This window comes from Streptomyces sp. NPDC012825 (genome assembly GCF_042900925.1).
Classification (GTDB): Bacteria; Actinomycetota; Actinomycetes; order Streptomycetales; family Streptomycetaceae; genus Streptomyces.
On record NZ_JBIBBZ010000001.1, the window covers coordinates 220191 to 274984 of the forward strand.

Sequence of the window (54794 nt, forward strand, 5' to 3'; positions counted from 1 at the left end):
GCCTTCTTCGCCGAGGTGATGACCGAGCACGCCGACGGCTGGCGCCCGGTGTTCGACCCGGGGCAGATGCTGACCTCCCGCGAGACCTGGGTCCACGACGCCCACTGGGACTCGCTCGCCCAGGTCCGCTGCCCGACCCTCGTCGTCCGGGGCCTGGACGGCGAGCTGGGCCGCGCCGAGGCCCAGGAGATGGTCCGGGTCCTCCCCCACGGGGAGTACGCGGAGATCCCCGACGCCGGACACTTCCTCCACTACGAGTGCCCGGACGCGTGGCGCGAGGCCGTGGAGCCCTTCCTGAACGGGGTCCTGACCCCGTAGGGGCACGGGCCCGCCGGGGCGGAGCGGTTCGGGGTCCCGCGACGCCGGGGGTCGAACTGCTGTCGGAGACCGGCTTGTACGCTGCACCCATTCGACGGTCGGACGATCACGGGCATGCGGGCACGGGGCGGACCTCCGGGAACGGGAGCGCGGGAATCTCGGTGTTCGACCCCCATCCGATACGAAGCCGCCGACCGGGCCCCTCGGTCGGTGCGCGGATCGTCTTCGTGGTCGTCCTCGTCGCGATCGTGGCCGTCGGCGCCTGGCTCCAGCGCGACGCCCCCGGCCGGAAGGCGGAGCCGCGTACGGAGTTCACCGCGAGCAACCCGCCCGCCGGTCTGCCGGCCGCGCTCACCACCGGCCAGCACCTCCGCTGGTCCCGCTGCGCCTCACCGCCCGCCGCGCGCACGGGGTACGACTGCGCCACCATGAAGGCCCCCCTGGACCACCGGAAACCGGGGGGCAGGACGATCGACGTCGCCCTGATACGACACAAGGCCACCGGCCCGAACGCCCGGCGCGTCGGCTCGCTCGTCCTCAACTTCGGCGGCCCCGGCGTCTCCGGCGTCAGTGGACTGCCCGACCACCTCGGCCAGTACGCGTCGCTCCTCGACCGCTACGACCTGGTCTCCTTCGACCCGCGCGGCGTCGGCGCGACCCTCCCCGTGCGCTGCGGGAAGACCCCGGAGGACACCGGCTACGAAGGCGGCGACGCCTGCGCCGAGCACTCCGGGGCGCTCCTTCCGTACGTCGGGACCTCGCACACCGCGCGCGACCTCGACCTGATGCGCTACCTCCTCGGCGACGAGCGGCTGCACTACTTCGGCGTCTCGTACGGAACGGCGCTCGGCGCGGTCTACGCCCATCTGTACCCGTCGCACGTCGGGCGGCTCGTCCTCGAAGCGTCCGTCGATCCGACCGAGGACCTGAGCGAGGACCAGGTGTCGCAGGTCAAGGCGGTCCAGGCGGCGTTCGACCGGTTCGCCGTGTACTGCGCGGCCCGTGTCCGCCACTGCCCGACCGGCCACCGGCCCGAGGCGGCCGCGCGACGCATGGCGCGCCTGGCCGACCGCCTGGAGAAGAAGCCCGCCCCGGCCGGCGGCGGAAGGACCCTCGACGCCGACGACCTCGCGTACGCCGTCGGCGACCACCTCCGCCTCGGCACGGACGGCTGGCCGCCGCTCGCCGAGGCCCTCACCGCGCTGATGGACCACAACGACGGCGGTCCGCTGAGCGAGGGCGCGGACGACCCCGGCTCCGCCGACCGCGCGGCAACCCCGCACCACCTCGTCCCCGCCGACCGCGCGGCGGCCCCGCAGGACAACAGCCGCGCCGCGCGGACCGCGATCACCTGTGCGGACTCCAGCCTGCGTCCCGACTTCGAACGGCTCGACAGGGACGCGGCCCGCGTCGAAGCCGCCTCACCCGTCTTCGGCGCGGCCTGGTCCACCGGCGTCTACCTCTGCTACGACTGGCCGTTCGACGGCGAGAGCACCACGCTCCGGGTGGACGCCGACGGCGCGGCCCCCGTCCTGGTGGTCGGCGGCACCGGCGACCCGATCACCCCGTACCCCGGCGCCCGCCGGATGGCCCGCGCCCTGGGCGACGGTGTCGGCGTGCTCCTCACGGTCGAGGAGGAGGGCCACGGCACGTACCCGCGGAACCGCTGCGTCACGGAGGCGGTCGACGCGTACCTCCGCACGGGCCGCACCCCGGCCACGGGGACGGTCTGCCGGGGCGGCATGTCCCGAGATCCGTGAGGACCTTCGCGCCGTACGGCACGGGGTGGACGAACTCCCCTGCCTACCGCGGCGGTTGCAGACCGGATTCCACCCACCACCGGACGCGGCGCCCGCGGGTTCCTCCGTACTGTCGGCGACGACCACACGCTGGGCCGACCACCCAGCACCTCTACGGAGAGGCAGTCAGTGATGCGTACGCAGAAAACGTGGGCCCTGCTCGGATCGGCGGCCGTCATCGGGGGAACGCTCGTCGCCGCCGTCCCGGCCCAGGCGGCACCGCCCGCCCCCTCCCACACCACCGTCGACGCCCCGTCGAAGGCCGCGGCGAGCGCGCGCAAGCAGCGCCGGGACGTCTGCTTCACCGGCGCGTGCGGCAGCGCCACCGTCACCTTCACCGGCCGCAAGAGCGCGTCCGTCAGCATGTCGGTCAGCGACACCAAGTGCGACGCCGACGGCCCCAGGATGCGCATCCACGCGAGTCAGTTCAGCTACGCCAACCAGAAGCCCTACGTGTGGAAGGGCCCCTGGCGCAAGAACACCTGGGGGTGCAAGAAGGGCCCCCAGCCCTGGCTGAACAAGCTCTTCCAGGGTGAGGAGCCGCTGGCCGGCATGCGCGTGGAGATCTGCACGAAGAAGAAGTGCCAGGTCTCGTCCTGGATGTACAACCCGTACTAGAGACGGCCGACCGGGCCGACCCGGCGGGACTCCGCCGGGTCGGCCCGCCGTCACACACCCGAGACGAACGCGGCCCAGGCCGCCGGGGTCACCTCGAAGGAGGGGAGCTCGGTGTCCTTGGAGTCGCGTACGTGGACGGTGTCCGCGCAGGAGGCGACCTCGACGCAGTCGCCGCCCTGCCCGCCGCTGTAGCTGCTCTTGAACCAGTTGAGGTCGGTGCTCATAGCTCTCGTGCCACCTGTTCGATGCGTCGTACGGATTCCTCCGGGGGGAAGGCCTGTGCCCGCAAGGTGCTGTAACGGGCGAAGGTATCTCCCACGTCCGGCTGCTCGCTGAGAAAGTACCTTCCGCCCTGCCCTTCGACATAGACGAGTTGGTTCCGGCGTTCTTCGGTCTCCAGGAGGGTGAAGGGCCCGTTCAGTCCGGCATGGGTCTCCCGGTCCTCCGGCATGAGCTTGATCTCGACGTTGGGCAGCTTGGCCATGTCGAGGATGTGCAGCAGGTTCTTGCGGAGCACGTCCTTCCCGCCGAGTGGCTTGGTCAGGGCGGCCTTCTCCAGGACGAAGGTGATCAGCGGTGCGGGCTTGCGGAAGAACACCTGTTGCCGTTCCAGCCGCGCCGTGACACCCGCCTCTATCTCGTCGCTCTCCAACGGCGGTCGCTCCGACGCGAATACGGCTCGCGAGTAGTCCTCGTTCTGAAGCAGGCCGGGGATCAGGTGGTTGTCGTACTTGTGGATGCCCGCCGCCCTGGCCTCCTCCCACAGGTAGTCCTCGAACCACGCCGCGATGCCGCTCGCCGTCACCTCCTCCGCCACCGCCAGGAGTGCACCTTGTGCACCCGTCATCGCGTCCGCGACGTCGACGAAGTTCCGCTTCGCCCGTCGCTCCCCGCGCTCGATCATCGCCACCTGTGACTTGGAATATCCGGTCTTCTGGCCCAACGCCTCCTGCGAGACGCTCGCGCGCTCGCGGTGGAAGCGCAGGAGGACGCCGAAGGCCTTCGAAGCCCCCGGGGTCCTCTTCTTCTCGTTGTTCACACCCGACCTCCCGAGTGCACAGTCCTGCACAACCGGACTGTGTCGCTGGTCACAGGAGACCACGGCCGGGAAGCTGGCCGCATGAATCTGCGCAAGCCACTTGACAGCGCGCCCACTTGGGTTCCCGTAACCGGACACGCCCTCCGCCACGCGGGCGTGCACTTCGACGCCGTACGGATCGGCGGGTTCCTCGGGGAGGACGTGGCGTACCGCCTGATGGCGTTCACGGACTTCCGGGCCGGGCCGATCGTCCGGGAGTCGAAGGGGGCGCGGAACCTGTACTTCCTGCTGCCGCCCCGTACGGCGGCGGCGTACGCCTGGCCCGCCCCGGCGCGGGCGCTCAGCGGCAACGGCAGGGGAGAGGCGTACGTGGGGATTCCGGCGCTGCACGGGTCGACGTGGCCGCTGGACTGGAGATCACGTCCGACGCTCGAAGATCCGTTCGTGGAGCCGGACTTGTTGCATCAGTTCGTGAAATCTGCTGTACGGTAAATACGTCGTCACGCTCTGTGAAAAGAGCAGCCCCCGAGGGTGCGCCAACACGCCTCGGGGGCCTTCACTTCTGGGCAGCAAGGAAACCACCAGAAATGTTTCGTCATGTTATCGCTCCTGTCCGTTCCTACACCAAGGCTGCGAACGAAGTCGTACGCCATCGGGATCTGAACAGCGACGCCAAGCTCCTCCTCCTCTACGTGCAGGGCCTCCCCGAGTCCGAGGCCGACAGGCCGCTCGGGGAGCACGCGGACGAACTGGGCCTGCGGCCCCGGGAGTACCAGCGGGCGAAGAAGGCGCTCACGGCCGGCGGGTTCCTGCACGAGTGGAAGGTGCAGAAGAGGGACGGCCGTTGGAGCACCCGCCAGCTCCTCTCCAACGTCACCCTTACGCGTGAGGAGGCGTCGGCGCTCCGGAGCGGCGCACCGGCGCCGAAGGCGGGGGACCCGGAAGGCCCGGGTGATGCGAACCCGACGGTCGGTCCGCCGAGGGCACCGGAACTCGGCCGCTCCAACCCCAAGGACGAAGACCGGGAGAAGACTTCTTCCCACCCACCCACCCACCCACCGAAGAGCCGTCGGACGAAGCCGACGGGACCGCTCCCGACGAGCACGACGAAACCGTTCCCGACGAGCACGACGAGACCGCTCCCGAAGTCGCGACGGCCGAGCGCGTGTTGCTCTCGCTCCGGCACCAGAGCCGGGACCTGCGGCTCGGCGTCCGGGAGGCCCGGGGCCTGGCCGAGGCGGCGGCGGAGTGGCTGCGGCGCGGGGCGTCGGTCGCGGAGTTGCGGCACGCCCTGACGGCCCATCTGCCCGCCGACGGCGTGCGGTCGGCGGTCGGGTTCCTCCGACACCGGCTGACGGTGAAGCTCCCGGAGCGCCCGTCGGAGGCCGCCGCCGCCCCGGCCGGGGGCGGCGGGATCGTGATCTGCGAGGGGCCGGGCAAGGAGCACACGTTCCGGCAGGTGGGCGACGAGACCCGCTGCGGCTCCTGCCGCCGGGACCGGGCCCGGACGCGGACCGAGCCGAACGGCGGACCGGTGTCCTGGCGGGACCACTTCGACAAGGTCGCCCGGGGGCTCGTCACCTGAGCCGTACGGTGCGCGGAAAATATTTCAGGGAAAGTCGTCGCCGGATGTAGAAGGGTCGCGTCCGGCTCCGACTGAGGGGTGACAGCGCGCCGACGGGGCGCGCGGGACCGAGGGGACACCCGGGATGAAGTACGTCGCGATGATCTACGGCAACCAGGCCAAGTGGGACTCCTTCCCCGCCGAGGCGTGGCCGGAGGCGATCGCCAGGCAGGAGGCGTTCAACCGGAAGTACCGCGAGAGCGGTGAACTGCTCGGCGCCTACGGCCTGGCGGACGCGGCCGACGCCCGGCTCGTGCGCCGCGAGGACGGCCTCCCGGCGGTCACGGACGGCCCGTACCTGGAGACCAAGGAGTACATCGCCAGCTTCTACATGCTCGACTGCGACAGCCTGGAGCGGGCGCAGCAGATCGCGGCGGACATGCCGTTCGCCGACGTGGAGCCGGTGGAGCTGTGGCCGGTGCTGCACGAGTCCGCGGCGGACGCGTGACCGCCGCGCACCCCGCCGACGCGGCGCACCGCGCGGCCGCGCCCTCCGCCGGGGCGCACCCCACCGCGGTGCGCCCCGCCGCCACCCACCCGGTCGTCGAGGACCTGCTGCGCGAGCTGGCGCCGCAGGTCCTCGGGGCCCTCGTGCGCCGCCACGGCGTCTTCGACGCGTGCGAGGACGCGGTGCAGGAGGCCCTGCTGGCCGCCGCCCAGCAGTGGCCCGGGGCGGGCGTCCCGGACAACCCCCGGGGCTGGCTGCTCACCGTCGCCTCCCGCAGGCTGGTGGACCTGATCCGCAGCGACAGCGCCCGGCGGCGCCGCGAGGACGCCCTCGCGCTCGCCACCCCGCAGGCCGCGCTGCTCGACCACGCCGCCGACGCCGTGCCCGACGGGGACCGGGACGACTCGCTGGCCCTGCTGTTCCTGTGCTGCCACCCCGCGCTGACCCCGGCCGGCCGGATCGCGCTGACCCTGCGCGCGGTCGGCGGTCTGACCACCGCGCAGATCGCGGCGGCCTTCCTGGTCCCCGAGGCGACCATGGCCCAGCGCGTCAGCCGCGCCAAGCAGACCGTCAGGGCCTCCGGGATCCCCCTGGCCGTGCCGGAGGGGGCCGACCTCACCGAGCGGTCGGCCGAGGTGCGGCAGGTGCTCTACCTGGTCTTCAACGAGGGGTACACCGCGACGGGCGGCGCCGACCTGACCGCGCCGGAGCTGTCCGCCGAGGCGATCCGGCTCACCAGGATGCTGCACCGCCTGACGCCCGACGACACCGAGACCGCCGGTCTCCTCGCGCTGATGCTGCTGACCGAGGCGCGCCGCCCCGCCCGTACGACCCCGACCGGGGAACCGGTGCCGCTGGCCGAACAGGACCGGGGCCGGTGGGACCGGCGGCTCGTCGCCGAGGGGGTCGAGCTCATCAGCCGGACGCTGCCGCGCGGCCGGGTCGGGCCGTACCAGCTCCAGGCCGCCGTCGCGGCCGTGCACGACGAGGCCGAGAGCGCCGACGTGACGGACTGGCCCCAGATCCTCGCCCTGTACGAGATCCTGGAGGAGTTCGGGCCGAACCCGGTGGTCACCCTCAACCGCGCGGTCGCCGTCGCCATGGTCCACGGCCCGGCCGCCGGACTCGACCTGGTCGCCGGCCTGGCGGCCGACAAGCGCATGGCCCGCCACCACCGCCTGCACGCCACCCGCGCCCACCTCCTGGAACTCCTCGGCGACCACGGCGCGGCGGCGGCCTCCTGCCGCGAGGCCGCCCGCCGCACCACCAGCACCCCCGAACGCCGCCACCTCACCGCCCGCGCCCACCGCCTGGAGACCCGGGTTTGACCGAAGACCGCCGTGAACCCGCCCCGAGGGTCGGAGCCGAGGATGCCGCGCCCGGCGCGTACCTGGGCGAGCGGCTCGACGCGTACAACTGCGAGGCCACCGGCACCACCCCGACGACAAGGGCGAGCTGTCGGTGAAGGTCATCGACGCGGAGGGCGCGCTCGTGGGCGTGCTGACGGCGTCGACCTGGGGTGGGCTGCTCTCCGTCGACCTGCTGTGGGTGCGGGAGGACAGCCGCGCCGACGGCTGAGGGAGCCGGCTCCTGCGCGCCGCCGAGGCCGAGGCCTGCCGCCGGGGCTGCGACCGCGCCTGCGTCTCCTCGTACACCTTCCAGGCCCCAGGCTTCTACGAGCGGCACGGGTATGTGGAGAAGGGCCGCATGCCTGGGGTCCCAGGCGGCGCGGAGGACGTGTATCTGTGCAAGCGGCTCTGACGAACTGGTGCACGGTTGGCGATGAGATCGTCGGAACCCGCCCGCTCCGCCGTGGGCTCAGCGGCGGAGGGCTTCGGCGGGCGGGATCCGCGCCGCGCGCCAGGCAGGGTAGAGACCGGCGACGACGCCCGTCACGAGCCCGATGACGGGGGCGGCGACTGCCGTCATCGGATGGATTACGGGCGTCCAGTCACGGATCGCGGCGACCGTCACCACTGTCAGAACACCGAGGGATGTTCCCACGAGACCGCCCAGAGCCCCGAGCGCACCGGACTCTGCAAGGAATTGCATGGTGATGTGGCGTCCGCGTGCCCCCAAAGCCCGGCGCAGACCGATCTCTCCGGTCCGTTCCAGGACGGCGACCAGGGTGGTGTTGGCGATGCCCACGGCGCCGATGACGAGACAGATGGTCGCCAGGAGGAGGAACAGCTGGCTCAGGTCGTTGCCGACCCCGCCCCGCAGTGCCTTGGGGTCCGGCGGCGGTACGACCTTGAAGTACTCGGGGTGGTCGGGACGTAGCGCTATCGCGGCTTCCCCGGCAGCCTGCGGAGCGGCGCCGAGTTCGGTCGAGATCAGCATCTTGGCCTCACCTGCCTCGGGACCGCCCCACATCCGCTCTGCCGTCGTACGAGGTACGACGACCGAGAACAGCAGGTCCGCCTTTCGGTCCGTACCGGCGACGATGCCGATGACGGTGAACGGCTGGCTCCCGATGAAGACGGCCGGTCGCGTCTCCAGGGTGGTGATGCCGAGGCGTTCGGCGACGCCCGCGCCGATGACGGCCACGGGTGCGGCTTGATCCGACGCGTAGCCGTCGTAGACCCTCCCCTCGGACAGCTGGGTGCCCGCTGCGGCGAACGTGCCGGGGGAAGCGGCCACGACGCCGACGGTGTTCCCGATACCGGCGTCTCCCACGACGGCGGAGGAGCGCACGGTCCGGTCCTGCGGCAGCCGGACGGGCCAGTACACTCCGGCGTGCTCGACACCGTTCAGGCGCTCGATCCGCGCGTCGGCGTCTCCCGGGAAAGCGGGGCCGGCGAACTCGTTCTGCTCGTGGGCGATGTCTTCGACGGTCACCTCGGTCGCGCTCAGAGCGTTGAACCGTGTGTCGATCTGCGACGAGGTGGTCGCCGTCAGCCCCAAGATCGCCACGAACGTACTCACCCCGAGGACCGTGCCGAGAGCGGTGAGCGTGGAGCGCCCGGGGCGCTGGAGCATTCCCGCAAGAGACTCGCTGAGCACGTCGCGCCAGCCGAATACGGAGGGCCGAATGCGGACCGTTCGTCGTACGCGCCTCACCCGAGGACCTCGCGGGTCGCCGTTCCCGAAAGGCTCAGCACGCCGTCCCGGATGGTCACCGTGCTCTTGGCGCGGGCGGCGACTAGGGGGTCATGGGTGATCACGAGTACCGTCATGCCGTCCCTGTGCAGTTCTTCCAGAAGGGCCAGCACCGAGTCCGCATTGGTCGTGTCCAGGTTTCCCGTCGGCTCGTCGCACAGGAGCAGGGAGGGGCGTGTGACCAGTGCCCGGGCGATGGCCACGCGCTGTCGTTCCCCGCCGGAGAGCCTCGTGGGCAGGGAGTCGATGCGGTGTCCCAGGCCCACTTGCCGCAGTGCCCGGCGTGCCCGGTCGGCGCGTTCCCTGCGGGGAGTGCCGTTGTAGACGAGGGCGAGGGCGACATTCTCCAGCGCGCTGCGCTGGGGCAGGAGGTGGAAGGACTGGAATACGAACCCGATGCGCAGTCCGCGCAGCGCGGTGCGGTCGGCGTCCCGCAGGCTGCCGGTGTCGATGCCGTCGAGAAGGTAGGTCCCGCTGGTAGGCGTATCCAGCAGGCCGGCGATGTTGAGGAAGGTGGACTTCCCCGATCCGGAAGGGCCCACCACGGCGAGGAAGTCACTCCGCTCGACGGTCAGATCGCAGGGTTGGAGGGCAGCCACCGGGGGAGGTCCGGGGTAGGTCAGCCCGATCCGCCGGAACTCGATGACCGGCGTCTCGGGGTCGGTCATGGTCTCCCTCACGGGGAGCTCCCCTTGCGGGACGCGCCCGTGATCACCTGATCGTCCTCGGCGAGCAGGCCGGCGGTCTTCGGTGTGACGGCCACGAAGCCGTCTCCAGCCGTGCCGGTGCGGACCTCCACCTGGCGGCGGTCTCCGTCCGCCTCTACCACGGTCACGGTCGTCAGCCCGTCTGCTCCGGAGCTGATCGCGGTGATCGGGACGACCAGAGTCTTTCCGCCCGTCGACGCCGCGATGACGGTCACCCGTACGTCCTGGCCCGTCAGGTCCGCCTTCAGCGGTGTGCTGGGGGTGATCTCCACCAGCCAGCCCGCCCCGCCTTGCGGAGTTGTGACGTCTCCATTCCGGGGGCTCCCGTCGTCCTGCCCCTGACCGGCCGCCGATGCCGCCATCAGCCGCTTGTCGGTGACCGAGGTGACCTGGCCCTTCGCGGAGGTTCCCGTCACCTCGGAGTACATCTCGGCCTCGCGCCCGACCCGGATGAGGTCCTTCTGGTACTCGGGGACGTACGCCTGCACGACGAGCCTGCCGGAGGAGAGCGTCATGGCGGTCCCGGTGGCCTCTTCACCCGCCTTCGCGACAACCGCGTTCACCCGGGCGGGGAAGCTCTTGAGGAAGACGACCTCGGCAGCGGGCAGGGTCGGCCCGGACGCCTTCTCGGCGGCGGCCAGGGCCTTGCGCGCCGTGGCCAGGTCCTCTTGGGCCCTGAGCACGGCCTTCCGCAGGTGGCCGTCATCGCCCGCTGCGGTGGACGCCGATCCTTCAGGTGTTGCTGTCCCGTCCTTGGCGTCGGCGGCGCCACGCGTGCGTGCGGCGTCCTCGGCGTCTTCCAGGGCGCGCTCGGACGACGTGACCCGAAGCCCGGCCTCCGCGACCGGATCGCCTTCCTCCGCATGCGCGGGAACCGGGTCGTACCCCAAGGAGGCGTAGAAGGAGTTGAGTGCGTTCTTCGTCCCGGTACCGAAGCCGCCTGCCGCGTCGGGTGCCGTGTCGTGGCCGATCTTCCTTAGTGCTTGCTGCAACTGACGCACGTCGTCGCCCGTCGTGCCCGGACGCAGGTCACGGTAAACGGGCAGGGTGCCTTCCAGGGCGAACACGGGGCGCCCGGACACCTCCATCAGGACCTGCCCGGCCCGTACGGTGTCCCCCGGGCGCACGGGAACCTTGGTGATGACCGGTCCCGTCCCGCCTTCACCCGCGGCGCCCCGAGGAGTCACCTCGACCATCTGTTCCGCCACGACTTCACCACGGGTGATGACGGACGAAGTGAGCACCCGGTGTTCCACCGGCGCCGTCAGCAGGCTGGGTGGGGGAGCAGCTGCCTCCGCAGCCGCCTGTGCGGTGGACTTGACCAGCAGCGTCGCCCCGAGTCCACCAAGCGTGACGCATACGGCGCCCAGCGCGATGGCGGCCACCCACCGCTGCCGGCCGGTCGTGCCGATCCTGCGAGAGGCGGTGCCGACCGCTTCCGGTATGTCGTCTCGCTGCTGTTCCACGTCTGTCGTGACGTCTGTGACCCGCGACATCGCTCCCCTTCAGTTTCAAACGCCGGAGTGGGCGGCTCAGCCGCCGACCATGTCGCCCGCGGCCCCCTCGCCGGGAGCGCACTTCGCCAGGGCGACCTGGAATTCAGGGGTGCGGTACTGCTTCCTCTGCTCGTCCGTCAGCTTCGCTTCCCCGGTGGCCGGGTCCGGGTACTCGAGGAAGCCGTTCTCGCGCAGGCAGGCGGTGACTTCCTCGGCCCGGGCCAGGAACTGCGACGGAACGGGTGCCGTCACCTCGGGAACGCCGGTGGGGAGCTGGTCCTGGCACTTCAGTTGGGCCTCCAGCATGGTGGCCTCCTCGTTCACGTCCTTATCCACGCGCAGCTGGCCGTCGTCACGCTTCTCCAGGACGAGGCCGTTCCTTTCGAGACACCGGTAGTAGGCCTTCTCCCCCGCAGCAGCGGCGGAGGACTGGGCCGCCTTCGCGTCGGTCGAGCCGCCGCCGGAACATCCGGTGAGGAACGCGGCGGCGCAGAGTGCCATCGCTGCGATTCCGGAAGCGGTAGGACGGACGGGCATAGGGACTCCGGTGAGAGCGTACGAAAAGGTGGGAACAGGCAGTGTGATCCCACTTGACCAGTTCGAGCCAAAAGAAGGCTGATTATGGCGCCACCTGATCGTTTCGGGCGGAGGCAGCGAGAATAGATCCGCTGAGAAGCGTCTGTCCACCGGCCCTGAAACCCTATGGACGCCCCTCTCTCCTCCGTGATCAAATCAAGCGCTTCATGACCTGATCTCCACGTTCGGCGTGAGCGTCACCCGAGCTTCCAACCTCGACGAAGGGTAGATCGATGGGAACCAACCGAATGATCCGTAAGGCTTCGGCCCTTGCGGTGGCAGTGATGGCAACGGGCGGGCTCGTCCTGGGTACGGCTGGGCCGGCGGCCGCGGCCTATCACGACGACGGCTACCTCGAAGCCGGCGAACTGGGTCTCTACTACAACTCCAGTCAGCTCGGTTGCGTCTTCGACCTCTACGTCTACGACAATAACTTCGCTGACAACCGCTTCAGAGACCCGCGCGGCGTCAACTGCAACGGCGAAGGCCAGACCACGAACGACAACGTGGCTTCCTACTCGAACCGTTGGTCCGGTACCTACTACGTGTGGACCGACGCCTACCGTGGAGGCATCCGGGGTTCGCTTCCCGGTGGATACAGCGGCGATGCCACCGACAACTTCAAGAACAAGATCTCGTCGAGCGCAGACCACATATGATTCGGCGTTATGCCGCGGCCCTCGGGGCGATCCTGGCCCTGGGGGGCTGCTCCGCCACCGACGCGGGCAGCTCGGCCCAGAGCGATGCCGAACCACCCCTCGGCTCTACGCCCGCCATGCTCAAAACCGCTGGTGTGAGTTTTCCGCTGGACGCCTACGAGGCAACTCCCGAACAGCAGGACGCGCTCTCCCGGGCGCAGCACACACTCACCGGTCGGTGCATGACCAGGTTCGGCTTCACCTTCCAGCCTCCCCAGCAGCCTCCCGTCTCCGGCAGCGAGTCGAATACCCGTGTCTTCGGCCTGGTCGATCCGGACACGGCCGCCCGTTACGGGTACCTGAACCCGAGCATGGCGGACACTTCCCGGCAGAGGAGATCAGAGCGACCGCTCACCGAGACCGAGCAACTGGCGCTCATGGGCGAAGACGACCTGAACCCGGCCGACCTGCCCCGGAACCTGGAAGAGGCCGAGAAGGGCGGCGGAAGCGATGTGACGTTCAACGGGCAGCGACTGCCCGTCGGCGGTTGCATCCGCGAGTCGTTCCTCAAGCTCTACGCGCGCAAGGCGAACGAGGTCGACATCCTCTTCGTGTTCAACCTCAAGAGCGAGGCGGAGTCCAAGGCGCTCGAGGACTCCCGGGTCCGCGCGGCCTCCAAGCGCTGGTCCGAGTGCATGGCGAAAGCCGGTTACACGGTCAACGACCCCATGAAGGCCCCCATGGAGATGGGCTTCTCCGAGAACGCGTTCTCCAGTCCCAGGGCGATCACGGCCGCCAAGGCCGACGTGCGCTGTAAGCAGCAGGTCAATCTGGTGGGGGTGCGTTACACCGTGACGGTTGCGTATCAGAAGCAACTGATCGAGAAGCACGCCGAGACCCTGTCCCTGGTCAAGCAGCAATTGGAATCCCGACTGACCCTCGCCGCATCCCTGGCGCGCTGAACAGGGCTTGAGCCTATCGCCCAGCCGTGGTCGCACCCTGCCCCAAGAGCGATCACGCGGCACGGCTCACCGGAGCCTGACGGGAGTTTCGGGGGGCCGGTGGTCGCCGGCCCCACGACGAGCGGCACCCGTCTGCCGGGTCCGGGCGGCCACCGACCCCGCCCGGGCCCGGACGCTGTCGAGGCCTCAGCCCTTGCTGACCGCCGCCAGGATCTCCGGCAGCCGGTTCGCCGTGCGCGGAGCCGCCAGTCTGAGGCCCGCCAGGAGGAGGAGCGTGCCGTAGAGGGCGCCGGCCGGGAGCAGGAGCCACAGGAGGGCGTGGCGGTCGGTCAGGTGGAGGTAGACCGCCGCGCCGATCAGCGGGGCGCACAGCGTCCCGGCCGCCAGCACGCCTCCGAAGATCGAGATCCAGGCCAGACCCGCCTGCCCCGGCACCACGTTCTTGTAGCCGCTGTCCTGCGGGATCGAGTACGGGAAGAGGGCCGAGGCCACCGCGCCCGTCCCCAGCATCGCCCCGAGCAGGCCGAACGACAGGCCCAGCCCCTCCGCGAGGAGCCCCCGGTCGCCGAGCACGACGGCCGTCAGGACCGTCACCAGGACCGTGAACGGCAGGGTGACGGCGAGCAGCGCCAGCGCCCGCGCCCGCAGCTCGGCGTACGCGTCGGCCGGTGTCGAGACGGTCTGCGCGACCATCCAGAACGCCGACGCGTCCTGCCCGAACTGGTTGTACATCAGCACGCCGAGCATGAAGGAGGAGAAGCACGCCCAGTAGACCGAGCCCGCCCCCTGGAGCGCGTTGAACAGCGGCACGATCAGGCCGACGGCGAGCGAGGTCACCCACGCCGCCTTCGTCTTCGGGTCCCGCCACATGTACCGCAGGCTGCGCTCCATGACCGTGCCCGTCCGCCCGCCCGGCAGGACCCGGCCGAGCAGCCCCGTACCGCCGTTCCTCCCCCGGGCGCCCGTCTCCGGGGCCGCGCCGATCGTGGAGCCGTCCGGTTCGACCATCAGCCGCACCAGGCTCCGCCGCCACCAGTGCACGAGCCCGGCGAGCGCCGCCGCCGTGAGCAGCAGCCGCGCCGCCGCCACCGCGTGGTCGCCCTCGCCCGCCGCGTCCACCGCGCCGATCGCGGCGGCCGGCGGCAGCCAGCCGACGACGGCCGCCGCCGGTTCGACCGTGTCCATCCCGCCGGGCCGGGTGAGCCGCTGGGCCGCGAAGTTCACGACCTGCATGCCGACCGCGATGACCAGACCGCTCAGCAGCGCCAGGTCCCGGCCCCTGCGGGAGGTGAGGAGCCGGATGTTGGCGGCGGCCACGGCCCGCGAGAGCGCCACGCACGTGACCGTCACCAGCGGCACGGCGAGCAAGGCGGCGACCGTCCCGGCGGCGCCGTGCGCCACGGACAGCGCCGCGCCGAACGCCAGGAACAGCGTCAGTACGGGGCCGACGCCCACGAGCGAGGCCACCAGCAGCGCCCGCACCAGCGGGCGGGGGAGCAGCGGCAGCATCACGAGCCGCGACGGGTCGAGGGTCTCGTCGCCGCTCGGCACGAACAGCGGCATCACCGCCCACGCGAGCGCGACCACCCCCGTGAGGAGGACCGCGACCGTCCCGGCGTTCTCGTGGCCCCGGACGAGGACGAAGGCCAGCAGCGTCCCTGCCGCGAAGAGGACCCCGAAGACGATCGAGACGACGTACGCGGCGGTCCGCCCGCCCGACTGCCGCAGCCCGTTGCGCAGCAGCGACAGCTTGAGCCGTACGAAGACGGAGGTGAGGGAGGGGGCGGCGGCGGGTGCGGAGTCGAGGGCGCTCACGACCGGTCCCCGCCCGGGGTGCCGGTCCCGGCGGCGGACGGCCCGCCGCCCAGCCAGTCGAGCGAGTCCCCCGCCGCCGCGCGCTCGTTCGCGCCCACCAGTTCCAGGAACGCCGCCTGGAGCGAGGGCGCGTCGCCGCGGACCTCGGCCAGCGGGCCCTGGGCCCGGATCCGGCCCGCCGCCATGACGGCGACCCAGTCGCAGAGCGACTCGACCAGCTCCATGACGTGGCTGGAGAAGACGACGGTCGCGCCGGACGCGGTGTACCGCTCCAGGACGCCGCGGATGGTCTGCGCGGAGACCGGGTCGACGCCCTCGAAGGGCTCGTCGAGGAAGAGGACCTCGGGGTTGTGCAGGAGCGCCGCCGCCAGGCCGATCTTCTTCCGCATGCCGGTCGAGTAGTCCACGACCAGCTTGTGCTGCGCGCCCGTCAGACCGAGCACGTCCAGGAGCTGCGCGGCGCGCTTGTCGACCTCGGCGCCCGGCAGGCCCCGCAGCCGCCCGCTGTACGCGAGGAGTTCGCGGCCCGAGAGGCGCTCGAAGAGCCGCAGGCCCTCCGGCAGGACGCCGATGCGGGACTTGACCCGGGCGACCGACCCGGGGTCGGCCCACACGTCGTTCCCGCCGACCAGGACGCGGCCCCGGTCGGGCCGCAGCAGGCCGGTGATCATGGAGAGCGTGGTGGTCTTGCCCGCTCCGTTGGGTCCCACGAGCCCGATGAACCTGCCCGCGGGCAGGTCCAGGTCGATCCCGTGCACCGCGATCTGCTGTCCGAAGCGCTTCCACAGCCCCTCGACGCGCACCGCGGGCGCCGCTCCGTCCCCCGGCGCGGCGTCCGTCGTTCCGAACGCTTCCTCTGATGCCCGGTCAGGCATGCCCCGTCGTCCCCTCGTTCGTCCCCGTGCTGACGGGCCCCACCCTAAGGGCGGGCCGCGAGGGGCCCTCGGGTCACGTCGTGCGGGACGCCCTCGCGTCCGCCGCCTCCCGGCCGCACGCGTACGCGAGGGCGCTGACCAGCTCCTCGGCGTCGGGGAGCCAGCGGTTCGCCGGGGTGGGGCGGCGGGCCCACTGCACGGCGCCCCGGCCGCCGATCCGGGTCGGCGGGGCCGCCACGTAGTGGCCCTCGCCGCGCGTGACGAGGTCGAGGGAGGACGGGATCCAGCCCAGCCTGCGGACGAGGTCGGGGACCTTGACGGCGGCGCCCGGCAGGACGAAGAAGTACATGCGCCGGTTCGGGGAGCAGGTCACCGGGCCGAGCGTCAGCTCCATCCGCTCCATGCGGGCGAGCGCGAGGAAGCCGGCCGACTCGGAGACCTCGATCGCGTCGAAGGTGCGGCCGGTCGGCAGCAGGATCGAGGACCTCGGCTGCTTCGACCACATCCGCCGGGCGCCGACCCCGCTGCCGGTCGCCTGGGTCGACCAGTCGGGCCGGGACGGATGGGCGCCCGGCAGCGCGCAGTCGTCCGCGCCGCAGGAGCAGCGCTCCCGGCCCTCGGCGGCTTCCAGCCAGGTCCCTGGAAACACGTCCCAGTGCCGCTCTTCCGCGTACCGCACGGCGCTGTCCGGCAGCTGCTCGTTCCGCTGCCCGGGGACGCGCGCGGCCTCCGTGACTCCGATGGTCTCTTCCACGGTGAGCACAACTCCCGGCACCATCCGGGGTTACGGGCGGGGCGGGGAAGCGGGGTGACGCAACGATTCCGCACGCGGGGCGCACCGGTGCACGGGCGGGGGCGCGCGGAGGAGCGGGGCGCCGGGATGGGTACGCACGGGTGGGGGCGCCGGCGGGGCTCGCGGCCGACGTGTCCGGTTTCGCGTGTTCACATCGGCATTGACCGGATATTCGCCGGGCAGTGATCCCTTCCCAGCGATCACCCGCACGGCCTCAGGGGGTACTTCATGGCAACCAGGCCACTCGTTCCGCGTCAGGTCAACGAACGGCTCCGGGCGCTCATCCAGGAGGCGGCCTGCTCCAACGCCGGCCTCGCCCGCAGGGTCAACACGGTCGGCGCGGAGCGCGGCCTCGACCTGCGCTACGACAAGACGTCCGTGGCGCGCTGGCTGCGCGGGCAGCAGCCGCGCGGCCGGGCGCCCGGGATCATCGCGGAGGCGCTGAGCCGCAAGCTGGGCCGCACGGTCACGGTCGACGAGGTCGGCATGGCCGACGGCCGGAACCTCGCGGCCGGGGTGGGCCTCCGGTTCGCGTCGACCGTGCCCGGGGCCATCGAGCAGGTCTGCGAGCTGTGGCGCAGCGACGTGGGGCACCGGGAGTTCCTGTCCGGGTCCGTGGTGGCGGCCTCCGCCCTGGTCGAGCCCAGCCGCGACTGGCTGATCACGGTGCCGGACGCGCACGTGGCCCGGACGGCGGGGGCCCGCGTCGGGGTCGCGGACGTGGCGGCGGTGCGGGAGACGACGGCCGCGCTCGTGGACCTCGACCGGAGGTTCGGCAGCGGGCACGTGCGCCCGGTGGTGGTGCACTACCTGGACAGCGTGGTCTCGGGGATGCTGTCCGGCTCGTACCGGGAGGCGGTGGGCAGACAGCTCTTCGCGGCGGCGGCCCGGCTGACCGAACTCGCCGGGTACATGGCGGTGGACACCGGCGAACCGGGCCTCGCCCAGCGGTACTACATCCAGGCGCTGCGGCTCGCGCAGGCGGCCGGGGACCGGGGCTACGGCGGTTACGTGCTCGCCGCCTCGATGAGCCACCTCGCCGCGCAGCTCGGAAACCCCCGGGAGATCGCCCAGTTGGCGCGGGCGGCGCAGGAGGGGGCGCGCGGGAAGGTGCCGCCCCGGGCGGAGGCGATGTTCCTCGCGGCCGAGGCGCGCGGGCACGCCCTGATGGGCGACGTCCGCGCCTTCGAGGAGGCGGCGGGCGGCGCCGTGCGGGCCCTGGAGCGGACCGACCCGGAGGCGGGCGACGAGCCGGCGTGGATCAGCCACTTCGACCACGCGTACCTGGCGGACGAACTGGCCCACTGCTACCGGGACCTGGGCCGCGCGGAGGCGGCGGCGCGGGCGGCGCGGGAGTCGGTCGCCGGACACCCGGAGACGCGCGCGCGCCGCCGGGCGATCGGCCTCGCCCTGCTCGCGGCGGCCCAGATCCAGCAGCGCGAGGTGGAACAGGCCTGCCGGACGGGAACCCGCGCCCTCGAACTCCTCGGCACCCTGCGCTCGTCGCGCGGCATGGAGTACCTGGAGGACCTGAGGGACCGCCTGGAACCCTTCTCGCGGGAGCCGTCCGTACGGGAGTTCGGGGTGCGGATGGAGCTGTACGCGGGGTAGGGGGCGCCCGGCGGGCCGGAGTCGGCGGGCCCGGCGCGGCCTGCCGTCCCGGTGCGGCCCGTGACTCGTGAACCAGTTCTGTAACCGGTCTCACACGTGTGTGCGGACCCCCGGGCGCACCCGGTAGCGTGAACCGACGATTCCGTAGGTTTATTCAGTAGGAGTCCCGGTGACGCAGAACGGACAGGGTCCGGAGCCGCAGTACCCGGCGGTGCCCCCCGCGCACGACGGTGCCCACGGGGAAGCGCGGTCGCGGGACGGCGGCTGGGCACCCTCCGGCGGTCGGCCGGGCGGACAGCCGCTGCCGCCCGCGCAGCCGCTGCCCCCGGAGGCGGCACCGGGCGCCGCCGACATGCAGTCCACGCAGTACCTGGCACCGATACCCCCGCAGCCGGGCTACGGCTACCCGACGCCCCAGGCGCAGGCCCAGCAGCCCGGTTACGGCTACCCGCCGCCCCAGGCGCAGACCCCGCAGCCGGGCTACGGCTATCCGCACCCGGCCACCCCCGCGCCCGCCTCCGACATGCAGGCCACCCAGCACATCGCGCCGGTGCCGGGCGCGATGCCGCCGCCCCAGGGGCCGCAGCCGGGCTACGGCTACCCGCCGCCCCAGGCGCAGGCCCAGCAGCCCGGTTACGGCTATCCGCACCCGGCCACCCCCGCGCCCGCCTCCGACATGCAGGCCACCCAGCACATCGCGCCGGTGCCGCCGCAGCGGGGCGGCGGGGACTCGACCCAGTTCCTGGGCACGGGCCCGCTGGCGCAGCAGGGCGGGCCCGGTCCGGCCGGGGCCTCCGACGCGACCCGGTACATCGCCCCCGTACCCCCGGCCGAATCCGGCGAGCGGCAGCCGCCCGCCGAGTTCGACAGCCTCTTCCGCACGGAGGCGCCGCAGCAGCCGCAGGGCCACCGGACGCCGCCCCCGGCCCCCGGCCCGTACCGGCAGCAGCCCCCGCAGCACCACCAGCAGCCTCCGCAGCCCCCGCAGGGGTACGCCCCCCAGAACGCCCACTACGACGACGAGGAGCCCGCGCCGCGCCGCAGGTCGCCGGTCGCGCTGATCGCCGCCGTCGTCGTCGGCTGCGCGGTCGTCGGCCTCGGCGCCGGGGCGCTGCTCAGCGGCGAGGACGAGAAGAAGGAGCCGGAGAAGAGCGCCACGACCGTGGCGGCGACCCCTTCCGCGCCGCCCCCCGCCGAGCAGCCGTCGGAGAAGCCGGCCGATCCGGCGGAGCCGCAGGCGCAGGAGCTGAGCAAGCTCCTCGCGACCAGCAGCGACAGCCGGGACACGGTGATCAGCTCCGTGGAGTCCGTCAAGCAGTGCAAGAACCTGGACAAGGCCGCCGCCGACCTGCGGGGCGCCGCCCAGCAGCGCCGGGGGCTGATCACCAGGCTCCAGTCGCTGTCGGTCGACAAGGTCCCGGACCACGGCCGGCTGACCGCCGCGCTCACCGAGGCGTGGAAGGCCTCGGCGTCCGCCGACGACCACTACGCCGCCTGGGCCGACCAGATGAAGGCCAAGAACGGCTGCAAGGGCGGCAAGGCCCGCTCGACCAACCACCTGAGCGCGGCGAACAACGACAGCGGGACCGCCACCAGGGCCAAGAAGAAGGCGGCCGGGCTGTGGAACCCGACCGCCGAGAAGTACGGACTGGAGAAGCGCGCCTACACCCAGCTGTAGCGGGCGGGTCAGGAGACGCCGAGGAGCGTCTCCCCGACGTCGACGAAGCCGGGCCGCTGCGCCACCAGCCTTCCCTGGCGGACCACTTGGAAGGTCACCTGGTGGTTGACGATCCGGGGGAAGCCGGAGGCGCCGAGCAGGTCCGCGTACTTCCAGCGCAGGGCCGGGGTGAGGCCGCCGGTGTCGATCCGCTCGCCCCGGTCCAGGGCGTGGGCGATGTCCGTGGGCGTGATCCGGTCCCGGTCCAGGGCCTCCACGACCTCCTTGAGGACCGTGTAGGCGATCCAGGTGGTCTGGACGCCCGTGTCGGCCGGGTCGACCCGGTTGTCGACGAACGCGTGCTCCTTGACGACCTCGCGCATCGGCGCCCAGCTCCGGTCGCCCGCCTCCGGGTACCAGCCGGTGACGAACGCGCCCTCGAAGGGGCTGTGGGCGCCGCCGGTGCGGTCGATCACGGGCTGGTCGACGCTGCCGAGGACCGAGGAGATGCGGACGCCGTCCCCGTCGCCCTTCCCGTCCTTCCCGCTCCCGCCGCGCTTCTCCTCCTCCTCCGGCAGGCGGCGGAAGGAGTCGAAGAAGGTCTGGGTGCGCTCGCCGAGCACGGCGGTCACGCAGCCGTCCCCGCCCTCCGCGCCGGACCTGGCCCGGTCGGCCTGCCGGGTGTACTCGGCGGCGTCCTCGGCGGCCGGGATGTCGACGGCACCGCCGTGCTTCGCCCGGTGCAGGCCGGAGTCGAGCAGGGCGGGGAGCTTGTCCCCGGTGACGTTGTCGGGCCGGACGAGGGAGACCTTGTCGCAGATGCCGGCGAGCTGTATCCCGTGCCCGGCGACGAGCGAGGCCTGCCCGCCGTTGACGGGGTACGAGAGCGGGCTGGTGAACTCGTCCTCCGTGACGCCGTACCCGCCGATGTACGGGATGCCGGCCGCTTCGAGGGAGCCCATGAAGACGCGCCCCTGCTGGCTGTACGAGCCGACGACGGCGACCGCCCCCTCGTCGATCGCCCGGCGGGCGCAGTCGGCGGCGCCCTCGGAGGTGTTCCGCTCGTTGCAGGTGAGGACGCGCAGCTCGTGGCCGTCGATGCCGCCCCGGGCGTTGACCCAGCGGGCGAAGGTCTGCGCCATGGCGGGCATGCCGGGCATGTTGGTCGCCCGGGTCCGGTCGGGGGCCCAGGTCATCACGGTGAGGGGCTCCCTGGCGCCCCCCGTGGCCCCGGGGAGCACACCGCACCCGGTGAGCAGCGACGCTCCGGCCGCCGTGGCCGTGACGTACGCGAGGAGTGGGGTCAGTCGCCTGCCGGTCATGGACACGCACATTTCCTCCCCAGGGGTAACGCGGGAGTGAGTGCGGGTCGACGGTGGGTGACGGGAGGGTGAATTGCGGGGGTCGGCCGGGGGCGGGTCCGCCCGCCCGGCAGGGGAACGTACGATCGAAACGTGTCCAGTCCCGCCACCGGCCCCGCCGCCGGTCCCGCCCCGGGCCAGGGCCCCGATCCGCACGCCGGACGGGCCCCCCGTCCGTCCCCCGGTCCGGTCTCCGGTCCGGGGAACCCTTCCCGTCGCGGCCGTCGCTCCTCCACCATGGGCGGCATGCCGCTCAACGACATGCCGTGGTGGCGCTGGCGCAGCAACGTGCGCTCGGCGCTGCACATGCTCTCCGACCCCGTGTTCCACGAGACGACCTGGCTGGCCGGCCGGGAGGGGTACGGCGACGTCACCGACGCCGTCTACCGCCTGGTCGAGGAGACCTGGCTCGACAACTGGTCCGCCGAGAAGTACGTCGGCGCGATCTTCCGGGACTCCGGCGAGGCCGCCCTCGTCGACGTCGCCGTCCTGCGGGTGCTGCGCATCCTGCACCAGGTCGGGCCCGACGCGCCCGTCTCCGCCTACCTGGAGCACCCGGGCTGGCCGGAGGCCGTACGGGCCGCCCGCGAGGCCCACGTGCGCCTCGCGCTCGCCGACGGCGAGGACCCCGACACGCCCCCGCGCTCCCTCGACCTGCTCCGTGCCATGACGCGGTCCTGAGCCGTTCCGCCTGCCGGACGGTGCGCCTCGACCCCCGCCGGGTGTGGCAGGCTGACGGGATGACCGACCAGTACGTCCTCACCCTCTCGTGCCCCGACAAGCAGGGCATCGTGCACGCCGTGTCGAGCTACCTCTTCATCACGGGGTGCAACATCGAGGACAGCCGACAGTTCGGGGACCGGGACACCGGGCTCTTCTTCATGCGGGTCCACTTCTCGGCCGAGGCGCCCGTGGACGTGGAGAAGCTGCGGGCCAGTTTCACGGCGGTCGGCGACGCCTTCGGCATGGACTGGCAGATCGACCTGGCCGACCGGCGCACGCGGGTCGTGCTCATGGTGTCGAAGTTCGGGCACTGCCTGAACGACCTGCTGTTCCGCTCCCGGATCGGTGCGCTGCCGGTGGAGATCGTGGCCGTGGTCTCCAACCACACCGACTTCGAGGAGCTCGTCGGCTCGTACGGGGTCCCCTTCCGGCACATCCCCGTCACCAAGGACACCAAGGCCGAGGCGGAGGGGAAGCTGCTCGACCTCGTGCGCGAGCAGGACGTCGAGCTGGTCGTCCTCGCCCGCTACATGCAGGTCCTCTCCGACGACCTCTGCAAGCAGCTCTCCGGCCGGATCATCAACATCCACCACTCCTTCCTGCCGAGCTTCAAGGGCGCCAAGCCCTACCACCAGGCGCACGCCCGGGGCGTGAAGCTGATCGGCGCGACCGCCCACTACGTGACGGCGGACCTGGACGAGGGCCCGATCATCGAGCAGGAGGTCGAGCGGGTGGGCCACGAGGTGACCCCGGACCAGCTCGTCGCGATCGGCCGCGACGTCGAGTGCCAGGCCCTCGCCCGCGCGGTCAAGTGGCACGCGGAGCACCGCATCCTGCTCAACGGCAGCCGCACGGTCGTCTTCGCGTAGTTCTTCACAGGCGGCTGAGGGACGCCGCCGCGGCCAGGACGTCGCGGATCGCCTCGCGGTCGCCGTCCTGGCCCACCGCCGCCTCCTCCGGGGAGACCCGGCCCGCCACGAGCTGGCAGAACTCGACGCCCTCCATCGCGACCTGGGCCACCGCCCGGCCCGGGTCGCCGATCGCGGCCGGGGAGTCGAGCGCGATGTACCAGTGGCCGCCGCCCGCGCCCTCCACCTCCAGGTGCAGCGAGCGGCCCGGCGCGCCCGCCGCGACCGGCTGCCGGGCGGGCGAGGCGAGACCGGTGCGGCGGCGGCCGGCCAGGGCCGCCGGGAGCAGCCGCGTCGCCAGGTCGATCATGTCGTGCAGATGGGCCCCGCAGGGCGGCTCGTACGGGTACGCCACCGCGTTCGCGATGTCGTCCGCGTGCAGCCAGCACTCGAAGGCCCGCTCCAGGAGCGAGTCCCGCAGCGGCAGCGCGAAGTCCTTGTAGGTGACCGTCAGGTCGGCCACCCCGCGCCCGGCGAAGGAGACCGTGCGGATCAGGGTGTGGCTCTGGTCCCGCCAGGGCTCCCGCAGGTCCCGGCCGGGCGGCAGCTCCAGACCCGCCCAGAACGCCTCGGTCCGCTCGGACGGCGACAGCTCGGGTGTGCCGGCGCCCAGCGGGTCGTCGAGGCCGAGGGCCCCGGCCACCAGGCCGTCCACGGCGAAGAGGTGGCCGACGACCCCGGCGACGGTCGCCCTGCGGCGGACCTGCCGGTCCCCCTCGTACCACTTGAGCCGCACCGGCGCGTGCCACTCGGAGTCGCCGATGTCCCGCAGCAGCGCGTCGAGCCGGGCGGTCTCCGCGTCGTACGGCGTGACCCAGTCGGGGACCGGGATGCGGGCCGGGCGGCGGCCCAGGCAGTTCTCCAGGACCCGCGAGCGCAGCAGCGGGTCGAGGTCCAGGTCGCGGTCCCGGTGGAGCAGGGCGACGGCGTCGCGCAGCCGCAGCGCCTCGTCGGCGCACGGGCCGCACTCGGTGAGGTGCGCCTCGACGGCCGAGGTCTCCCCGGCGGAACACGCGGCGAGCGCCCAGGCCCCGAGCAGGGACTTGAGCACACCGTGGGAGAGGACGGGCACGTCCGGCTCTTCCACCGGCTCCTCCTCCGGGTCTTCCGGTGCCAGCCTTCCCGTCAGGTCCGCGTGGCCGTCCGCCGACCGGCGGGGACCGGGTGTCCAGGGAGCGCGCCCGACGCCTTCCGCGCCGTCGTCCGACCCGGTCACAGGGCCCGTCCGTGACCGGGCGGGGAGGTCCCCTCGGACGACCGGGTGTTCGCCGTGGAGAGCAGCTGGAGGCCGAGCCGGAGGCGCCGGCGCGCCTCGTCCTCGGTCACCCCGAGGTCGGCGGCGGTCTGGCGGTAGTCCCGCCGCTGGAAGTACGCGAGTTCGAGCGCGGCCCGCAGCGGCGCGGGCATCGACGTCACGATGTAGTCGGCGCGGGCCGCGATCGAGGCCCGGCGCACCTTCTGCTCCAGCTCCTCGGCGGAGCCGAGCCCCGTCTCCGCGTACGCCGTCGTCTCCGCCTGCCGCAGCCGGTGCACGGCCTGCCGCTGGGCGAGTCCGGCCACCCACGCGCGCATGTTCCCCTGCCGGGGGTCGTACGCGTCGGGGTTCTCCCAGACGTAGCCGAAGACCTCGCGGGTGACCTGGTCGGCCGCCGCGTCGTCGCCGAGGACCCGGTGCGCCAGACTGTGCACCAGCGCGGCGAACCGGTCGTAGAACTCCCCGAGGGCGGCGGCCTCCCCGCGCGCCAGCCGCTGCTGCATCCTGCGGTCCCAGCGCGGTGGTGTGCCCTTCGCCATCCGACCCTCCGCCCGTGCCGACCCTCCGCTTCCCCTCCAAAGTAGTGCGCCGTGCCGACGATGCACCCCTGTTTGCCGCAAGTGCGCCCTTGACGGGAGGCGGGATGGTAAGGAGGGCGCCGGGTACCGCCCGCCGGGCGCCCGGCCTCCTGCGCGTCACGGAACGTCGATACCGGGTCGTGTCCTCCGGCGGGGCCGTCACGGCCCGGAGTCGGCCCACGGCTCCGGTACCCTCCGTGGGATGCGAGTGCACGTGGACCCGGATCGTCCCGGTGTCGCCCCTGCGGTGACTCCGCGCCCCGGAATGCGCCCCGCTCGCGCCCCCGGGAGGCGCCCCGCGCGCTCCTGTTCGACTCCCCGCAGCGCGCGTCGCACAGTATGGACCATGCGTACTCCTTCGCGCTGGAATATGCCCGAAGCGCTTGTTGCGGTGACTGTACGTCAACCATGCTGTCTCGCAAGGAAATCACGTTCCGTGAGGGCGTCGATGGCTGTGAGGCGCGAGGCGATGTGTCCGCCGGTTCGGATGGTGTGAACGGTGCAGGTGCTTCAGGTTCAGTTGGAGGTCGGGCCGGACCCGGCGGAGGTGGGACGAGCCCGGAGGTGGGCCCGGTCGCGGCTCGCCGGTTCGGGCATAGGGGAGGACGAGCCGCTGGCCGAGGCGCTGGTGCTGATCATTTCCGAACTCGTGACCAACGCCGTGGTGCACACGGGCTGCCCGGCCGTGCTGCGGATGCTGTTCGCGGCGGAGGGCGGGGTGCGGGTCGAGGTGGCCGACGCGAGCGACTGCCCGCCGAAGCCCCGGCGCGCGCACGGCGACGACACCAACGGGCGCGGCCTGGAGCTGGTGGACGGGCTCGCGGACCGGTGGGGCTGGCAGCCCGAGGGCCCGGGCAAGAGCATCTGGTGCGAGGTGGACCGGGCTCCGGTCGCGCCCGAGCCCGCGCCCGTGGTGACGCCGGGGGTCCCGATGTCGCCCGGACGGGTGTCCTGTTGACGGTTCGTTCCGTTTTGCCCACCCTGGGGTGAGCGATTCGTGGCGAGGGGAGCCGAGGGCCGTGTGTCCCGGGCCGGTCCGGCCCGGGGTCCGACGGGCCCTCGGCGAGCGCGGGTCGCGGCCGGGCGGCGGCGGGACCGTGCCGTGCTCGGGGCGCGCGCGAGCGCGCCGCCGCCCGGACGTCAGACCTTTCGGGACACGGCGTCCGTGCTCCCGGACATGGCCTCCGTGTCCGTGACCTCCGCGCCCGTGACGCGGAACGTGCGCCGGTACGAGGTGGGGGTCACCCCGATCGCGCTCATCAGGTGCGTCCGCAGCGACTGGGCCGTGCCGAAGCCGGCGTCCCGCGCGACCCGGTCGACGGGCAGGTCGGTGGACTCCAGGAGGTGCCGGGCGCGTTCGACGCGCTGCTGGACGAGCCACTGGCCGGGGCTGACGCCGACCTCGTCGCGGAACCGCCGGGTGAACGTCCGTACGCTCATCGCCTCCTGCTCCGCCAGGTCCCGCAGCTGGATCGGCTCGTGGAGGCGGGCGAGCGCCCAGGCGCGGGCCGCGGTCGTGGTGTGCGTCCCGTCCTGCGGCAGGGGCCGCGCGACGTACTGGGCCTGGCCGCCGTCCCGGTGCGGCGGCACGACCGTCCTGCGGGCCACCTCGTTGGCGACGCCCGTCCCGTGGTCGCGGCGCACCAGGTGCAGGCACAGGTCGATCCCGGCGGCCACGCCCGCCGAGGTGAGGACGTCGCCGTCGTCGACGAAGAGGACGTCCGGGTCGACCCGCACCGTCGGGAAGAGGCGCTGGAAGTGCTCGGCGGAGGACCAGTGGGTGGTGGCCGGACGCCCGTCGAGGAAGCCCGCGGCGGCGAGCACGTACCCGCCGGTGCAGATGGCGACCAGCCGGGTGCCGGGCCGGATGCGCGCGAGGGCGGCGGCCAGGTCGTCGGGCAGCCTGCCCTCCTCGTAGACCGGCCCGAGCTCGTACGAGGCGGGCACCACGACCGTGTCGGCGGTGGCGAGGGCCTCCGGGCCGTGCTCCACCTGTACGGCGAAGTCGGCGTCGGTACGGACCGGGCCCACGGCCGTCGCGCAGGTGACGATCTCGTACAGCCGCCGCCCCGCGGGGTCCCGGGCCAGGCCGAAGATGCGGTGCGGGATGCCCAGTTCGAAGGGGAGGAGACCGGGCAGGGCGAGGACGGCGACGCGGTGCGGCGACGACACGGGTGGTGCTCCCTCCGACGGGTGACGGCAGCGGCGCGGACCGGCTGCCGGTGACTGCTCGGGAACCGTAACTCCCGACCCCTTTCCACTGCCGGGGACCTCCGGGCGGCGGGTGGCCCGATCCGTTGGAAAGCTGTCGTGCGGGCCAGTGGCCGGGGCGGGGCCGGGCCGGGATGCTCGTGGCATGGCTCAGACAACCGAGACCCCCGCCCGTACGCCCGGGAGCGGGCCGGTCCGCGCCCCCCGCGTCCACCGCGCCTGGTTCGTCGCGGCGGTCGCCTTCGTCACGATCATCGGGGCCGCGGCCTTCGCCTCCCTGCCGGGCCTGCTCATCGAGCCGCTGCACGCCGAACTCCACTGGTCGCGCGGCACGATCGGGTTCGCGGTCTCGGTGAACCTCGCCCTCTACGGACTGACCGCCCCCTTCGCCGCCGCGCTCATGGACCGCTTCGGCATCCGCCGGGTCGTCGCCGTCGCCCTCGGCGTCATCGCGCTCGGCGCGCTCCTCACCGTGTGGATGACCGCCGCCTGGCAGCTCGTCCTCTACTGGGGGGTCCTCGTCGGCCTCGGCAGCGGCTCCATGGCCCTCGCCTTCGCCGCGACCGTCACCAACCGCTGGTTCACCGCCCGCCGGGGCCTGGTGACCGGTCTGCTCACCGCCGCCGGGGCCTCGGGCCAGCTGATCTTCCTGCCGCTGCTGTCCTGGCTGGTCGAGCACCACGGCTGGCGGCCCGCCTCGGTGACCGTGGCCCTCGCCGCGCTCGCCGTCGTCCCGTTCGTCTGGCTGCTGCTCCGCGACCACCCGGCGGACGTCGGACTCGCCCCGTACGGCGGGGAGTACGCGGCGAAGCCCGCGCCCGTCACGGGCGCCGCCCGCCGGGCCGTCACCGTCCTGCTCAAGGCGGCCCGCACCGGCCCCTTCTGGCTCCTCGCCGGTTCCTTCGCGATCTGCGGCGCCTCCACGAACGGCCTGGTCCGCACCCACTTCGTGCCCGCCGCCCACGACCACGGCATGCCGATCACGGCGGCGGCCGGACTGCTCGCCGTCATCGGCGTCTTCGACGTCGTCGGCACGGTCGCCTCCGGCTGGTTCACCGACCGCTTCTCCGCCCGCCGCCTCCTCGCGGTCTACTACGCGCTGCGCGGGATCTCGCTCTGCTTCCTGCCGATCCTGCTCGCGCCGTCCGTGCACCCGCCGATGCTGTTCTTCATCGTCTTCTACGGCCTGGACTGGGTGGCCACCGTCCCGCCCACGATGGCCCTGTGCCGCGAGCACTTCGGCGCGGACTCCGCGATCGTCTTCGGCTGGGTCCTCGCCTCCCACCAGGTCGGCGCGGCCGCCGTCGCCTTCGCGGGCGGCCTGGCCCGCGACGTCTTCGGCACCTACGACGTCGTCTGGTACGCCTCGGGCGCGCTGTGCGCGGCGGCGGCCCTGATGGCCCTGGTCATCAGCCGGCCCCGGACGGAGCCGGCGCTCATGGCGGGAGCGTGACGCGCTCCCGGGGCCGGGAGCTTCGGGGGCTCCCCGTCACCTCCGAAGGACTCGGCCCGCGACCGCTCCCGTGGCCGGTTCCTCCTCCACCCAGCCCGGGTCCGCGAGGAGGGCCTGCAACTCGTCGACGAGCCGGGCCGTGTGGAATCCGTCCGCGGCGGCGTGGTGCACCTGGACCGCCAGGGGGAGCAGGGTCCGGCCGTCCCGTTCGGTGTAGCGGCCGAGGGTGAAGATCGGTGCGAGGTGGTCCCAGCCGTTGCCGCCGATGTTGAGGTTGAACCCGGTGAAGGACGCCCAGGGCAGGCTCGACACGTCGAACGTGTCGGCCGGCGGTGCTCCCAGGGGGAAGAAGTCGGTGGCGCGGGCGTGCTCCGCGAGCAGCGGGGCGGCCGCGTCGTGGAACGCGCCGAAGTCGGGGTCGTGGGCGGTCCACACGCACGCGAACGTCTCGCGTTCCCGGTTGAACACCGTGAAGGCGGGGTGCACGACGGGCCGGACGGCCGGCTCGCCCGACGCGGTGAGGCACATCCGGAACTCGTCGTGACGGTTGACGACCGTGGAGAGCGCCCAGATCTGCGCGACGTAGGACTTGCGCCGCGAGCGCCGCAGTGCCGCGGCGAACGCGGTCACGTCCAGCTCCACCGTCATCGCGTACGTGCACGGCACGAGCCGGCGGTAGTGCTCGAAGTGCTGTCGGCGCGGCCACGTGTCGAGGTCGATCGGGGTGGGAACGTCCATCCGCCCATCGTGTCAGCCGTCGGGGCGCGGCCCCACCGGATTGTCGCCACGGGGGATTCAGGCGCGCCCGGTCCTCGCCGCCCGCCGCGCGATCGCCCGCGCGATCTTCTCCGCGTCGATCGCCAGCTCCCGGAACATGCCGCTGATCGGGTTCGTGAAGCCCGTGAAGTACAGGCCCGGGGCCTCGCGGGGGCAGCGGGCCCCGTGGACGACCGGGCGGCCCCGCTCGTCGAGGACGCCCAGGCCGCCCACCAGGGGTTCCAGGGCGCGGCGGTAGCCGGTCGCGGCGATCACCGCGTCCGGGGCGATCCGGGTGCCGTCCGCGAGGAGCACCTCACCGCCCTCGAAGCCCTCGACGGCCGCGACGACCTCGACCTTCCCGGACCGCACGGCCTCGACCAGGCCCACGTCCTGCACCGGGATCGCCCCCTGCCGCTGGCGGGTGGCGAGACCGGTGTCCGGCCGGGGCAGCCCGTACGCCGTGAGGTCGGGCGCGGCGACGCGGGCCAGCACCGCCCCCAGCCGGTCGACCACCGGCACCGGCAGCCGCCGCACCAGGATGCCGGTGCGCTGCGCCGGCCACCCGGCCGTCGTGCGCCGCACGATGTGCGGGACCGTCCGCACCGCGAGCCGCACCCGCTTCGCGCCGCCCCCGGCGAGGTCGGCCGCGATCTCGGCGCCGGTGTTCCCGGCGCCCACGACCAGGACGTCCTTCCCGGCGTACGGCTCCGGGGCGCGGTACGCGCGCGCGTGGCTCAGCTCGCCCTCGTACGCGTCCAGGCCGGGCCACTCGGGCAGGCTCGGGGTGTGGTTGTGACCGGTGGCCACGACCACCGCGCTGCCGACGAGCCGGCGTCCGCCGGTCGCGTGCAGGACCCAGTCGTCGCCGGACCGCTCGACGCCGAAGACCTCGACGCCCGTCACGACCTCCAGCTCGTGCTTCTCCGCGTACTTCTCCAGGTAGCGGACGACGTCGGCGCGGGCGACCCAGCGGCCGAACGAGCGGGGCATCTTCAGACCCGGGAGCGCGGAGAGCCGCCGGGTGGTGTGCAGCCGCAGCCGGTCGTAGTGGGCGCGCCAGGACGCGCCGACGGCGTCGGACTTCTCCAGGACGACCGCCCGGACGCCCCGCCCGCGCAGGGCGGCGGCGACCGCGAGCCCGCCGGGGCCGCCGCCGATGACGTAGACGGGGTGGGCGGGGTGGACGGGCGGTTCATGGGGGGTGGTGACCATGAATGCTGAGCGTAATGACGTGTACACGTAGTGGGTCTCGACCGGGAGGGGGTTCGGTTGCGAATCGATTACGCGCCCGCCCGGCCGGGGGCTACAGCGCCCCGATGTTCCGCCAGACCTGGCTGCCCTGCGCTCCGCCGCAGGTGTAGGTCATCGCCATCGACCCGGCCGTCAGGCACAGCCCGTCGCCCGTGTTCTTGATGGTCCGCCCGGCGGAGGTCGAGGAGAGGACCTTCCAGGACTGGGTGGAGGAGCCGTCGCAGGGATTGGTGGTGAGCCCCATGCCTCCCGTGGGCTGGAGGCAGCGCCCGCTCGTCCGGTTGACGAGCCGGAACGTGCCGTTCGACCCCGACCGGTAGGTCCATGAGTACCAGTAGGGGGCGCCGTTCGGGTTCCTGGAGCCGCAGGCGGCGGCCGTGATGATGTGACCGAACCCTGCGTCGTACTCCGCCAGGCAGTTCCCGCTCGTCCCGTTCTCCAGGGAGTACGTCCCCGAGGGCGCCGCGGGAGGGGCGGGCTTCTGGGTCGTCGGTTGTGGGGCGGGGGGACGGGTCGTCGTCGTGCCGCCGGTGGAGGCGGACCCGCCATCCCCGGAGGCCGAGCCGGACCCGGACCCGGGCCCCGACCCCGAGCCGGAGACGGAACCAGACCCGGACCCCGACGCCGAGCCTCACGTGGACCCCGATCCCGGCCCGGAATCCGACCCCGACCCACCCGGCAGTGCGCCGCCACCACCCGCACCCGCACCCGCACCGTCCCCCGGCGGCGGCGGAACCGCCCCCTGCGGCTGCTGTGCGGACGGTGCCCCGGAGGGCGGCGCGGACGGCGGCTTCGGCGCCGGGGGGAGCGGGGACGTGGAGGACGGCCCGGCCGGCGAGGGGATCGCCGCGGGCTGCGAGGCCACGGCGGACGGCGGCGCGGAGTCCTGCGGGGCCGCGCCGAGGCGCCCGACCTCGTACGGCCCGAGGGCGACGGTCAGGGTGGTGCCGGTGGCCACGACGACGGGCACGGCGAGCATGACGAAACGGTTCCGCCGCCGCTCCGGCTTCCCCGGACCACCGGCGGCGGTCACGGCGAGCGGGTCCGGCGGGGCCGTGGCGGGCTCCTTCCCGGCCTGCGGGGTGAGCGAGGCCGTCGGTACGTCCCGGGAGGGCTCGGCGGCCTCCAGCTCCGCGAGCTGCCCGGCCGTGGGCGCCCCGGCCGCGAAGGCCGCCCGCTCCCCGATCCGCGCGGCGACGGCGTCCGGCCACGCGGCCCCCGCGGCCCCTTCCTCCGTCAGGTCCACCAGCTCGGCGGCGGTCGGCCGGTCCGCCGGATCCTTCGAAAGACACTTCCGTACGAGCTCCGCGAGCGCGGGGTCGGCCTCGGCCAGGCCCCCGAAGTCGGGTGCGCCGTGGACCACCCGGTAGAGCAGACCGGGGCCGGAACCGTCGCCGAACGGGGGCCGCCCGTTCGCCGCGTACAGCACGAGGCTGCCGAGCCCGAAGACATCGGCGGCGCCGGTCAGGACCGGGTCCGCGACGGCCTGTTCGGGGGCCATGTAGGCGGGGGTGCCGATGACCATGCCGGTCCTGGTCAGCCGGCTCTGGTCGGCGGCGCGGGCGACGCCGAAGTCGATGAGGGAGAGCCCGTCGCCGGTGAGCATCACGTTGGACGGTTTGAGGTCCCGGTGGACCATGTCGGCGCCGTGCACGACCCGGAGGCCCGTCGCCGCGTCCCGGAGGAGTCGCCACAGGGCGCCGCCGGACAGGGGGCCGCCGTTGAGCCGGACGGCCTCGTTGAGGGTGATGCCGGGGATGAACTCGGTGGCGAACCACGGCGGTTTCGAGGTGTGGTCGCTCGCGAGCAGCCGGGTGTTGGCCCCGGCGGGCAGCCGGGCCAGGTTGTCCAGCTCGTGCCCGAAGTGGCTCAGGAAGTCGGCGTCCTCGGCGAGGATCGGCAGGACCCGTTTCACGGCGGCGAACTTCCCCGGCACGGCACCGAGATAGACCCGGCCCATGCCCCCGGACCCGAGCACCCCGAGCAGCCTGAACGCCCCGATCCTCCGTGGATCCTCCGCGTCCAGCGGCATGGCCCCGCTGCCGCTCAGACCGTCCGGGCTGGAATTCTTGTTCGGCTCCCCCTGCATGGGCGTCACCCTAGCCGAGCGGTCCACCACCCAGGAGTCCTCCAACTGACGCTTGCTGCAATGCAGTTGAAAGAACGATGGGGGAACGACGAAATCCCTGGTGGGGGCCGGGTCAAACCGGCGCGTCGGAGCGCTCGGCGGTGACGAGGAAGGCGGTGGCGGCCCGGGGCCCTTCACCGGCGGGCAGCTCCTCCACCCGTATCCCGGTGAACCCGGCCCCGCCCAGGACCTCGGTCCACACGTGCTCCCGCAACACCCACCGGCGCAGGGCGGCGCTCTCGCCGTCCGGGGCCCTCGCCATTCGGGTGGCGGAGATTGAGACAGATCCGTGCGCCGGCAGGCCGGGTGGACGCGCTTCACGACGCGTCTTGAACGTGGGCGCCGAATCGATTCTCTGATCGCCGAGGCAATGATCGAGACGCATTGAGGCGTTCTTCGACCTCTCCGAGGACAGCAACGGAAACCCCTCTTGCCGGTTCTTTGTCCGAATGGCTTCGTTCAATCAGTTCGCGTTCCGGTGTGAGGAATCGCGGCTCTGCCCGGTGGGGAGGCCTCGGCGCGAGACATCACTTCTTGCCGTCGACACGGAGGACCCCCCATGAGCACCCCCGCTCCCGCCCTCACCTCCCTGGCCACCAACCGCGCGCCGGACGACACCCTTCTGGTCTGGGACGAGACCCGCTGGGAGGCCGCTGTCAGCACCTGGACCGATCTGCCCGGCGCCACCGTCGACCTGCAGATCGGGCAGGGTGCCGCTTCGTACGGCGCGATCTTCGTGGCGACGTTCAGCGCCGAGGCCCTCGCCTCGCATCCCGACGCGAACGCGGTCGTCAACGCGACCGTGTTCTTCGGTGACGACCCGGCCCTGCCGGTCAGTTCCAACCACCGCTTCGTGACGGCCCGCGGCAATCCGGAGTGGTCCTCCCACACCATGATCCGTGTCGCCGAGTTCCAGCCCGCCTTCCCCGCCCGGGACGTCACCGCCCGTGTGAAGGTGAAGGCCTCGTCCGGCGCGACGGCGGGCTTCCAGAACTGGGTTCTGAAGATCGACCGGTACAACCTCTGAGCAGGCCTCGAGTCCCCGACCGGCGACGCGGTGGCTCGGAAGCCGCCCGCGTCCGCCCGGTCTTCGGCTTTCCGGGAATGGAACAGACCTCGTACGGCGGGGGCGGGTGAAGGGACGGGCATGAGCACTACCCAGGCGGAGTCCGCGGACGTCGGGCAGTCCGCTTCCGCGATCAGCACGATCGCGGGAACCGGGTCCGGTGGATTCGAGGGAGACGGTGGGCCGGCCGTTTCGGCCCGGTTGAACTACCCGTACGCGATCGCGGTGGACGGCAGTGGCACCCTGTACGTCTCCGATCACGGCAACCACCGGATCCGGAAGGTCACGGCCGAGGGGACGATCACCACGATCGCGGGCACCGGGAGCGCGGGCTACAAGGGTGACGGCGTTCCCGCGACCTCTGCGCAGCTGAACTGGCCGCGGAGCGTGGCGGTGGACGGCGCGGGCACCGTGTACGTCGCCGATTCCAGCAATCACCGGGTCCGCGGGATCACGGCGGACGGGACGATCAGCACGGTCGCCGGCACGGGCAGGGCGGGCTTCGGCGGTGACGGCGGCCCCGCCGCCTCCGCCCAGTTGAACAACCCGTTCGGGCTGGCGGTGGACGGCGACGGCACCCTCTACGTGGCCGAGTTCAATGGTCACCGGGTCCGGAGGATCACGGCCGACGGGAAGATCAGCACGGTCGCGGGAACCGGGACCGCGGGATCCAAGGGAGACGGAGGGCCTGCGGTCTCGGCCCAGCTGAACCGCCCGCAGGCCCTGGCCGTGGACGGTGAGGGCGTCCTCTACGTCGCCGACAGCGGCAACCACCGGATCCGGAAGGTCACAGCCGACGGAACGATCACCACGGTCGCGGGCACCGGCACCGCGGGCTTCGGGGGTGACGACGAGCAGGCGACCTCGGCTTCGCTGAACTCCCCGCTGGGAGTGACGGTGGACGACCGGGGCGTCCTCTACGTCGCCGACAGCGGCAACCACCGGATCCGGAAGGTCACGGCGGACGGGACGATCAGCACGGTCGCCGGGACCGGCACCGCGGGTTTCGGCGGTGACGGCGAGCAGGCGACCTCGGCTTCGCTGAACAACCCGGTGGGGCTCGCCGTGGACCGTGCCGGCGCCCTTCACATCGCCGACCACGTCAACCACCGGATCCGCAAGGTCGCGGCGGCGAGAACGGCCGGGCTGCCCGAGTCGGGCACGGTGGCCTGCTGGGCCAACGTCCGCAGCAGGCTGCGGATGGGCGTCTTCCGCGAGTCCCTCAAGGACGGGGCCGAGATCCGCCTGTCCCTCGCCACGCCCCGGAGCCACCAGCAATGGCGGCTGATCGAGGTGGGCCAGGACGGCCCCGACGTCCTGTACCGGATGGAGAACGTGCGCAGCGGCAAGGTCCTGGAGGTCACCGACGCGCGAAAGACGGCCGGAGCGGTGGTCGCCCAGCGCGCCTACGAGGGCGACGACGCGCACCACCAGAAATGGAAACTGATCCCGGTGGGCCCGGTGACCGACGTCCCGCAGGTGTTCGAGATCGCCAACCACCACAGCGGCCTGCTGCTGCAGGTCGACACCACCGCCCGCACGGAGGTCAGACAACACGGAACGGAAGGCGACCACCGCAGCCGGCAGTGGCAGCTACTGCCCGTGTAGGCGAAGGCATTTCACGGCGCGGGTGCCCGGCCCTCCAGGCACCCGCACAACTCCGACCAGGCCGTGATCGTCCCGGGCATCACCCCCGCCGTCGGGGCTCCCCTCCCGCAGTCGCCCGAACGACCCCGGACGGTGCCGGTGCGGGCGGGCGGCATGAGCGGCGTACCCGGGTACGGACAGGAACCCGTTCCGCATCGAACACGCGAGCCGTGCAAGCCGCTCCCGCCGATCGTCGGCCCCCGGCTCTCCGGGTCCGAGGTCAGGCCCCCAGAGCCGCCAGGACGTGCGGGGCCGCCTCCGCCAGGGTCGGGAAGTGGCGGTGGGCCTCCGGGTGCGGGGCCGGGACGTTGACCGTCCAGACCGTCATCCCGGCGTCGAGCCCCGCCCGTACGCCCGAGGGCGCGTCCTCGATCACCAGGCACTCCGCCGGGTCCGCGCCCAGCTTCCCGGCGGCGGTGAGGTACGGGACGGGCGACGGCTTCCCCTCCGCCACCGAGGCCGCGTCCACGATCAGCCCCGGCAGCGGGAGGCCGGTCCGCCCGAACCGGCCCCGCACCCGGTGCTCGTAGTTCGACGTCACCAGCGCCCACCGGTCCGCCGGGAGCGCGCCCAGCAGCCCGGCGGCCCCGTCGAAGGCCGTGTACGCCCCCGTCCGCACGTCCTCGTCCTCCAAGGCGTGCAGGAGCGCGAGGCACGCGGCCGGGTCCTCGGCCGGTACGACCGCCGCGAACGTCTCGACGGGACGGGTGCGCAGCGCGACCGCGTACACCTCGTCCCCGTCGAGCCCGTACCGCCCGGCCCACTCGTGCCAGACGCGGCGCTGGTTGGCGGCGGCGTCCACGAGGGTGCCGTCGACGTCGAAGAGTACGAACTTCTTCCTGGTCACACGGCGGAGACTACGTCCACGAACGCCGCCCAGGCAGCGGGGTCCACGGCGAGCTGCGGGCCGTGCGGGACCTTGGAGTCACGGACGTGGACGGTGGTGGGGTGGGCGGCGACCTCTACGCAGTTGCCGCCTTCGGGGCCGCTGTAGCTGGACTTGCGCCAGTCGTAGGCGATCTCGATGCACTCGCCGCCCTCGGAGCTGCTGTAGCTGCTCTTGAACCAGGCCAGTTCCGTGGTGTTCATCGTTCTCCCAGCAGTTTCTCGATCCAGTCCAGGGACTCGCGAGGTGTGAGTGCCTGCGCCCGGATGATCCCATAGCGCTCGGTGTACGCGCGTACCTCTTCCGGGTCGGTGATCAGCCGGGAGTGCCCGTAGATCTCGGTGTACGCGACCTCCCGCCGACCCTTCGCGGTGATCAGGGTGAAGGCGCCGTCCAGGTAGGGGTGTTCGTTCTTGTCCTGCGGCATGATCTGGAGCTCGATCGTGCGCCGCCGGGCCACTTCGAGGATGCGCAGCAACTGCTCGCGGTGTACTTCCGGGCCGCCGAATGGGCGGAGGAGGACGGCCGCCTCCAGGACGAAGCTGATCGTCGGGGCGGGCCACTGGTCGAGCAGTACCTGCCGCGAGATCCGGTCCGCCACCCGCTTCACGATCGTGTCCTCGTCCAGCATGGGGCGGCGGTGCTCGAAGAGCGAGCGCGCGTACGCGGGTGTCTGGAGAACGCCCGGTACCGCCTGCACGGCGTAGTAGTGCAGCGCGACCGCCTTCGCCTCCTCGTGCGCGAAGTCCCGGAACCAGTCCGGGTGTCGTACCCGCGCCTTCGCCAGCGCCGCCCGCACGTCGTCCGCCGCCGCGGCAAGCGCCCCGCCCGCCTTCACCAGCGGGTCCACCCGTACCAGGAAGTCCGGCTGCGGAGTCCGTACGCCCCGTTCCACCGAGGAGATCAGGTCCTCGCTGCAATGTGCCAGATCGGACAGTTCCGCCTGGCTCAGGCCCGCGTTGCGGCGCAGGACCTTCAGGATCTTGCCCAGCGCCTGGAAGAGGTGCGCCGTACCGTCCACCTCGGAGGGCCGTTCCGGCCTCTCCTCCTCGTTCCCCGACATCCGTACCGCCTTCTTGGCGTGCCCGTACCGTTACTCAGCGTCGTCGCGTCGCTGCTGGTCAGCGTAGGGGCGGCGGGCCACGCTCGGGGCATGAAGTCAGAAACCACCACCCCGACCGGTGAGTTCGTGCTCCGTCTCTCCGCCACGCGCCGGGGCGCGCGCCTGGCGCGTCTGCTGGGCGTGCAGCAGCTGCGGGAATGGGAGGTCACCGGGGCCGGGGCCGAGGCCGCCGAACTGGTCCTCGCCGAGCTGGCCAACAACGCGGCCCTCCACGGGCGGGTGCCCGGGAGGGACTTCGAGGTGCGGATGGAGCGGGGCGAGGGGCACGTACGGATCGAGTTGTCCGACGCGCGCGGCGAGCGGCGGCCGTTACCGTCCGCGACGCCCGACGAGGGTGGTTACGGGCTGCTGCTCGTCGCCGCCCTCGCCACGGCGTGGGGCGTGAAGGAGCGGGAGGTCGGCAAGACGGTCTGGGCGACCGTGCCGCTGACCTCCCGCTGACCCCTCGGAGGGCGGTTCGTGATCGAGGGCTTCGCAGACGTCCCGGGCCCTTAGCGGTCCGGTCGCGTCGTCGAGGACACCGAGGACGCGGGGGTGGTCCGGGTGCTCGGGCGGGGCCGGCGGGACGGCCGGGAGCCGGCCGGCGAGGCTGGTGAGGGTCTTCCGGGTGATCGCGAGGTGTTCGAGGTGGGTCTCCGCCTCCCGCGAAGCACCGGCGGAAGGTGCCTCGTCCCTGTGACGGAAGCCGCTGGTGGCGGAGCGCCTTTCGTGGTTCGTCCGGACCTCCCGCCGGGGTCGCTGCCCGATCGCGGGAAGCGAGCGCCTCGCCCCCTTTGATCACGCCGGTGTGCCCAGGTGCATGATGTGCCTCGATATAGGGGGGACGCATGACGCAGACCACGCCGCCGAAATGGGGGCCGACACCGCCGGGGGCCCCTGGGAATCCGGGTGTGCCGCCGCGGGGGTTCATGCCCGTGCGGCCTCCGGACGGCGGGAACGCCGCGGTGTTCACCGTCGGGGCGGTGGCGATCGGGGCCGAGACCGTGATCGCCGGACTGGTCGTCGTCCTGTACAGCTTGCAGTCCGAGTCCCACGGAGGCGAAGGCGGCCTGGCACGGCTGTTCGGCGGCATATTCGCGCTCGTGCTGCTGGCGGTCGTTTCGATGATCGCGGGGCTGGCCGGTTCGGCGACGGCGGTGCTTCCCCTCGTCCTCCTCGGGCGTGCGACGGCCCGCCGCACGGGGCGGCGTGACGGCTGGCGGCTCACCCTGGCCACTGTGGCGGTCGTCGCCGCCGTCCTGGCGCTGCTCATCGGCTCCTGCATGCTCCTGGCCGACTTCGGCGGCCCCGGTGACCTGCTCGTTTACCCCGTCCTTGCCCTCGGTCTCATCGTCGGGCTGGCACCCGCGACCCTGTGCGCCCGGGCGGCGGGGAACCCCGGAAGGCCCGGGGCCCGATGGCGGGTGCTCGGGGGCGTGGCGCTGGGCGGGCTGGGGCTGTTCGCGGTGACGCTCGCGGTCGGGGTCGCGGCGTACGGCTCGGGGATCCTCAAGATCTACGAACCGCCCCGGCTCACCGAAGCCGGCATGGTCGGCACCTGGACGGACGGCGACGGCGGAAGCCTCCGCTTCCAGGCGGACGGCACGGTGACGGCGAAGGGCGTCAAAAAGCACGAGGCCACGGGTGAGCAGTCCGGTGCCTCCGACTGCACCGGGAAATGGCAGCTGACCGAGAACGACGGTGTCGGCCGGCCGTTCGAGCTCGGCATCGCGGACTGCGGGAGCCTGTCCTCCGGCTGGGACATCGGCGGTACGGAGGAACACCCGACGGTCTTCACCTGGATCGGCGAGCCGGACGCGGGTGGGCGGTACGTCCTCACGCGGCAGCGGTAAGCCGTCCGGTACCGAGGTCTCGGGCCCGGCCGGGTGCAGGCGCGCGGTCGTGCCGCCCTCGATCCGTGGCCTCCACCGCCACACGGGTCCCGGCCGACCGCCCGAAGCCATGACGGTCGGGCCGGCCGTCGCCGGTGACGTCGCCGGCGCCGACGAGCCGGCTGAAACCGCCCCGGCCGCCGCCCACCCCGACGCGGGCCACGAAGGGGGTGTTCGCGCTGTCGAGGCTCCGGCAGGACCGGAGCGCGCCCGAGTCGTCGGTGGCGAGGAGGCCGGATCGCCCGTCGCCCCCGAGGCCCTCCGCCCCCGGTTCCCTAACCGCGCTCCACCACGCCCCGCACGTACGCCGCCTGCCCCGCGTGCTGGAGGTCGTCCGCGATCACCGACACCAGCCGGACGCCCAGGGTGACCGGCGGGTCCCAGGCGGTGTCGACGACCCGCTCCAGGTCCGCGTCCTTCACCGCCCCGACCAGCTCGGCGGTCCGGTCGTGCACGGCGTCGTGATACCCGAGGAGCAGCTCCGCCGGGACCCGCACCCGGCCCGTCTGCGCGGGCGTCTGGCCGTACCCGGTCGCGTCCTCGGGGAAGGGCAGCCCGAAACGGTCCGCCCAGCCCTCGGCGGTCCACAGCTGCTCCGTACCGAAGGCGCCCGCCAGGTGGTCGTCCTGGATGCGGGTGAGGTGCCAGACGAGCCAGGCGATCGAGTTGGCGTCCGGGTCGATCCGGGCGGCCAGCTCGTCCTCCGTGAGGCCCTCCACGGCCCCGTGGACGGCCTCACGGACCCGGCCGAACGAGTCGACCAGCAGACCGGCGCTGTTCATGCGGACTCCTTCACTTCGGGGACTCGGGGGGCAGAGGCTCAGGAACGGCGTTCCGCCCGCCACCGCTCCACCCTCGCCTCCACGTCGAAGGGCTTCAGGTTCAGCGGCGGACCGGCCGGCGGGCGCAGCAGGGCCTCGGCGATCTTCGAGTTGATCTCGCCGAGGATCCGGCGGACCCGGCTCTCGGAGACGGCCGCGGCCACCGCCGCCTCCGCGTCCTCGGCCTCCTTGCGCAGCGCGAGCGCGGGCGGCAGCACGGACGCGCCCTCGCGGTGCATCTTCCCCTTGATCCACCACAGCTCGTCGTACGGCGCCGAGTCGTCGGGGAGGGGCTTCCCGAAGCCCGGCAGGCTCCGGAACTCGCCCCGTTCCGCGGCCTCGCGGATCTGCTTGTCCACGAACGACTCGAAGCTCACTCCCGGCGGCTTGCGTTCGGTCATGTGTCCAGACTACGTAACCGGCCCGCTCCGGGTGTGGTCGTCGCGGTCTACTGCGCCGCGCGGTCTTCCGGCACGCTGAGGTCCGTTCCACGCGCGTCGACCCCTGCCCCGCCACGCCCCACCGCCCCGCCACCCCACGCAACCGGAGGACGCATGCGTGCACGGATCACCCCGCTCGGCACCCTGCTCGCGCTCGTCGCGGGCCTGCTCACCGCGCTCGTCACCACGACCCCCGCCCAGGCCGCGCCGCTCTTCAAGGCGCCCTTCCCCTGCGGCCAGAAGTGGACCTACAGCCACCACTCGGCCGAGGTCCGCCAGGCCCTCGACTTCGTCCGCTCCGACGGCGGCGCCACCGCCGGGACCCCGGTCCTCGCCTCGGCGTCCGGCACCGCCTACCGCTACTCCCAGCCGTCCGGCGCCGGGAACTACGTCGTGATCGAGCACGGCGGCGGCTGGAAGACGTACTACTTCCACCTCAACGCCTACTCGGTCGCCCACGGCGCCGCCGTCTCCCAGGGCCAGCAGATCGGCACCACCGGCTCCACCGGCAACAGCTCCGGCGCGCACATCCACTACGAGCAGCTCTACAACGGCGTCGGCCAGCCGATCACGATCAACGGCGCCTCCCTCGCGCCCTACCCCGGCTCCTACGGCTCCAGGCACCTGACCAGCGACAACGGCTGCTCCGGCGGGGGCGGGAAGTACTGGGTCGACACCTTCGCCAACGCCACCGGCTACGCCCAGGCCAACACGAACGACGCCCAGGGCGTGCTGAACGCCGGCACGAACTACGTCTACTGCAAGGTCTGGGGCCAGGAGATCCGCGACGCCTCCGGCAACTACAACCACTGGTGGCTGCGGACCGACCTCGACACGGTGTACGCCGGGAAGAACGGCCGGGGCGCCCACGTCTCCGCCTACTACCTGTCCCGCTGGGGCAACGACGAGGCCCGCGACAACAACGGGGCCGTGATCCCCACCTGCTGACCCGACCGGCCCGCTCCGGGCCCGGAAAGGGCAGGAGCCCCGCTCGTGCCGTGAGGCACGGAGCGGGGCTCCTTGGGTACTGCTCTCAGTTGTGCGCGTTAGCCGACCCGGGCAACTTAGGCCGGGGTGACGTTCTCCGCCTGCGGACCCTTCGGGCCCTGCGTGACGTCGAACTGCACGACCTGGTTCTCCTCGAGCGAACGGAAGCCGTTCGCGTTGATCGCGGAGTAGTGGACGAAGACATCCGGGCCGCCGCCGTCCTGGGCGATGAAGCCGAAGCCCTTTTCAGCGTTGAACCACTTGACGGTTCCGGTAGCCATAAGCCCTCCTTGGGCCAAAGGGTTGCCCTGCTCCAGAACCTGCAAACAAGTCTGAAAACTACAAAAGCCTGCGGGTCACATGCTCCGCAGGCTCTGTACTGCAAGGGAAACCAAACTGCAACTTGCGCTGAGCGTAGCACGCAGAAGGCTCGGGAGGGTAGAGGGAAAGATCACGTCACCCGAGTGTTTGAACGTCTCTTCCGCGCTGACGCGTGTGCCCCGGCGATGCCCGGTCCGTGAGACGGGTCTAGCCTCACGATGTGGACAAAGCAACCGACGACCAGCGCAGCCGGCCCCGCGTCGGGCACATCCAGTTCCTGAACTGCCTCCCCCTCTACTGGGGCCTGGCGCGCACGGGGACGCTCCTGGACCTGGAGCTGACCAAGGACACCCCGGAGAAGCTCAGCGAGCGGCTCGTCCGGGGCGACCTGGACATCGGGCCCGTCACCCTCGTCGAGTTCCTCCGCCACGCCGACGACCTGGTCGCCCTCCCGGACATCGCCGTCGGCTGCGACGGACCCGTGATGTCCTGCGTGATCGTGTCGCAGCGGCCCCTGGAGGAACTGGACGGCGCGCGCGTCGCGCTCGGCTCCACCTCCCGCACCTCCGTGCGTCTCGCCCAGCTGCTCCTGGCCGAGCGGTACGGCGTGTCGCCCGACTACTACACCTGCCCGCCGGACCTCGGCCTGATGATGCAGGAGGCCGAGGCCGCCGTCCTCATCGGCGACGCCGCGCTCCGGGCCTCGCTGCACGACGCGCCCCGGCTCGGCCTCCAGGTCCACGACCTGGGCCTGATGTGGAAGGAGTGGACGGGCCTCCCGTTCGTCTTCGCCGTGTGGGCGGTGCGGAAGGACTACCTGGCGCGCGAGCCGGAGACCGTCCACGAGGTCCACCAGGCGTTCCTGGCCTCGCGCGACCTCTCCCTCGAAGAGGTCGCCAAGGTCGCCGAGCAGGCGGCCCGCTGGGAGGCCTTCGACGCCGAACTCCTGGAGCGGTACTTCCGCACCCTCGACTTCCGCTTCGGCCCCGAACAACTCGCGGGCGCCCGCGAGTTCGCCCGCCGCACCGGCCCCACGACCGGCTTTCCGGCGGACGTCGCGGTGGAACTCCTGGAGCCCCCGCGCGGCTGACCGCGCGCGCCGGGGCGAAGGCGGGACGAAGGCGGGGCGAGCCGGGACGGGTCTCCGGGAATCAATTCACACGAATGTAATTCCGGCGCGTCCCCGGCCCCCATTCCGGAGACGCGCGCAAACGGCCGGACGGAATGCGGACGCCCGAAAGGGGAAGACGGTTTCCCGTCCGTTCACCCGCCGGACCGACGGGGGACCCGGGCGGGTTCTCGGACGGGATCTCCGGTGTTCGCGTATTCGCCGGAATGACCCGGTCGCTCCCCGACGGAGGCGGCCCGGACCCCTGGCGTACGCTGGTTCGGTCTGTCAGTACCCCTCCGAAAGGGACGAAACCGGTGACCGAGAAGGCCGAACTGCAGTCCGTCCTGGACCGCGCCGCCGCGGGCGGCCGGATCACCCCCGAGGAGGCGCTCGACCTCTACCGCTCGGCGCCCCTGCACGCCCTCGGCGCCGCCGCCGACGCCGTGCGCCGCCGCCGGTACGCGGGGACCGAGCACATCGCGACGTACATCATCGAGCGGAACATCAACTACACGAACGTCTGCGTGACGGCGTGCCGGTTCTGCGCCTTCTACGCCGCGCCGAAGGACACCGAGAAGGGCTGGACCCGGGACCTCGACGACATCCTGCGCCGCTGCGCGGAGACCGTGGAGCTCGGCGGCACCCAGATCATGTTCCAGGGCGGCCACCACCCGGACTACGGCGTCGAGTACTACGAGAAGCACTTCGCCGCGATCAAGGCCGCTTTCCCGCAGCTGGTCATCCACTCCCTCGGCGCCTCCGAGATCGAGCACATGGCCCGCATCTCCGGCGTCCCCGTCGAGGAGGCGATCGGCCGCATCCACGCCGCCGGACTCGACTCCTTCGCCGGCGCCGGCGCCGAGCTGCTCCCCGAGCGCCCCCGCAAGGCCATCGCGCCCCTGAAGGAGTCCGGCGAGCGCTGGCTGGAGATCATGGAGATCGCCCACGGCCTGGGCGTGGAGTCCACCTCCACCATGCTCATGGGCACCGGCGAGACCAACGCCGAGCGCATCGAGCACCTGCGCATGATCCGCGACACGCAGGACCGGACCGGCGGCTTCCGGGCCTTCATCCCGTACACGTACCAGCCCGAGAACAACCACCTCAAGGGCCGCACGCAGGCCACGCTCTTCGAGTACCTGCGCATGATCGCCATCGCCCGGCTGTTCCTCGACAACGTCGCCCACATCCAGGGCTCCTGGCTGACCACGGGCAAGGAGGTCGGCCAGCTCTCCCTGCACTACGGCGCCGACGACCTCGGCTCGATCATGCTGGAGGAGAACGTCGTCTCCTCCGCCGGCGCCAAGCACCGCTCCAACCGCCTGGAGATCATCGACCTGATCCGCAAGGCCGGCCGGGTCCCGGCGCAGCGCTCCACCACGTACGAGCACCTGGTCGTCCACGACGACCCGGCGAACGACCCGGTGGACGAGCGCGTCGCCTCCCACATCTCGTCCATCGCGATCGAGGGCGGTACGGCCCACCCGGAGCTGAAGCTCCTCGACGCGAACTGAACGGGGAGACGCGGTGCTGACCATCCACGTCGCCGAGGCGACGCCCGGGAGCGCCGTCCTGGTCGACGGCGGCCTCGTCGCGGCCGTCGGCCCGTACGAGGACCTGGCCGCCGTCCGTCCCGAAGCGCGGGTGCGGCGGTGGCCCGGCATCCTCACGCCGGGCCTGCTCAACCCGTACGGACCCGAGCTGCTCGAAGGCATGTACCACCCCGACCCCCGGGAAGCCGAGGGGTTCGGCACCGAGCCGATCACGGGGGAGCGGGCGCAGCGGATCTTCCGGGCCGACCCCGCGCGGCGGGGCGCCTCCGCGCGCCGGGGCGTGCAGCGGCTCCTGGCGCACGGGACGGTCGCCGTCGCCGGTGAGCTGCGCGGCCGGGCCGCCGTGGACGCCGTGCGCCGGGCCGGTCTCGCCGTCGGCCGCCGCCCCGAGCGGCTGCCCGGCCCGCCGTCCTTCTCCCCGGTCCCGCTGGTGCTCCTGCCCGCCCCGGTCCCGGGCGGCCCCGCCCGCTTCGCCGTCTTCGACGTCCCCGACCGGGCGTCCCTGGTCCGCCTCGGCGCGTCGACCTGCGTCGCCACCGTCCTCGGCGGCCGCTTGGTCCACCGGGCGCGCTGACCCGTCCCGGAGACGGATCCGGCGGTCTACCCCGGGGAGACGCGACCCCCGGGGAGCGGCGGCTCCTGGGGCTCCATCGGCCGCGCGTCCGCCTCCCGCACCAGCTCCAGGAAGCGCGGGTCCCGGGTGACGACGATCAGATCGGTCGCCCTCACCGGTGCCTCCTTCCTCCCGTCGTACACGCTGAGCGTGACCTGGCTCCTGCGGTACAGGAGTCCACGCCGTCATGGCGTGTGTTCGACCGTCCTTGAGCGCTCCCGGTCCGAAAAGGCTGAAGGGAGCTTCGGGAAATCCCCGCCCCGGGCCCGTACGGCAGGCCCGCTCCGGGCGGCCGGGCCCGGCCTGCCAGAATGGGTGGATCCGTCCGCACCCGATCTTGCGAGGCCGAACTCCGGTGACCCGAGCATCCCTGGACAAGCAGCCGCACGAAGTCGCCTCGATGTTCGACGACGTGGCGGCCAACTACGACCTGACCAACGACGTGCTCTCGCTCGGCCAGGACCGCCGCTGGCGCAAGGAGGTCGCGAAGGCGGTCGACGCCCGCCCGGCGCAGAAGGTCCTCGACCTCGCCGCCGGCACGGCCACCTCCTCGCAGCCCTTCGCGCGCGCGGGCGCGTACGTCGTCCCGTGCGACTTCTCCCTCGGGATGCTGCGGGTCGGCAAGAAGAACCACCCGTGGATGCCGTTCACGGCGGGCGACGGCACGAAGCTGCCCTTCCGGGACGACGTGTTCGACGCCGTCACCATCTCCTTCGGGCTGCGGAACATCCAGGACACCGAGCAGGCGCTGCGCGAGCTGTACCGGGTGACGAAGCCCGGCGGCCGGGTCGTCATCTGCGAGTTCTCGCACCCCACCTGGGCGCCCTTCCGCACGGTGTACGAGGAGTACCTGATGCGCGCGCTGCCGCCGGTGGCCCGCGCGGTCTCCTCCAACCCCGACGCGTACGTGTACCTGGCCGAGTCCATCCGGTCCTGGCCGGACCAGCCGACCCTGGCGGGCCTGCTCCGGAAGGCCGGCTGGTCGAAGGTCGCCTGGCGGAACCTGTCGGGCGGCATCGTCGCCCTCCACCGGGGCTTCAAGCCGTAAACCCGCGCCGCCCTCCACCGGGGCCTCGGGCAGTGACCCCCGCCGCCCCTCCGCCCCGCGCCTAGACTTCCCCCATCCTTCCCTCGACCCCTTAGGGAGACCCGCCGTGACCGAGCAGCCCCTCTCCGAGCACAGCGCGGACGTGATCGTCGTCGGGGCGGGCCCGGCCGGCTCGACCACCGCCTACTACCTGGCGAAGGCGGGCCTGGACGTCCTCCTCCTGGAGAAGACCGCGTTCCCGCGCGAGAAGGTCTGCGGCGACGGCCTCACCCCCCGCGCCACCAAGCAGCTCGTCGCCATGGGCATCGACATCTCCGAAGAGGCCGGCTGGCTGCGGAACAAGGGCCTGCGGATCATCGGCGGCGGCGTCCGCCTGGAGCTGGACTGGCCGGAGCTCGCCTCGTACCCGGACTACGGACTCGTCCGCAAGCGCGACGACTTCGACGAGCAGCTGGCCCGCCAGGCGCAGAAGGCCGGCGCCCGCCTGTACGAGCGCTGCAACGTCGGCGCCCCGATCCTGGACGACCGCACGGGCCGGATCACCGGCGTCCACGCCAAGCTGGGCGAGGAGAAGCGCGAGGTCACCTTCCACGCCCCGCTGGTCGTCGCCGCCGACGGCAACTCCAGCCGCATCTCCCTCGCCATGGGCCTGCACCGGCGCGACGACCGGCCGATGGGCGTCGCCGTCCGCACGTACTTCACCACCCCCCGGCACGAGGACGACTACCTGGAGTCCTGGCTGGAGCTGTGGGACCGGCGCGGCCCGCAGGACCGGCTGCTGCCCGGCTACGGCTGGATCTTCGGCATGGGCGACGGCACCTCCAACGTCGGCCTGGGCATCCTCGACTCCTCCTCCGCCTTCAAGGAGCTGGACTGGCGCGAGGTGCTCAAGGCCTGGTGCGCCTCGATGCCGGAGGACTGGGGCTTCGTCCCGGACAACATGACGACCCCGATCCGGGGCGCCGCCCTGCCGATGGCGTTCAACCGGCAGCCGCACTACACCAAGGGCCTGCTGCTCGTCGGCGACGCGGGCGGCCTGGTCAACCCGTTCAACGGCGAGGGCATCGCGTACGCCATGGAGTCGGGCCAGATCGCGGCCGACGTCATCGTCCAGGCGCACGCCCGCGCGACCCCGGCCCAGCGCGAGCTGGCCCTGCGGAACTACCCGCAGGTCCTCAAGGACACCTACGGCGGCTACTACACGCTGGGCCGCGCCTTCGTGAAGCTCATCGGCAACCCGAAGATCATGAAGATCGCGACCCAGCGCGGCCTGACCCACCCGCTCCTGATGAAGTTCACCCTGAAGATGCTGGCGAACCTCACCGACCCGACGGGCGGCGACGCGATGGACCGGATCATCAACGGCCTGTCGAAGGTGGCGCCGAAGGCCTGAGCCGCGGCGCGGCGGCCTCGTCGAGCAGCGCGAAGGGCCGTCACTCCCCCGAGGAGTGACGGCCCTCCGTCATGAGCGGGAACGCTCAGAGGATGCGCACGGCGCCCGACGGCGGGTCCCAGTCCAGGGAGCGCTCGACGACACCGGTGGAGGAGTTCTGCGCGCCGACGTACTTGCCGCCGCCGACGTAGACGGCGACGTGGTACGAGCCGCTGCGGCTGCCCCAGTAGAGGATGTCGCCCGGCTGGAGGCTGTCCAGCGAGACGGAGCTGCCCATGCTCGACTGCTCGTACGAGATGCGGGGCAGGTCGATGCCGGCCGCGCGGTAGGCGGCCTGGACGAGCCCGGAGCAGTCCCACGAGTTCGGGCCGGTGCCACCGGTGACGTACGAGTCGCCGACCTGGGCGCGGGCGAAGTCCACGATCGAGGCGGCGGAGCCCGAGGGGGCCTGCGTCCGGCCGTCGTCGTCCGAGGCGCTGGAGCCGCCGTCGGAGGACGACGAGCCGCCGTCGTCCGAGGAGTTCGTGGCGGTGGTGGAGGCGGTGGAGAGCTGGGCGCGCTCCTCGCTGCGGGAGGCGCGCTCGGCGGCCTCCTCGGCCTCCTTGCGCTCCTGCTCGGCCTTGAGGCGAGCCTTCTCGGCGCGCTCGGCCTCGGCCTTGCGGTCCGCCTCGGCCCTGGCCTTCCTGGCGTCCTTGGCGGCCTTCTCGAGGGCCGCCCGCTCCAGGCTCTGGAGGCTCTGGTCCAGGGCCTCCTGCTGGGACGTCTCGGCGGAGGCGGCGACCGCGCTCGCGAGGTTGCCGGCGTCGAGCGAGCCCAGGGTGGGCATTTCGATGGTCTCGGTCACCGGCTCGGCGTTCGCCGGTCCGGCGGCACCGGCCACCGCGATGGTGCCGAGGACGCCACCGGCAACTCCGGCGCGGAGCGCGAGCTTCGAGGCGCTGCGGCGGGGCTTCCGGTGGCTGGGTATGTGAGCGGTGTGGGACATGGGAACAACCGCTATCAGGGCTCGGCGGTTCCCTTCAAGAAACGTGGATTGCGCCACAGTTACGTTCGGAACCTGTGAATCCGCTTCCGTGGCACCCTTATTGACGCCGTAACGGGCAAATCGGGCATGGGTCATCCGGGCCGTGATCACGGGTTTTCAATGAAAAGCCCGAATTGCCCGACGCCTACCACTCCTTGACACCCTTGGCCAAGCCCTCTTCTTTTCGGGCCTCCGGCCTGTGGCGCAGATCACAGTGGAGCTCGTGAAAACGCGCACGTGTCCACCTCCGTACGCACGACCCCCCGACCGGGCGACGGGCGGATCCCCTATCACCCGCTCGCGTCCATCGCCAATTTGCTTGTAGGTGCCATCTCTTGATAGAGCGACACCCCCTCCGAGCAGCGATTTCCGGTACGGATGTCACATCTGGTGATCACCTGGGCGCTTCGCGCGACAAGATCACCGCTCATCCGACTTCATGATCCTTCGTCAGGTGGTGGAGATCACAAACTACGTCCCGCACCCCGTGTCGCAGATCACAGAGAGGCAGGCATAAGATGCGGGGCAGCCGGGCTTGTGAACTGCCTCACATGGGGGCGATCTTTCACGGCGCGGCGGTGCGGTCCAACGGTCAAGGACGACTGGAAGGAGCGAGGAGCGTGAATGCGTACGCGCCCGTCCTCGTGCTCGGTGCCCTGGGTGCGGGGTTTGCGATCTTCTCCGTGGTCATGGCCACGCTCATCGGGCCAAAGCGGTACAACAGGGCGAAACTGGAAGCGTACGAGTGCGGCATCGAGCCCACTCCCACGCCGGCCGGAGGCGGCCGCTTTCCGATCAAGTACTACCTGACGGCGATGCTCTTCATCGTCTTCGACATCGAGATCGTCTTCCTCTACCCCTGGGCCGTCACCTTCGACGCCCTGGGGCTTTTCGGGCTCGTGGAGATGCTGCTCTTCGTGCTCACCGTCTTCGTCGCCTACGCCTACGTGTGGCGGCGCGGCGGCCTGGAATGGGACTGAGGGGCTGAGGGGCACCTATGGGACTCGAAGAGAAACTCCCGAGCGGCTTTCTGCTGACGACGGTCGAACAGGCCGCGGGCTGGGTGCGCAAGGCGTCCGTCTTCCCCGCGACCTTCGGCCTCGCCTGCTGCGCCATCGAGATGATGACCACCGGAGCCGGCCGGTACGACCTGGCCCGCTTCGGCATGGAGGTCTTCCGCGGCTCGCCGCGCCAGGCCGACCTGATGATCGTCGCCGGCCGGGTCAGCCAGAAGATGGCGCCCGTCCTGCGACAGGTCTACGACCAGATGCCCAGCCCCAAGTGGGTCATCTCCATGGGCGTCTGCGCCTCCTCGGGCGGCATGTTCAACAACTACGCGATCGTCCAGGGCGTCGACCACATCGTGCCGGTCGACATCTACCTGCCCGGCTGCCCGCCGCGCCCCGAGATGCTGATCGACGCGATCCTCAAGCTCCACCAGAAGATCCAGACCTCCAAGCTCGGCGTGAACGCCGAGGAGGCGGCGCGCGAGGCGGAGCAGGCGGCGCTCAAGGCACTGCCGACCATCGAATTGAAGGGTCTGCTCCGGTGAGCGACGAGACACCCAACCCAGAGAAGGACCTCAGCGCGCAGAACCTGCCGGGCCAGCGCGGGGACCACGGCGAGGAGGTCCGCGTCCAGCGCGGCATGTTCGGCGCCCAGAGCGGCGCCGACACCTCCGGCTACGGCGGCCTCGTCCGCTCGGTCCGGCTCCCCGGCCCGGCCGCCCGGCCCTACGGCGGCTGGTTCGACGAGGTCGCCGACGAGCTGGAGGGCGCCCTGGAGGAGCAGGGCCTCCTCCCCGGGAACGCGATCGAGCGGACGGTCGTCGACCGCGGCGAGCTCACCTTCCACGTCGAGCGCGAGCACCTGGTCCGCACGGCCCGCACCCTGCGCGACGACCCGGCGCTCCGCTTCGAGCTCTGCACCGGCGTCTCCGGCGTCCACTACCCGCACGACAAGGGCCGCGAGCTGCACGCCGTCTACCACCTGCGCTCGCTCACCCACGGCCGGATGATCCGGCTGGAGGTCTCGGCCCCGGACACCGACCCGAGGATCCCGTCCCTCGTCGCCGTCTACCCGACGAACGACTGGCACGAGCGCGAGACGTACGACTTCTTCGGCATCGTCTTCGACGGCCACCCCGCCCTCACCCGGATCATGATGCCGGACGACTGGCAGGGCCACCCGCAGCGCAAGGACTACCCCCTCGGCGGCATCGCCGTCGAGTACAAGGGCGCCCAGATCCCGGCTCCGGACCAGCGGAGGTCGTACTCGTGAGCACCTCGGCATCGTCTCCCCGCGAGACCACCGAAGGCACCGTCTACACGGTGACCGGCGGCGACTGGGACGAGGTCGCCCGGTCCGCCGCCAAGGCCGACGACGAGCGGATCGTCGTCAACATGGGGCCCCAGCACCCGTCCACCCACGGAGTGCTCCGCCTCATCCTGGAGATCGACGGCGAGACCGTCACCGAGGCCCGCTGCGGCATCGGCTACCTCCACACCGGCATCGAGAAGAACCTCGAATACCGGACCTGGACGCAGGGCACCACCTTCGTCACGCGCATGGACTACCTCACCTCGTTCTACAACGAGACGGCGTACTGCCTCGGCGTGGAGAAGCTCCTCGGGATCACCGACCAGATCCCGGACCGCGCGAGCGTGATCCGCGTCCTGCTCATGGAGCTCAACCGGCTCTCCTCGCACCTGGTCTGCATCGCCACCGGCGGCATGGAGCTCGGTGCCACCACGATCATGATCTACGGCTTCCGGGACCGCGAGATGATCCTGGACCTGTACGAGCTGATCACCGGCCTGCGCATGAACCACGCGTACATCCGCCCCGGCGGCCTCGCCCAGGACCTCCCGCCCGGCGCCGTCGACGCCGTGCGCGATTTCGTGCGGACCATGAAGAAGAACCTGCCGGAGTACGACAAGCTCGCCACCGGCAACCCCATCTTCAAGGCCCGCATGCAGGACGTCGGCTACCTCGACCTCACCGGCTGCATGGCGCTCGGCGCCACCGGACCGATCCTGCGCTCCGCGGGCCTCCCGCACGACCTGCGCAAGACCGACCCGTACTGCGGCTACGAGGACTACGACTTCGAGGTCCCCACCGCCGACACCTGCGACTCCTACGGGCGCTTCCTGATCCGTCTGGAGGAGATGCGCCAGTCCCTGCGGATCGTCGAGCAGTGCCTCGAACGCCTGGAGCCCGGCCCGGTCATGGTCGGCGACAAGAAGATCGCCTGGCCCGCCCAGCTCGCGCTCGGCACCGACGGCCTCGGCAACTCCCTCGACCACATCAAGAAGATCATGGGCACCTCCATGGAGGCCCTGATCCACCACTTCAAGCTGGTCACCGAGGGCTTCCGGGTCCCGCCCGGCCAGGCCTACGCGGCCGTCGAGTCCCCCAAGGGCGAGCTCGGCGCGCACGTCGTCTCCGACGGCGGCACCCGCCCCTACCGGGTCCACTTCCGCGACCCGTCCTTCACCAACCTCCAGGCCATGGCGGCGATGTGCGAGGGCGGCCAGGTCGCCGACGTCATCGTCGCCGTCGCCTCCATCGACCCCGTGATGGGAGGCGTCGACCGATGACCGAGCAGATCAGCCTGGGCATGCCCCAGCTCCCCGCCCCCGGCTACCCGCCGGACGTCCGCGCCCGCCTGGAGGAGGACGCGCGCGCGATCGTCGCCCGCTACCCGGACTCCCGCTCCGCGCTCCTGCCGCTGCTGCACCTCGTGCAGTCGGAGGAGGGCCACGTCACCCGCACCGGCATGGCGTTCTGCGCCGACGTCCTCGGCCTCACCACCGCCGAGGTCACCGCCGTCGCCACCTTCTACACCATGTACCGGCGCAAGCCCTCCGGCGACTACCAGGTCGGCGTCTGCACCAACACCCTCTGCGCGGTCATGGGCGGCGACGCCATCTTCGAGGAGCTCAAGGAGCACCTCGGCGTCGGGAACGGCGAGACCACCGAGGACGGCAAGGTCACCCTCGAACACATCGAGTGCAACGCGGCCTGCGACTTCGCGCCCGTCGTGATGGTCAACTGGGAGTTCTTCGACAACCAGACCCCCGAGTCCGCCAAGAAGATGGTGGACGACCTGCGGGCCGGACGGACCGTCGAGCCCACCCGCGGCGCCCCGCTCTGCACCTTCAAGGAGACCGCCCGCATCCTCGCCGGCTTCCCCGACGAGCGCCCCGGCGCCGTCGAGGCCACCGGCGGCGCGGGCCCCGCCTCCCTCGTCGGCCTCCGACTGGCCAAGGGCGAGCAGCCGCACCACCGAATCGTCCACCCGCGCGGTGAGGCCTCCGGTCAGGAGGGGAAGTGATGACCTTGGCAGCCGAGATCAACAACAGCAGCCCCGAGAAGCTCCTCGCCCCCGTCCTCTCGGCCTTCTGGGACCAGCCCGAATCCTGGACCCTGGAGACCTACGAGCGCCACGACGGCTACCAGGGGCTCCGCAAGGCCCTCGCGATGAGCCCCGACGACCTCATCGCGTACGTCAAGGAGTCCGGCCTCCGCGGACGCGGCGGCGCCGGCTTCCCCACCGGCATGAAGTGGCAGTTCATCCCGCAGGGCGACGGCAAGCCGCACTACCTCGTCGTCAACGCCGACGAGTCCGAGCCCGGCACCTGCAAGGACATCCCGCTCCTCTTCGCCAACCCGCACTCGCTCGTCGAGGGCATCGTGATCGCCTGTTACGCGATCCGCTCCAGCCACGCCTTCATCTATCTGCGCGGCGAGGTCGTCCCCGTCCTGCGCCGCCTCCACGAGGCCGTCCGCGAGGCCTACGCCGCCGGCTACCTCGGCACCGACATCCTCGGCAGCGGGCTCGACCTCGAACTCACCGTGCACGCCGGCGCCGGCGCGTACATCTGCGGCGAGGAGACCGCGCTCCTCGACTCGCTCGAAGGACGCCGCGGCCAGCCCCGGCTGCGGCCCCCCTTCCCCGCGGTCGCCGGCCTCTACGCCTGCCCCACCGTGGTGAACAACGTCGAGTCCATCGCGTCCGTTCCCGCGATCCTCAACAAGGGCAAGGACTGGTTCACCTCCATGGGCAGCGAGAAGTCCCCGGGCTTCACGCTGTACTCGCTCTCCGGGCACGTCGCCTCGCCCGGCCAGTACGAGGCCCCGCTCGGCATCACCCTGCGCCAGCTCCTCGACATGAGCGGCGGGATGCGCCCCGGCCACCGCCTCAAGTTCTGGACCCCCGGCGGCTCCTCCACCCCGATGTTCACCGACGAGCACCTCGACGTGCCCCTCGACTACGAGGGCGTCGGCGCCGCCGGCTCCATGCTCGGCACCAAGGCGCTCCAGTGCTTCGACGAGACCACCTGCGTGGTCCGGGCCGTCACCCGCTGGACCGAGTTCTACGCCCACGAGTCCTGCGGCAAGTGCACCCCGTGCCGCGAGGGGACGTACTGGCTCGTCCAGCTCCTGCGCGACATCGAGGCCGGCAGGGGCGCGATGTCCGACCTGGACAAGCTCAACGACATCGCCGACAACATCAACGGCAAGTCGTTCTGCGCCCTCGGCGACGGCGCCGCCTCGCCGATCTTCTCCTCCCTCAAGTACTTCCGCGAGGAGTACGAGCAGCACATCACGGGCAAGGGCTGCCCCTTCGACCCGGCCAGGTCGACCGCCTGGGCGGACAACCACAAGGAGGTGACCGCATGACCGTCACCGAGTCCGGACCGGCGGGAGGCGGCAGCCCGGCCGTGCCGCCGGAGGACCTCGTCACGCTGACCATCGACGGCATCGAGGTCTCCGTCCCCAAGGGGACCCTGGTCATCCGCGCCGCCGAACAGCTCGGCATCGAGATCCCGCGCTTCTGCGACCACCCGCTCCTCGACCCCGCCGGCGCCTGCCGCCAGTGCATCGTCGAGGTCGAGGGCCAGCGCAAGCCCATGGCCTCCTGCACCATCACGTGCACCGACGGCATGGTGGTGAAGTCGCAGCTCACCAGCCCCGTCGCCGAGAAGGCCCAGCACGGCGTGATGGAGCTGCTGCTCGTCAACCACCCGCTCGACTGCCCCGTCTGCGACAAGGGCGGCGAGTGCCCCCTCCAGAACCAGGCGATGTCCCACGGACAGGCCGAGTCCCGCTTCGAGGGCGTCAAGCGCACCTACGAGAAGCCGATCCCGATCTCCACCCAGGTCCTCCTCGACCGCGAGCGCTGC

Annotated in this window: 58 protein-coding genes and 1 pseudogene (2 of these 59 cut by a window edge); 33 read left to right on the plus strand and 26 right to left on the minus strand. The window is 72.2% G+C overall.

The window, feature by feature from the left end:
- The 3 genes from ACFY7E_RS01110 to ACFY7E_RS01120 all read left to right on the plus strand — a co-directional run.
- On the plus strand, window positions 1-318 hold the end of the coding sequence (locus tag ACFY7E_RS01110) for an alpha/beta fold hydrolase (RefSeq protein WP_389479361.1). 609 nt of this gene lie to the left of the window's left edge; only the last 318 of its 927 coding nucleotides appear in the window; its start codon lies beyond the left edge, outside the window; the stop codon is at window positions 316-318.
- Between the two features lie 161 nt (window positions 319-479).
- On the plus strand, window positions 480-2078 hold the full coding sequence (locus ACFY7E_RS01115; RefSeq protein ID WP_389479363.1) for an alpha/beta hydrolase: 1599 nt from the start codon (window positions 480-482) through the stop codon (window positions 2076-2078).
- Between the two features lie 171 nt (window positions 2079-2249).
- On the plus strand, window positions 2250-2735 hold the full coding sequence (locus ACFY7E_RS01120) for a hypothetical protein (RefSeq protein WP_389479365.1): 486 nt from the start codon (window positions 2250-2252) through the stop codon (window positions 2733-2735).
- A gap of 50 nt (window positions 2736-2785) precedes the next feature.
- On the opposite strand, the gene ACFY7E_RS01125 is transcribed toward ACFY7E_RS01120, so the two are convergent.
- Window positions 2786-2959 carry a DUF397 domain-containing protein gene (locus tag ACFY7E_RS01125; RefSeq protein ID WP_389479367.1) on the minus strand — a complete coding sequence of 58 codons (174 nt, stop codon included), beginning with the start codon at window positions 2957-2959 and terminating at the stop codon, window positions 2786-2788.
- Window positions 2956-3774, minus strand: a complete 819-nt coding sequence (locus ACFY7E_RS01130) for a helix-turn-helix domain-containing protein (RefSeq protein WP_389479369.1) — start codon at window positions 3772-3774, stop codon at window positions 2956-2958. The genes ACFY7E_RS01125 and ACFY7E_RS01130 overlap by 4 nt, the downstream gene beginning before the upstream one ends.
- 81 nt (window positions 3775-3855) lie before the next feature.
- On the opposite strand from ACFY7E_RS01130, the gene ACFY7E_RS01135 reads away from it, so the two are divergent.
- The 5 genes from ACFY7E_RS01135 (at window position 3856) to ACFY7E_RS01155 (ending at window position 7311) form a co-directional block, all read left to right on the plus strand.
- Window positions 3856-4266 carry a hypothetical protein gene (locus tag ACFY7E_RS01135; protein ID WP_383434586.1) on the plus strand — a complete coding sequence of 137 codons (411 nt, stop codon included), beginning with the start codon at window positions 3856-3858 and terminating at the stop codon, window positions 4264-4266.
- A gap of 673 nt (window positions 4267-4939) precedes the next feature.
- Window positions 4940-5359 (plus strand): hypothetical protein, encoded by a 420-nt coding sequence (locus tag ACFY7E_RS01140; RefSeq protein WP_389479371.1) that lies wholly within the window; start codon window positions 4940-4942, stop codon window positions 5357-5359.
- Window positions 5360-5483: 124 nt separating this feature from the next.
- Window positions 5484-5846: a YciI family protein gene (locus ACFY7E_RS01145; RefSeq protein WP_389479373.1), complete on the plus strand. Its 363-nt coding sequence runs from the start codon at window positions 5484-5486 to the stop codon at window positions 5844-5846.
- 68 nt (window positions 5847-5914) lie between these two features.
- Window positions 5915-7174, plus strand: coding sequence for an RNA polymerase sigma factor (locus ACFY7E_RS01150; RefSeq protein WP_389480990.1), 1260 nt, complete (start codon window positions 5915-5917; stop codon window positions 7172-7174).
- Window positions 7171-7311: a hypothetical protein gene (locus ACFY7E_RS01155; RefSeq protein WP_389479376.1), complete on the plus strand. Its 141-nt coding sequence runs from the start codon at window positions 7171-7173 to the stop codon at window positions 7309-7311. The genes ACFY7E_RS01150 and ACFY7E_RS01155 overlap by 4 nt, the downstream gene beginning before the upstream one ends.
- A 353-nt stretch (window positions 7312-7664) precedes the next feature.
- On the opposite strand, the gene ACFY7E_RS01160 is transcribed toward ACFY7E_RS01155, so the two are convergent.
- From ACFY7E_RS01160 to ACFY7E_RS01175, 4 genes are all read right to left on the minus strand, one after another.
- Complete coding sequence (locus tag ACFY7E_RS01160) at window positions 7665-8825, minus strand: ABC transporter permease (RefSeq protein ID WP_389479379.1); 1161 nt, start codon at window positions 8823-8825, stop codon at window positions 7665-7667.
- Window positions 8826-8902: 77 nt separating this feature from the next.
- Complete coding sequence (locus ACFY7E_RS01165) at window positions 8903-9613, minus strand: ABC transporter ATP-binding protein (RefSeq protein ID WP_389480992.1); 711 nt, start codon at window positions 9611-9613, stop codon at window positions 8903-8905.
- Window positions 9614-9621: 8 nt separating this feature from the next.
- The gene (locus ACFY7E_RS01170) at window positions 9622-11118 is read right to left on the minus strand and encodes a peptidoglycan-binding protein (RefSeq protein WP_389479382.1); all 1497 of its coding nucleotides are present in this window, start codon (window positions 11116-11118) and stop codon (window positions 9622-9624) included.
- Between the two features lie 66 nt (window positions 11119-11184).
- Window positions 11185-11649: a hypothetical protein gene (locus ACFY7E_RS01175; protein WP_389479384.1), complete on the minus strand. Its 465-nt coding sequence runs from the start codon at window positions 11647-11649 to the stop codon at window positions 11185-11187.
- 308 nt (window positions 11650-11957) lie between these two features.
- Here ACFY7E_RS01175 and ACFY7E_RS01180 point away from each other — a divergent pair, with 308 nt between their 5' ends.
- The gene (locus tag ACFY7E_RS01180) at window positions 11958-12383 is read left to right on the plus strand and encodes a hypothetical protein (RefSeq protein ID WP_389479387.1); all 426 of its coding nucleotides are present in this window, start codon (window positions 11958-11960) and stop codon (window positions 12381-12383) included.
- Window positions 12380-13324 carry a hypothetical protein gene (locus ACFY7E_RS01185; RefSeq protein ID WP_389479390.1) on the plus strand — a complete coding sequence of 315 codons (945 nt, stop codon included), beginning with the start codon at window positions 12380-12382 and terminating at the stop codon, window positions 13322-13324. Before ACFY7E_RS01180 ends, ACFY7E_RS01185 begins: the two co-directional genes overlap by 4 nt.
- 186 nt (window positions 13325-13510) lie before the next feature.
- Here ACFY7E_RS01185 and ACFY7E_RS01190 read toward each other — a convergent pair whose 3' ends face one another.
- From ACFY7E_RS01190 to ACFY7E_RS01200, 3 genes are all read right to left on the minus strand, one after another.
- Window positions 13511-15139: a transporter gene (locus ACFY7E_RS01190; RefSeq protein ID WP_389479393.1), complete on the minus strand. Its 1629-nt coding sequence runs from the start codon at window positions 15137-15139 to the stop codon at window positions 13511-13513.
- Window positions 15136-16014 carry an ABC transporter ATP-binding protein gene (locus tag ACFY7E_RS01195; protein WP_389479396.1) on the minus strand — a complete coding sequence of 293 codons (879 nt, stop codon included), beginning with the start codon at window positions 16012-16014 and terminating at the stop codon, window positions 15136-15138. The genes ACFY7E_RS01190 and ACFY7E_RS01195 overlap by 4 nt, the downstream gene beginning before the upstream one ends.
- A gap of 73 nt (window positions 16015-16087) precedes the next feature.
- Window positions 16088-16777, minus strand: a complete 690-nt coding sequence (locus tag ACFY7E_RS01200; RefSeq protein ID WP_389479399.1) for a bifunctional DNA primase/polymerase — start codon at window positions 16775-16777, stop codon at window positions 16088-16090.
- Between the two features lie 258 nt (window positions 16778-17035).
- Between ACFY7E_RS01200 and ACFY7E_RS01205 the strand changes: the two genes are divergently transcribed.
- Both ACFY7E_RS01205 and ACFY7E_RS01210 read left to right on the plus strand, forming a co-directional pair.
- The gene (locus ACFY7E_RS01205) at window positions 17036-18418 is read left to right on the plus strand and encodes a transcriptional regulator (RefSeq protein ID WP_389479402.1); all 1383 of its coding nucleotides are present in this window, start codon (window positions 17036-17038) and stop codon (window positions 18416-18418) included.
- Between the two features lie 169 nt (window positions 18419-18587).
- Entirely contained in the window at window positions 18588-20096 is a 1509-nt protein-coding gene (locus tag ACFY7E_RS01210; RefSeq protein WP_389479405.1) for a hypothetical protein, read from the plus strand.
- Window positions 20097-20104: 8 nt separating this feature from the next.
- Here the strand turns inward: ACFY7E_RS01210 and ACFY7E_RS01215 are convergent, their stop codons facing one another.
- On the minus strand, window positions 20105-21397 hold the full coding sequence (locus tag ACFY7E_RS01215) for an ABC transporter substrate-binding protein (RefSeq protein ID WP_389479408.1): 1293 nt from the start codon (window positions 21395-21397) through the stop codon (window positions 20105-20107).
- 276 nt (window positions 21398-21673) lie between these two features.
- Here ACFY7E_RS01215 and ACFY7E_RS01220 point away from each other — a divergent pair, with 276 nt between their 5' ends.
- On the plus strand, window positions 21674-22117 hold the full coding sequence (locus ACFY7E_RS01220) for a hypothetical protein (RefSeq protein ID WP_383434596.1): 444 nt from the start codon (window positions 21674-21676) through the stop codon (window positions 22115-22117).
- Window positions 22118-22176: 59 nt separating this feature from the next.
- Window positions 22177-23028 carry a formyltetrahydrofolate deformylase gene (gene purU, locus ACFY7E_RS01225; RefSeq protein WP_389479411.1) on the plus strand — a complete coding sequence of 284 codons (852 nt, stop codon included), beginning with the start codon at window positions 22177-22179 and terminating at the stop codon, window positions 23026-23028.
- Window positions 23029-23032: 4 nt separating this feature from the next.
- Here the strand turns inward: purU and ACFY7E_RS01230 are convergent, their stop codons facing one another.
- Window positions 23033-24283 carry a maleylpyruvate isomerase N-terminal domain-containing protein gene (locus ACFY7E_RS01230; RefSeq protein ID WP_389479413.1) on the minus strand — a complete coding sequence of 417 codons (1251 nt, stop codon included), beginning with the start codon at window positions 24281-24283 and terminating at the stop codon, window positions 23033-23035.
- The gene (locus ACFY7E_RS01235) at window positions 24280-24861 is read right to left on the minus strand and encodes an RNA polymerase sigma factor (protein ID WP_389479416.1); all 582 of its coding nucleotides are present in this window, start codon (window positions 24859-24861) and stop codon (window positions 24280-24282) included. The genes ACFY7E_RS01230 and ACFY7E_RS01235 overlap by 4 nt, the downstream gene beginning before the upstream one ends.
- 538 nt (window positions 24862-25399) lie before the next feature.
- Here ACFY7E_RS01235 and ACFY7E_RS01240 point away from each other — a divergent pair.
- The gene (locus tag ACFY7E_RS01240; RefSeq protein ID WP_389479419.1) at window positions 25400-25858 is read left to right on the plus strand and encodes an ATP-binding protein; all 459 of its coding nucleotides are present in this window, start codon (window positions 25400-25402) and stop codon (window positions 25856-25858) included.
- A gap of 182 nt (window positions 25859-26040) precedes the next feature.
- Here the strand turns inward: ACFY7E_RS01240 and ACFY7E_RS01245 are convergent, their stop codons facing one another.
- Window positions 26041-27072, minus strand: coding sequence for a GlxA family transcriptional regulator (locus ACFY7E_RS01245; protein ID WP_389479422.1), 1032 nt, complete (start codon window positions 27070-27072; stop codon window positions 26041-26043).
- A gap of 184 nt (window positions 27073-27256) precedes the next feature.
- Between ACFY7E_RS01245 and ACFY7E_RS01250 the strand changes: the two genes are divergently transcribed.
- Complete coding sequence (locus ACFY7E_RS01250) at window positions 27257-28564, plus strand: MFS transporter (protein ID WP_389479425.1); 1308 nt, start codon at window positions 27257-27259, stop codon at window positions 28562-28564.
- Between the two features lie 36 nt (window positions 28565-28600).
- On the opposite strand, the gene ACFY7E_RS01255 is transcribed toward ACFY7E_RS01250, so the two are convergent.
- The 5 genes from ACFY7E_RS01255 to ACFY7E_RS01275 form a co-directional block, all read right to left on the minus strand.
- On the minus strand, window positions 28601-29302 hold the full coding sequence (locus tag ACFY7E_RS01255) for a chloramphenicol acetyltransferase (protein ID WP_389479428.1): 702 nt from the start codon (window positions 29300-29302) through the stop codon (window positions 28601-28603).
- Window positions 29303-29359: 57 nt separating this feature from the next.
- Entirely contained in the window at window positions 29360-30535 is a 1176-nt protein-coding gene (locus ACFY7E_RS01260; RefSeq protein ID WP_389479431.1) for a flavin-containing monooxygenase, read from the minus strand.
- 91 nt (window positions 30536-30626) lie between these two features.
- Window positions 30627-31016, minus strand: coding sequence for an RICIN domain-containing protein (locus tag ACFY7E_RS01265; protein ID WP_389480995.1), 390 nt, complete (start codon window positions 31014-31016; stop codon window positions 30627-30629).
- A 189-nt stretch (window positions 31017-31205) separates the two neighbouring features.
- Complete coding sequence (locus tag ACFY7E_RS01270; protein ID WP_389479434.1) at window positions 31206-32663, minus strand: protein kinase; 1458 nt, start codon at window positions 32661-32663, stop codon at window positions 31206-31208.
- Between the two features lie 112 nt (window positions 32664-32775).
- Entirely contained in the window at window positions 32776-32964 is a 189-nt protein-coding gene (locus tag ACFY7E_RS01275) for a hypothetical protein (RefSeq protein ID WP_389479437.1), read from the minus strand.
- 297 nt (window positions 32965-33261) lie between these two features.
- Between ACFY7E_RS01275 and ACFY7E_RS01280 the strand changes: the two genes are divergently transcribed.
- Window positions 33262-33729: a hypothetical protein gene (locus ACFY7E_RS01280; RefSeq protein WP_389479439.1), complete on the plus strand. Its 468-nt coding sequence runs from the start codon at window positions 33262-33264 to the stop codon at window positions 33727-33729.
- A 120-nt stretch (window positions 33730-33849) separates the two neighbouring features.
- On the plus strand, window positions 33850-35376 hold the full coding sequence (locus tag ACFY7E_RS01285) for an RICIN domain-containing protein (RefSeq protein WP_389479442.1): 1527 nt from the start codon (window positions 33850-33852) through the stop codon (window positions 35374-35376).
- A 259-nt stretch (window positions 35377-35635) separates the two neighbouring features.
- Here the strand turns inward: ACFY7E_RS01285 and ACFY7E_RS01290 are convergent, their stop codons facing one another.
- The 3 genes from ACFY7E_RS01290 to ACFY7E_RS01300 are packed head-to-tail and all read right to left on the minus strand — an operon-like array spanning window position 35636 to window position 37364.
- Entirely contained in the window at window positions 35636-36262 is a 627-nt protein-coding gene (locus tag ACFY7E_RS01290) for an HAD family hydrolase (protein ID WP_389479444.1), read from the minus strand.
- Window positions 36259-36504, minus strand: a complete 246-nt coding sequence (locus tag ACFY7E_RS01295; protein ID WP_389479447.1) for a DUF397 domain-containing protein — start codon at window positions 36502-36504, stop codon at window positions 36259-36261. Before ACFY7E_RS01295 ends, ACFY7E_RS01290 begins: the two co-directional genes overlap by 4 nt.
- Window positions 36501-37364: a helix-turn-helix domain-containing protein gene (locus ACFY7E_RS01300; protein ID WP_389479450.1), complete on the minus strand. Its 864-nt coding sequence runs from the start codon at window positions 37362-37364 to the stop codon at window positions 36501-36503. The genes ACFY7E_RS01295 and ACFY7E_RS01300 overlap by 4 nt, the downstream gene beginning before the upstream one ends.
- Before the next feature lie 90 nt (window positions 37365-37454).
- Between ACFY7E_RS01300 and ACFY7E_RS01305 the strand changes: the two genes are divergently transcribed.
- Entirely contained in the window at window positions 37455-37865 is a 411-nt protein-coding gene (locus ACFY7E_RS01305) for an ATP-binding protein (protein ID WP_389479453.1), read from the plus strand.
- 503 nt (window positions 37866-38368) lie between these two features.
- Window positions 38369-39256, plus strand: coding sequence for a hypothetical protein (locus ACFY7E_RS01310; protein ID WP_389479456.1), 888 nt, complete (start codon window positions 38369-38371; stop codon window positions 39254-39256).
- Between the two features lie 314 nt (window positions 39257-39570).
- Here ACFY7E_RS01310 and ACFY7E_RS01315 read toward each other — a convergent pair whose 3' ends face one another.
- A complete protein-coding gene (locus ACFY7E_RS01315) occupies window positions 39571-40077 on the minus strand; it encodes a DUF664 domain-containing protein (protein WP_389479459.1) in 507 nt (168 codons plus the stop codon).
- Between the two features lie 38 nt (window positions 40078-40115).
- Window positions 40116-40517 carry a DUF1992 domain-containing protein gene (locus ACFY7E_RS01320; RefSeq protein ID WP_389479462.1) on the minus strand — a complete coding sequence of 134 codons (402 nt, stop codon included), beginning with the start codon at window positions 40515-40517 and terminating at the stop codon, window positions 40116-40118.
- Window positions 40518-40670: 153 nt separating this feature from the next.
- Between ACFY7E_RS01320 and ACFY7E_RS01325 the strand changes: the two genes are divergently transcribed.
- Window positions 40671-41504 (plus strand): M23 family metallopeptidase, encoded by an 834-nt coding sequence (locus ACFY7E_RS01325; RefSeq protein WP_383434485.1) that lies wholly within the window; start codon window positions 40671-40673, stop codon window positions 41502-41504.
- A 116-nt stretch (window positions 41505-41620) separates the two neighbouring features.
- On the opposite strand, the gene ACFY7E_RS01330 is transcribed toward ACFY7E_RS01325, so the two are convergent.
- On the minus strand, window positions 41621-41824 hold the full coding sequence (locus ACFY7E_RS01330; protein WP_125658861.1) for a cold-shock protein: 204 nt from the start codon (window positions 41822-41824) through the stop codon (window positions 41621-41623).
- A 260-nt stretch (window positions 41825-42084) separates the two neighbouring features.
- Between ACFY7E_RS01330 and ACFY7E_RS01335 the strand changes: the two genes are divergently transcribed.
- From ACFY7E_RS01335 to ACFY7E_RS01345, 3 genes are all read left to right on the plus strand, one after another.
- Entirely contained in the window at window positions 42085-42954 is an 870-nt protein-coding gene (locus ACFY7E_RS01335; protein WP_383434482.1) for a menaquinone biosynthetic enzyme MqnA/MqnD family protein, read from the plus strand.
- 335 nt (window positions 42955-43289) lie between these two features.
- The gene (gene mqnC / locus ACFY7E_RS01340) at window positions 43290-44489 is read left to right on the plus strand and encodes a cyclic dehypoxanthinyl futalosine synthase (protein WP_389479467.1); all 1200 of its coding nucleotides are present in this window, start codon (window positions 43290-43292) and stop codon (window positions 44487-44489) included.
- Between the two features lie 13 nt (window positions 44490-44502).
- Window positions 44503-45102 (plus strand): hypothetical protein, encoded by a 600-nt coding sequence (locus ACFY7E_RS01345; protein ID WP_389479470.1) that lies wholly within the window; start codon window positions 44503-44505, stop codon window positions 45100-45102.
- Window positions 45103-45128: 26 nt separating this feature from the next.
- Here the strand turns inward: ACFY7E_RS01345 and ACFY7E_RS01350 are convergent, their stop codons facing one another.
- Window positions 45129-45257: a hypothetical protein gene (locus ACFY7E_RS01350; protein WP_389479473.1), complete on the minus strand. Its 129-nt coding sequence runs from the start codon at window positions 45255-45257 to the stop codon at window positions 45129-45131.
- Window positions 45258-45496: 239 nt separating this feature from the next.
- Here ACFY7E_RS01350 and ACFY7E_RS01355 point away from each other — a divergent pair, with 239 nt between their 5' ends.
- Window positions 45497-46189, plus strand: a complete 693-nt coding sequence (locus ACFY7E_RS01355; RefSeq protein ID WP_389479476.1) for a demethylmenaquinone methyltransferase — start codon at window positions 45497-45499, stop codon at window positions 46187-46189.
- A gap of 34 nt (window positions 46190-46223) precedes the next feature.
- Window positions 46224-47582 (plus strand): annotated as a pseudogene (locus tag ACFY7E_RS01360) (geranylgeranyl reductase family protein); the annotation flags it as partial.
- Window positions 47583-47667: 85 nt separating this feature from the next.
- Here the strand turns inward: ACFY7E_RS01360 and ACFY7E_RS01365 are convergent.
- Window positions 47668-48567, minus strand: coding sequence for a C40 family peptidase (locus tag ACFY7E_RS01365; RefSeq protein WP_389479479.1), 900 nt, complete (start codon window positions 48565-48567; stop codon window positions 47668-47670).
- Between the two features lie 659 nt (window positions 48568-49226).
- On the opposite strand from ACFY7E_RS01365, the gene ACFY7E_RS01370 reads away from it, so the two are divergent.
- The 7 genes in view from ACFY7E_RS01370 to ACFY7E_RS01400 are tightly spaced (at most 17 nt apart) and all read left to right on the plus strand, a layout consistent with a single transcriptional unit that may run on beyond the window.
- Window positions 49227-49586 (plus strand): NADH-quinone oxidoreductase subunit A, encoded by a 360-nt coding sequence (locus tag ACFY7E_RS01370; RefSeq protein WP_019888619.1) that lies wholly within the window; start codon window positions 49227-49229, stop codon window positions 49584-49586.
- A gap of 17 nt (window positions 49587-49603) precedes the next feature.
- Entirely contained in the window at window positions 49604-50158 is a 555-nt protein-coding gene (locus ACFY7E_RS01375) for a NuoB/complex I 20 kDa subunit family protein (protein ID WP_383435987.1), read from the plus strand.
- A complete protein-coding gene (locus ACFY7E_RS01380) occupies window positions 50155-50886 on the plus strand; it encodes an NADH-quinone oxidoreductase subunit C (protein WP_389479483.1) in 732 nt (243 codons plus the stop codon). The genes ACFY7E_RS01375 and ACFY7E_RS01380 overlap by 4 nt, the downstream gene beginning before the upstream one ends.
- Window positions 50883-52205, plus strand: a complete 1323-nt coding sequence (locus tag ACFY7E_RS01385; RefSeq protein WP_389479486.1) for an NADH-quinone oxidoreductase subunit D — start codon at window positions 50883-50885, stop codon at window positions 52203-52205. Before ACFY7E_RS01380 ends, ACFY7E_RS01385 begins: the two co-directional genes overlap by 4 nt.
- Window positions 52202-52942 carry an NADH-quinone oxidoreductase subunit NuoE gene (gene nuoE, locus ACFY7E_RS01390; RefSeq protein WP_389479488.1) on the plus strand — a complete coding sequence of 247 codons (741 nt, stop codon included), beginning with the start codon at window positions 52202-52204 and terminating at the stop codon, window positions 52940-52942. The genes ACFY7E_RS01385 and nuoE overlap by 4 nt, the downstream gene beginning before the upstream one ends.
- Window positions 52942-54291 (plus strand): NADH-quinone oxidoreductase subunit NuoF, encoded by a 1350-nt coding sequence (gene nuoF, locus ACFY7E_RS01395; RefSeq protein ID WP_389479490.1) that lies wholly within the window; start codon window positions 52942-52944, stop codon window positions 54289-54291. Before nuoE ends, nuoF begins: the two co-directional genes overlap by 1 nt.
- Window positions 54288-54794 carry the start of an NADH-quinone oxidoreductase subunit G gene (locus tag ACFY7E_RS01400; RefSeq protein ID WP_389479493.1) on the plus strand. Its footprint extends 1992 nt past the window's final position, so only the first 507 of its 2499 coding nucleotides appear in the window; it begins with the start codon at window positions 54288-54290; the stop codon falls past the right edge of the window. Before nuoF ends, ACFY7E_RS01400 begins: the two co-directional genes overlap by 4 nt.

What these genes read in the sequence shown, in the direction of transcription:
- ACFY7E_RS01235 (WP_389479416.1), bottom strand. Translation starts at nt 24,861, where the DNA reads ATGGCGAAGGGCACACCACCGCGCTGGGACCGCAGGATGCAGCAGCGG.
- ACFY7E_RS01295 (WP_389479447.1), bottom strand. Translation starts at nt 36,504, where the DNA reads ATGAACACCACGGAACTGGCCTGGTTCAAGAGCAGCTACAGCAGCTCC.
- ACFY7E_RS01205 (WP_389479402.1), top strand. Translation starts at nt 17,036, where the DNA reads ATGGCAACCAGGCCACTCGTTCCGCGTCAGGTCAACGAACGGCTCCGG.
- ACFY7E_RS01375 (WP_383435987.1), top strand. Translation starts at nt 49,604, where the DNA reads ATGGGACTCGAAGAGAAACTCCCGAGCGGCTTTCTGCTGACGACGGTC.
- ACFY7E_RS01320 (WP_389479462.1), bottom strand. Translation starts at nt 40,517, where the DNA reads ATGACCGAACGCAAGCCGCCGGGAGTGAGCTTCGAGTCGTTCGTGGAC.
- ACFY7E_RS01220 (WP_383434596.1), top strand. Translation starts at nt 21,674, where the DNA reads ATGGGCGGCATGCCGCTCAACGACATGCCGTGGTGGCGCTGGCGCAGC.
- ACFY7E_RS01125 (WP_389479367.1), bottom strand. Translation starts at nt 2,959, where the DNA reads ATGAGCACCGACCTCAACTGGTTCAAGAGCAGCTACAGCGGCGGGCAG.
- ACFY7E_RS01120 (WP_389479365.1), top strand. Translation starts at nt 2,250, where the DNA reads ATGCGTACGCAGAAAACGTGGGCCCTGCTCGGATCGGCGGCCGTCATC.
- ACFY7E_RS01195 (WP_389479396.1), bottom strand. Translation starts at nt 16,014, where the DNA reads ATGCCTGACCGGGCATCAGAGGAAGCGTTCGGAACGACGGACGCCGCG.
- ACFY7E_RS01270 (WP_389479434.1), bottom strand. Translation starts at nt 32,663, where the DNA reads ATGCAGGGGGAGCCGAACAAGAATTCCAGCCCGGACGGTCTGAGCGGC.
- ACFY7E_RS01175 (WP_389479384.1), bottom strand. Translation starts at nt 11,649, where the DNA reads ATGGCACTCTGCGCCGCCGCGTTCCTCACCGGATGTTCCGGCGGCGGC.
- ACFY7E_RS01165 (WP_389480992.1), bottom strand. Translation starts at nt 9,613, where the DNA reads ATGACCGACCCCGAGACGCCGGTCATCGAGTTCCGGCGGATCGGGCTG.
- nuoE (WP_389479488.1), top strand. Translation starts at nt 52,202, where the DNA reads ATGACCGAGCAGATCAGCCTGGGCATGCCCCAGCTCCCCGCCCCCGGC.
- ACFY7E_RS01135 (WP_383434586.1), top strand. Translation starts at nt 3,856, where the DNA reads ATGAATCTGCGCAAGCCACTTGACAGCGCGCCCACTTGGGTTCCCGTA.
- ACFY7E_RS01275 (WP_389479437.1), bottom strand. Translation starts at nt 32,964, where the DNA reads ATGGCGAGGGCCCCGGACGGCGAGAGCGCCGCCCTGCGCCGGTGGGTG.
- nuoF (WP_389479490.1), top strand. Translation starts at nt 52,942, where the DNA reads ATGACCTTGGCAGCCGAGATCAACAACAGCAGCCCCGAGAAGCTCCTC.
- ACFY7E_RS01305 (WP_389479453.1), top strand. Translation starts at nt 37,455, where the DNA reads ATGAAGTCAGAAACCACCACCCCGACCGGTGAGTTCGTGCTCCGTCTC.
- ACFY7E_RS01280 (WP_389479439.1), top strand. Translation starts at nt 33,262, where the DNA reads ATGAGCACCCCCGCTCCCGCCCTCACCTCCCTGGCCACCAACCGCGCG.
- ACFY7E_RS01160 (WP_389479379.1), bottom strand. Translation starts at nt 8,825, where the DNA reads ATGCTCCAGCGCCCCGGGCGCTCCACGCTCACCGCTCTCGGCACGGTC.
- ACFY7E_RS01260 (WP_389479431.1), bottom strand. Translation starts at nt 30,535, where the DNA reads ATGGTCACCACCCCCCATGAACCGCCCGTCCACCCCGCCCACCCCGTC.
- ACFY7E_RS01255 (WP_389479428.1), bottom strand. Translation starts at nt 29,302, where the DNA reads ATGGACGTTCCCACCCCGATCGACCTCGACACGTGGCCGCGCCGACAG.
- ACFY7E_RS01250 (WP_389479425.1), top strand. Translation starts at nt 27,257, where the DNA reads ATGGCTCAGACAACCGAGACCCCCGCCCGTACGCCCGGGAGCGGGCCG.
- ACFY7E_RS01215 (WP_389479408.1), bottom strand. Translation starts at nt 21,397, where the DNA reads ATGACCGGCAGGCGACTGACCCCACTCCTCGCGTACGTCACGGCCACG.
- ACFY7E_RS01185 (WP_389479390.1), top strand. Translation starts at nt 12,380, where the DNA reads ATGATTCGGCGTTATGCCGCGGCCCTCGGGGCGATCCTGGCCCTGGGG.
- ACFY7E_RS01300 (WP_389479450.1), bottom strand. Translation starts at nt 37,364, where the DNA reads ATGTCGGGGAACGAGGAGGAGAGGCCGGAACGGCCCTCCGAGGTGGAC.
- ACFY7E_RS01330 (WP_125658861.1), bottom strand. Translation starts at nt 41,824, where the DNA reads ATGGCTACCGGAACCGTCAAGTGGTTCAACGCTGAAAAGGGCTTCGGC.
- ACFY7E_RS01145 (WP_389479373.1), top strand. Translation starts at nt 5,484, where the DNA reads ATGAAGTACGTCGCGATGATCTACGGCAACCAGGCCAAGTGGGACTCC.
- purU (WP_389479411.1), top strand. Translation starts at nt 22,177, where the DNA reads ATGACCGACCAGTACGTCCTCACCCTCTCGTGCCCCGACAAGCAGGGC.
- ACFY7E_RS01325 (WP_383434485.1), top strand. Translation starts at nt 40,671, where the DNA reads ATGCGTGCACGGATCACCCCGCTCGGCACCCTGCTCGCGCTCGTCGCG.
- ACFY7E_RS01365 (WP_389479479.1), bottom strand. Translation starts at nt 48,567, where the DNA reads ATGTCCCACACCGCTCACATACCCAGCCACCGGAAGCCCCGCCGCAGC.
- ACFY7E_RS01180 (WP_389479387.1), top strand. Translation starts at nt 11,958, where the DNA reads ATGGGAACCAACCGAATGATCCGTAAGGCTTCGGCCCTTGCGGTGGCA.
- ACFY7E_RS01315 (WP_389479459.1), bottom strand. Translation starts at nt 40,077, where the DNA reads ATGAACAGCGCCGGTCTGCTGGTCGACTCGTTCGGCCGGGTCCGTGAG.
- ACFY7E_RS01285 (WP_389479442.1), top strand. Translation starts at nt 33,850, where the DNA reads ATGAGCACTACCCAGGCGGAGTCCGCGGACGTCGGGCAGTCCGCTTCC.